52 protein-coding genes and 1 other RNA gene (2 of these 53 cut by a window edge) are annotated in these 56996 nt (G+C 66.0%); 39 read left to right on the top strand and 14 right to left on the bottom strand.

Annotation, left to right across the window (positions count from 1 at the left end; genetic code table 11):
* Window positions 1–535, top strand: the end of a protein-coding gene (locus tag ACFWP0_RS10545) for an ATP-dependent DNA helicase (protein ID WP_377841780.1). It extends 1559 nt beyond the left edge of the window; the window shows 535 of its 2094 coding nt (coding positions 1560–2094); the start codon falls outside the window, past its left edge; the stop codon is at window positions 533–535.
* 72 nt (window positions 536–607) lie between these two features.
* Here the strand turns inward: ACFWP0_RS10545 and ACFWP0_RS10540 are convergent, their stop codons facing one another.
* The gene (locus ACFWP0_RS10540) at window positions 608–1363 is read right to left on the bottom strand and encodes an outer membrane protein assembly factor BamD (protein WP_377841878.1); all 756 of its coding nucleotides are present in this window, start codon (window positions 1361–1363) and stop codon (window positions 608–610) included.
* A 140-nt stretch (window positions 1364–1503) separates the two neighbouring features.
* On the opposite strand from ACFWP0_RS10540, the gene ACFWP0_RS10535 reads away from it, so the two are divergent.
* From ACFWP0_RS10535 to ACFWP0_RS10490, 10 genes are all read left to right on the top strand, one after another.
* Window positions 1504–2514, top strand: a complete 1011-nt coding sequence (locus tag ACFWP0_RS10535; protein WP_377841778.1) for an RluA family pseudouridine synthase — start codon at window positions 1504–1506, stop codon at window positions 2512–2514.
* Window positions 2502–3266, top strand: coding sequence for a peptidoglycan editing factor PgeF (gene pgeF, locus ACFWP0_RS10530; RefSeq protein ID WP_377841776.1), 765 nt, complete (start codon window positions 2502–2504; stop codon window positions 3264–3266). The genes ACFWP0_RS10535 and pgeF overlap by 13 nt, the downstream gene beginning before the upstream one ends.
* A 125-nt stretch (window positions 3267–3391) precedes the next feature.
* Window positions 3392–5029: a class I poly(R)-hydroxyalkanoic acid synthase gene (gene phaC, locus ACFWP0_RS10525; protein WP_377841774.1), complete on the top strand. Its 1638-nt coding sequence runs from the start codon at window positions 3392–3394 to the stop codon at window positions 5027–5029.
* Window positions 5030–5106: 77 nt separating this feature from the next.
* Window positions 5107–5844, top strand: coding sequence for an acetoacetyl-CoA reductase (gene phbB, locus ACFWP0_RS10520; RefSeq protein WP_377841772.1), 738 nt, complete (start codon window positions 5107–5109; stop codon window positions 5842–5844).
* Window positions 5845–5963: 119 nt separating this feature from the next.
* Entirely contained in the window at window positions 5964–6542 is a 579-nt protein-coding gene (gene phaR, locus ACFWP0_RS10515; RefSeq protein WP_377841770.1) for a polyhydroxyalkanoate synthesis repressor PhaR, read from the top strand.
* A 222-nt stretch (window positions 6543–6764) separates the two neighbouring features.
* Window positions 6765–7301, top strand: coding sequence for an iron transporter (locus tag ACFWP0_RS10510; protein ID WP_377841769.1), 537 nt, complete (start codon window positions 6765–6767; stop codon window positions 7299–7301).
* 2 nt (window positions 7302–7303) lie between these two features.
* Entirely contained in the window at window positions 7304–7657 is a 354-nt protein-coding gene (locus tag ACFWP0_RS10505) for a cupredoxin domain-containing protein (protein ID WP_349773884.1), read from the top strand.
* Between the two features lie 14 nt (window positions 7658–7671).
* Window positions 7672–8520: an FTR1 family protein gene (locus ACFWP0_RS10500; RefSeq protein WP_377841767.1), complete on the top strand. Its 849-nt coding sequence runs from the start codon at window positions 7672–7674 to the stop codon at window positions 8518–8520.
* A gap of 40 nt (window positions 8521–8560) precedes the next feature.
* On the top strand, window positions 8561–9958 hold the full coding sequence (locus ACFWP0_RS10495; RefSeq protein WP_377841765.1) for a 4Fe-4S binding protein: 1398 nt from the start codon (window positions 8561–8563) through the stop codon (window positions 9956–9958).
* A 76-nt stretch (window positions 9959–10034) separates the two neighbouring features.
* Window positions 10035–10907: a PhzF family phenazine biosynthesis protein gene (locus ACFWP0_RS10490; protein WP_377841763.1), complete on the top strand. Its 873-nt coding sequence runs from the start codon at window positions 10035–10037 to the stop codon at window positions 10905–10907.
* Window positions 10908–11006: 99 nt separating this feature from the next.
* Here ACFWP0_RS10490 and ACFWP0_RS10485 read toward each other — a convergent pair whose 3' ends face one another.
* The 5 genes from ACFWP0_RS10485 to cphA (ACFWP0_RS10465) all read right to left on the bottom strand — a co-directional run bounded on the left by ACFWP0_RS10485 (window position 11007) and on the right by cphA (ACFWP0_RS10465) (window position 17595).
* Complete coding sequence (locus ACFWP0_RS10485) at window positions 11007–11345, bottom strand: BON domain-containing protein (RefSeq protein WP_377841762.1); 339 nt, start codon at window positions 11343–11345, stop codon at window positions 11007–11009.
* Window positions 11346–11420: 75 nt separating this feature from the next.
* Window positions 11421–11585 carry a DUF1328 domain-containing protein gene (locus tag ACFWP0_RS10480; RefSeq protein ID WP_082586272.1) on the bottom strand — a complete coding sequence of 55 codons (165 nt, stop codon included), beginning with the start codon at window positions 11583–11585 and terminating at the stop codon, window positions 11421–11423.
* Between the two features lie 27 nt (window positions 11586–11612).
* Complete coding sequence (locus ACFWP0_RS10475; RefSeq protein ID WP_057284887.1) at window positions 11613–11813, bottom strand: CsbD family protein; 201 nt, start codon at window positions 11811–11813, stop codon at window positions 11613–11615.
* A 535-nt stretch (window positions 11814–12348) separates the two neighbouring features.
* Window positions 12349–14919 carry a cyanophycin synthetase gene (gene cphA, locus ACFWP0_RS10470; protein ID WP_377841759.1) on the bottom strand — a complete coding sequence of 857 codons (2571 nt, stop codon included), beginning with the start codon at window positions 14917–14919 and terminating at the stop codon, window positions 12349–12351.
* A gap of 60 nt (window positions 14920–14979) precedes the next feature.
* Entirely contained in the window at window positions 14980–17595 is a 2616-nt protein-coding gene (gene cphA, locus ACFWP0_RS10465; RefSeq protein ID WP_377841758.1) for a cyanophycin synthetase, read from the bottom strand.
* Window positions 17596–17854: 259 nt separating this feature from the next.
* On the opposite strand from cphA (ACFWP0_RS10465), the gene ACFWP0_RS10460 reads away from it, so the two are divergent.
* Window positions 17855–20140 (top strand): ABC transporter ATP-binding protein, encoded by a 2286-nt coding sequence (locus ACFWP0_RS10460; protein ID WP_377841756.1) that lies wholly within the window; start codon window positions 17855–17857, stop codon window positions 20138–20140.
* Between the two features lie 21 nt (window positions 20141–20161).
* Window positions 20162–20632, top strand: a complete 471-nt coding sequence (locus tag ACFWP0_RS10455) for a DUF1854 domain-containing protein (protein WP_377841755.1) — start codon at window positions 20162–20164, stop codon at window positions 20630–20632.
* Window positions 20633–20642: 10 nt separating this feature from the next.
* Here the strand turns inward: ACFWP0_RS10455 and ACFWP0_RS10450 are convergent, their stop codons facing one another.
* On the bottom strand, window positions 20643–21770 hold the full coding sequence (locus tag ACFWP0_RS10450) for a GNAT family N-acetyltransferase (protein WP_377841753.1): 1128 nt from the start codon (window positions 21768–21770) through the stop codon (window positions 20643–20645).
* A 98-nt stretch (window positions 21771–21868) separates the two neighbouring features.
* Here ACFWP0_RS10450 and ACFWP0_RS10445 point away from each other — a divergent pair, with 98 nt between their 5' ends.
* From ACFWP0_RS10445 to ACFWP0_RS10430, 4 genes are all read left to right on the top strand, one after another.
* Complete coding sequence (locus ACFWP0_RS10445) at window positions 21869–22690, top strand: ferritin-like domain-containing protein (RefSeq protein WP_377841752.1); 822 nt, start codon at window positions 21869–21871, stop codon at window positions 22688–22690.
* Between the two features lie 15 nt (window positions 22691–22705).
* Window positions 22706–23422 carry an MOSC domain-containing protein gene (locus ACFWP0_RS10440; protein WP_377841750.1) on the top strand — a complete coding sequence of 239 codons (717 nt, stop codon included), beginning with the start codon at window positions 22706–22708 and terminating at the stop codon, window positions 23420–23422.
* On the top strand, window positions 23419–24630 hold the full coding sequence (locus ACFWP0_RS10435) for a lytic murein transglycosylase (protein ID WP_377841749.1): 1212 nt from the start codon (window positions 23419–23421) through the stop codon (window positions 24628–24630). Before ACFWP0_RS10440 ends, ACFWP0_RS10435 begins: the two co-directional genes overlap by 4 nt.
* Window positions 24631–24755: 125 nt before the next feature.
* Entirely contained in the window at window positions 24756–25169 is a 414-nt protein-coding gene (locus tag ACFWP0_RS10430) for a YidB family protein (RefSeq protein WP_377841747.1), read from the top strand.
* Between the two features lie 202 nt (window positions 25170–25371).
* Here the strand turns inward: ACFWP0_RS10430 and ACFWP0_RS10425 are convergent, their stop codons facing one another.
* From ACFWP0_RS10425 to ompA, 6 genes are all read right to left on the bottom strand, one after another.
* Window positions 25372–25644: a hypothetical protein gene (locus ACFWP0_RS10425; protein WP_377841746.1), complete on the bottom strand. Its 273-nt coding sequence runs from the start codon at window positions 25642–25644 to the stop codon at window positions 25372–25374.
* A 178-nt stretch (window positions 25645–25822) separates the two neighbouring features.
* Window positions 25823–26212, bottom strand: a transfer-messenger RNA (tmRNA) gene (gene ssrA, locus ACFWP0_RS10420).
* 90 nt (window positions 26213–26302) lie between these two features.
* Complete coding sequence (locus ACFWP0_RS10415) at window positions 26303–27481, bottom strand: MFS transporter (RefSeq protein ID WP_377841744.1); 1179 nt, start codon at window positions 27479–27481, stop codon at window positions 26303–26305.
* A 343-nt stretch (window positions 27482–27824) separates the two neighbouring features.
* Window positions 27825–28499 (bottom strand): HAD-IA family hydrolase, encoded by a 675-nt coding sequence (locus ACFWP0_RS10410; protein ID WP_377841743.1) that lies wholly within the window; start codon window positions 28497–28499, stop codon window positions 27825–27827.
* A complete protein-coding gene (ubiG, locus tag ACFWP0_RS10405; RefSeq protein ID WP_377841742.1) occupies window positions 28496–29224 on the bottom strand; it encodes a bifunctional 2-polyprenyl-6-hydroxyphenol methylase/3-demethylubiquinol 3-O-methyltransferase UbiG in 729 nt (242 codons plus the stop codon). The genes ACFWP0_RS10410 and ubiG overlap by 4 nt, the downstream gene beginning before the upstream one ends.
* A gap of 150 nt (window positions 29225–29374) precedes the next feature.
* The gene (gene ompA / locus ACFWP0_RS10400; protein ID WP_377841741.1) at window positions 29375–29956 is read right to left on the bottom strand and encodes an outer membrane protein OmpA; all 582 of its coding nucleotides are present in this window, start codon (window positions 29954–29956) and stop codon (window positions 29375–29377) included.
* 413 nt (window positions 29957–30369) lie between these two features.
* On the opposite strand from ompA, the gene gyrA reads away from it, so the two are divergent.
* From gyrA to cysM, 15 genes are all read left to right on the top strand, one after another.
* Window positions 30370–33039, top strand: a complete 2670-nt coding sequence (gyrA, locus tag ACFWP0_RS10395) for a DNA gyrase subunit A (RefSeq protein WP_377841739.1) — start codon at window positions 30370–30372, stop codon at window positions 33037–33039.
* On the top strand, window positions 33039–34169 hold the full coding sequence (gene serC, locus ACFWP0_RS10390) for a 3-phosphoserine/phosphohydroxythreonine transaminase (protein WP_377841737.1): 1131 nt from the start codon (window positions 33039–33041) through the stop codon (window positions 34167–34169). Before gyrA ends, serC begins: the two co-directional genes overlap by 1 nt.
* Window positions 34162–35247: a prephenate dehydratase gene (gene pheA, locus ACFWP0_RS10385; protein ID WP_377841736.1), complete on the top strand. Its 1086-nt coding sequence runs from the start codon at window positions 34162–34164 to the stop codon at window positions 35245–35247. Before serC ends, pheA begins: the two co-directional genes overlap by 8 nt.
* 11 nt (window positions 35248–35258) lie before the next feature.
* Complete coding sequence (hisC, locus tag ACFWP0_RS10380; protein WP_377841734.1) at window positions 35259–36380, top strand: histidinol-phosphate transaminase; 1122 nt, start codon at window positions 35259–35261, stop codon at window positions 36378–36380.
* Complete coding sequence (locus ACFWP0_RS10375) at window positions 36377–37279, top strand: prephenate dehydrogenase (protein WP_377841733.1); 903 nt, start codon at window positions 36377–36379, stop codon at window positions 37277–37279. Before hisC ends, ACFWP0_RS10375 begins: the two co-directional genes overlap by 4 nt.
* A gap of 5 nt (window positions 37280–37284) precedes the next feature.
* Window positions 37285–38607, top strand: a complete 1323-nt coding sequence (gene aroA / locus ACFWP0_RS10370; protein ID WP_377841731.1) for a 3-phosphoshikimate 1-carboxyvinyltransferase — start codon at window positions 37285–37287, stop codon at window positions 38605–38607.
* An 11-nt stretch (window positions 38608–38618) separates the two neighbouring features.
* Window positions 38619–39299, top strand: a complete 681-nt coding sequence (gene cmk / locus ACFWP0_RS10365) for a (d)CMP kinase (RefSeq protein ID WP_377841730.1) — start codon at window positions 38619–38621, stop codon at window positions 39297–39299.
* A gap of 222 nt (window positions 39300–39521) precedes the next feature.
* The gene (gene rpsA / locus ACFWP0_RS10360; RefSeq protein WP_171663397.1) at window positions 39522–41234 is read left to right on the top strand and encodes a 30S ribosomal protein S1; all 1713 of its coding nucleotides are present in this window, start codon (window positions 39522–39524) and stop codon (window positions 41232–41234) included.
* Window positions 41235–41237: 3 nt separating this feature from the next.
* Complete coding sequence (locus tag ACFWP0_RS10355; RefSeq protein WP_171663396.1) at window positions 41238–41597, top strand: integration host factor subunit beta; 360 nt, start codon at window positions 41238–41240, stop codon at window positions 41595–41597.
* 211 nt (window positions 41598–41808) lie between these two features.
* Window positions 41809–42123 (top strand): lipopolysaccharide assembly LapA domain-containing protein, encoded by a 315-nt coding sequence (locus ACFWP0_RS10350; RefSeq protein WP_171663395.1) that lies wholly within the window; start codon window positions 41809–41811, stop codon window positions 42121–42123.
* A 60-nt stretch (window positions 42124–42183) separates the two neighbouring features.
* Complete coding sequence (lapB, locus tag ACFWP0_RS10345; RefSeq protein ID WP_377841728.1) at window positions 42184–43398, top strand: lipopolysaccharide assembly protein LapB; 1215 nt, start codon at window positions 42184–42186, stop codon at window positions 43396–43398.
* Window positions 43395–44336: a D-glycero-beta-D-manno-heptose-7-phosphate kinase gene (rfaE1, locus tag ACFWP0_RS10340; RefSeq protein ID WP_377841726.1), complete on the top strand. Its 942-nt coding sequence runs from the start codon at window positions 43395–43397 to the stop codon at window positions 44334–44336. The genes lapB and rfaE1 overlap by 4 nt, the downstream gene beginning before the upstream one ends.
* Complete coding sequence (gene rfaD, locus ACFWP0_RS10335) at window positions 44333–45322, top strand: ADP-glyceromanno-heptose 6-epimerase (protein WP_377841725.1); 990 nt, start codon at window positions 44333–44335, stop codon at window positions 45320–45322. The genes rfaE1 and rfaD overlap by 4 nt, the downstream gene beginning before the upstream one ends.
* A 173-nt stretch (window positions 45323–45495) precedes the next feature.
* The gene (locus ACFWP0_RS10330; protein ID WP_377841723.1) at window positions 45496–45999 is read left to right on the top strand and encodes a ComEA family DNA-binding protein; all 504 of its coding nucleotides are present in this window, start codon (window positions 45496–45498) and stop codon (window positions 45997–45999) included.
* Window positions 46000–46074: 75 nt separating this feature from the next.
* Window positions 46075–46983, top strand: a complete 909-nt coding sequence (gene cysM, locus ACFWP0_RS10325; RefSeq protein ID WP_377841722.1) for a cysteine synthase CysM — start codon at window positions 46075–46077, stop codon at window positions 46981–46983.
* Between the two features lie 70 nt (window positions 46984–47053).
* On the opposite strand, the gene mltB is transcribed toward cysM, so the two are convergent.
* Entirely contained in the window at window positions 47054–48211 is a 1158-nt protein-coding gene (gene mltB / locus ACFWP0_RS10320; RefSeq protein ID WP_377841720.1) for a lytic murein transglycosylase B, read from the bottom strand.
* A 10-nt stretch (window positions 48212–48221) separates the two neighbouring features.
* Between mltB and ACFWP0_RS10315 the strand changes: the two genes are divergently transcribed.
* The 7 genes from ACFWP0_RS10315 to ACFWP0_RS10285 all read left to right on the top strand — a co-directional run.
* Window positions 48222–49145 carry a histone deacetylase family protein gene (locus ACFWP0_RS10315; protein WP_377841877.1) on the top strand — a complete coding sequence of 308 codons (924 nt, stop codon included), beginning with the start codon at window positions 48222–48224 and terminating at the stop codon, window positions 49143–49145.
* 70 nt (window positions 49146–49215) lie between these two features.
* On the top strand, window positions 49216–49965 hold the full coding sequence (locus ACFWP0_RS10310; RefSeq protein WP_013392406.1) for an electron transfer flavoprotein subunit beta/FixA family protein: 750 nt from the start codon (window positions 49216–49218) through the stop codon (window positions 49963–49965).
* 2 nt (window positions 49966–49967) lie between these two features.
* On the top strand, window positions 49968–50897 hold the full coding sequence (locus ACFWP0_RS10305) for an electron transfer flavoprotein subunit alpha/FixB family protein (RefSeq protein WP_377841718.1): 930 nt from the start codon (window positions 49968–49970) through the stop codon (window positions 50895–50897).
* Window positions 50898–51087: 190 nt separating this feature from the next.
* Entirely contained in the window at window positions 51088–52779 is a 1692-nt protein-coding gene (gene aspT / locus ACFWP0_RS10300; RefSeq protein ID WP_377841716.1) for an aspartate-alanine antiporter, read from the top strand.
* A 110-nt stretch (window positions 52780–52889) separates the two neighbouring features.
* Complete coding sequence (locus tag ACFWP0_RS10295) at window positions 52890–54710, top strand: bifunctional aspartate transaminase/aspartate 4-decarboxylase (protein ID WP_377841714.1); 1821 nt, start codon at window positions 52890–52892, stop codon at window positions 54708–54710.
* 24 nt (window positions 54711–54734) lie between these two features.
* On the top strand, window positions 54735–56435 hold the full coding sequence (gene aspT, locus ACFWP0_RS10290; protein WP_377841713.1) for an aspartate-alanine antiporter: 1701 nt from the start codon (window positions 54735–54737) through the stop codon (window positions 56433–56435).
* Window positions 56436–56538: 103 nt separating this feature from the next.
* Window positions 56539–56996, top strand: the beginning of a protein-coding gene (locus ACFWP0_RS10285) for an acyl-CoA dehydrogenase (protein WP_377841711.1). 1369 nt of this gene lie beyond the right edge of the window; 458 of the gene's 1827 nt are visible here — the first part of the coding sequence; it begins with the start codon at window positions 56539–56541; its stop codon lies off the right edge, out of view.

Raw genomic sequence — 56996 nt, 5'->3', positions numbered from 1 at the left:
CGGGACGCTGGTGCTGTGCACGACCCTGCGGGCGGTGGACAAGGTCGCCAACCTGCTGGCCGACGCCTTCGACGACGCGGGGCACGATTGGCCGCTGCTCAAGCAGGGCGAGGGCACGCGCCGCGACCTGCTCGACCGCTTTTGCAAGCTCAAGCACCCCGTGCTGGTGGGCAGCGCCAGCTTCTGGGAAGGCATCGACCTGCCCGGCGACGTGCTGACGCTGGTGGCGATCGACAAGCTGCCGTTCGCGCCGCCCGACGATCCCGTCATCGAAGCGCGCCTGCGGGCCTGCCGGGCGCAGGGCGGCAATCCGTTCTCGGAATACCAGCTGCCCGAAGCCGCCATCTCGCTCAAGCAGGGCGCGGGCCGCCTGATCCGCACGGAGTCGGACTGGGGCGTCCTGATGGTGGGCGACGCGCGCCTGGTCGAAAAGCCCTATGGCAAGCGCCTGTGGCGTGGCCTGCCGCCGTTTGCCCGGACGCGCGAGCTGGAAGAGGTGCTGGCGTTCTACCGCCGCAAAACCGGCGATCAGTAGCGCCGTCCGGTTTGCCAAGGCAAAAAAAACCCCTCGTCGTGAAACGAGGGGCTTTTTCCCATGCGGGCGGAATCAGTTGAAGGGATTCCACCAGCTCTTGTCGGCCTGCAGGCCCTTGGTCTTGAACTCGCTGTTGGGGAAGTTCTTGTCGTAGACGCGCTGGGCGTCGTTCTTCAGTTCGGTCATGTGCAGCCTGTCATAGGACTCGACCATCAGGTAGAGCGCCTCTTCGGTGGCGGGGGCGCCCTCGAAGTCGGTGATGACGGTCTGCGCGCGATTGGCGGCCGCCACGTAGGCGCCGCGCTCGAAGTAGTAGCGGGCGACGTGGACTTCGTTCATGGCGATGGTGTTGACCAGCCATGCCACGCGCTTTTCGGCGTCCACCGAGTACTTGCTTTCCGGGTAGCGCTTGATCAGTTCGTTGAAGGCGTCGTAGGACGCGCGCAGGCCCTTGGGATCGCGTTCGGCGGGGTCCTGGCCCGTGATGTTGGCCATGAAGGCGCTGGCCGGCGTGAAGTTGATCAGGCCCTTCAGGTACAGGGCGTAGTCGGTGCCGGGGTGGTTGGGATAGAGCTGCTGGAAGCGGTCGATGGCGGCCAGGGCCTGTTCGTTTTCTCCGTCCTTCCAGTTGACGTAGGCCAGCTCAAGCAGGGCTTGCTGGGCGTACACGCCGAAGGGATAGCGGCTTTCGATGGCGGTCAGGCGTTCGCGCGCTTCCTTCCAGCCGCCGGAGGACATTTCCGCCTTGGCATCGGCGTAGAGCTGTTCTGCGCTCCAGTTGGTGGTCTTGTCGTACTTGCTGTCGGTCGCGCCGCAACCGGCGATCATGATGACGGCAAATAGCGCGATAACCACGCGCAAAACCGGCCCGCTACGGGATGCGGGGTTCGAGGGAGCTGCGGGGTGGTGAATCACGAGAATCGTATCCTTGGTGTTAGCATGGCAAGCTGATTATATGATTTGTCTCCATGTCCGATACAGCCGCCAGCGCAGATCTTGTTTCTGACGACGAACTCCTGGGTCTAGCCGACGAAAATCCCGACGAAAACCCGCGGGGTGAACCGCAACTTGTAACCGTGCCGTCCGCCATGCGCGCCGACCGCCTGGACAAGGTGCTGGCGGGCTTGTTGCCCGACCATTCCCGCAATCGCCTGCAAGGCTGGATCGAGTCCGGCAACGTGCTCGTCAACGGGGCGCCCGCCAAGATCCGGCAGACGGTCGGTCCGGGCGACCAGCTCACCATCTGGGCCCAGCCCGCGCCCGACGCGCGCGCCTTCACGCCCGAGCCCGTCGAATTCGCCGTCGTGGCCGAAAGCCCCGACTGGATCGTGGTGAACAAGCCCGCCGGGCTGGTCACTCATCCCGGCGCCGGCAACTGGAGCGGCACGCTGCTCAATGGCCTGCTCTACCGCTACCCCGAATTGGCGCAGGTCGCCCGCGCCGGCATCGTGCACCGGCTGGACAAGGACACCTCCGGACTGATGGTGGTGGCCCGCAACGACAAGGCCCAGACCCACCTGGTGCGCCAATTGCAGGCGCGCAGCATGGGCCGGGAATACATGGCGCTGGCGCATGGCTGGATCGCCGGTCCCGGCAAGGTGGACCGCGACATCGGCCGCGACCCGCGCGTGCCCGTGCGCATGAGCGTCGAGCGCCCCGTGGCGCCCAAGCCCGCCGTGACCAATTACGCACCCGCCCGCCGCGGCATGGCGGATCCCGGCGGCCGCGTCACTGAAGTGGTCTGCCGCCTGGAAACCGGCCGCACCCATCAGATCCGCGTGCACATGGCCAGCCTGGGGCATCCGCTGCTGGCCGACACCATCTACGGCGGCAAGAACATCGCGGGGGCGCAGCGCCAGATGCTGCATGCCCGCGCCCTGCATTTCGACGACCCGGGCGGCAGCGGAGAGGTGCAATTCGCCGCCGCCGCGCCTGCCGACATGATTCAGGTCCAGGAAAACATTGCATGGAACGCGTGATCGCAAACCTGCCGGTGGTGACCGGCCCCGAGTGGGCCGGCGTGAACTACTTCTGCACGACCCGCGCCGGCGGCGTGGGCGTGGCGCCGCATGACACCCTGAACCTGGGGCGGCGGGCCGGAGACGACCCCGATGCCGTGGCCGAGAACCGGCTGCGCGTGCGCGCCGCCGTACCGGGCGAGCCCCTGTGGCTGCGCCAGGTCCATGGCAGCGACGTCGTGGACGCCGACCGGCCGGATGTGCCGGACGAGCCGGCGGCCGACGCCAGCGTCACGGCGCAGCCCGGACGCGTGCTGGCCATCATGGTGGCCGACTGCCTGCCCGTGGTCATTGCCGATGCCGGCGGCCAGGTGCTGGGCGCGGCGCACGCCGGCTGGCGCGGCCTGTCGGGCGGCGTGCTGGAACATACGCTGGCCGCCATGCGCGCCAAGGCGCCGCGCGCCGCGGGCTGGCGCGCCTGGGTCGGCCCGGGGATCGGCCCCGGGGAATTCGAGGTGGGGCAGGACGTGCTCGACGCCTTCGTGGCGGACGACCCGGCCGCCCGGCGCTACTTCGCGCCGCGGCCCGGCATCGCCGGCAAATGGCTGGCCGACCTCGCCGGACTGGCCGATTTCCGCCTGCGCCGCGCCGGGGTACAAGAGGTATCGCTCTGCGGCATGTGCACCGTGACGCAGTCGGACCGCTTCTTTTCCTATCGGCGCGACGGCGAAACCGGACGCATGGCCTTGCTGGCCTGGCTCAACCCCGTCTGATATTGCGCCAGGCCGGGTTCCGGGCTTGCGTCCGGCCCCCGGCATGCCTCCTTGTATACCCGCATTGACAGTCCTGAACCCGGAATGCAACATCAATCGAGAAGTCTCGATAACAAGGTGTCGAAGTGAATGCCAATCTCTCCGCCGCAGGGCCCATTCCGGTGAGCGTGGCACCGGAAATCATGGCCGACATCCAGGCCGAATTTTCTCGCGAATGGCAGCGCCTTTGCGACGATGCGCGGCGTGGCGCGCTGGCGCCGCCGTCCGACCGGCGCTTCTCGGGCGACGCCTGGGCCGCCAATGGCTCGCACCTGCTGCTGGCCCATACCTACCTGCTGTCCGCGCGCGCCATGTCGCGCATGGTGGACGCCGCCCAGGTCAGCGAACCCATGCGGGACCGCCTGCGTTTCTCGATCATGCAATGGGTCGATGCGCTGTCTCCGTCGAACTTCCTGGCGCTCAACCCGGACGCCCAGCAATCCATCGTGGAAAGCGCCGGCCGCGCGTTGAACGAAGGCCTGGCGAATCTGCTGGGCGACGTCAAGAAGGGCCGCATTACGCAAACGGACGAATCGCAGTTCGAGATCGGCCGCAACGTGGCGACCACGCCCGGCGAAGTGGTGTTCGAGAACAAGCTGTTCCAGCTCATCCAGTACGCGCCGTCGACGGACGCCGTGCACGAGCTGCCGCTGGTCATCGTCCCGCCGAACATCAACAAGTTCTACATCCTGGACCTGCAGCCCGAGAATTCCTTCGTGCGGCACGCGGTCGGGCAGGGCTACACGGTGTTCCTGATTTCGTGGCGCAATCCGGTGGCCGGCGATACCGACGGCGTGGACCGCGCCACCTGGTCCGACTATCTGGACGATGCCGTGCTGCAGGCCTTGCGCGTGGCCAGCGACATCACCAAGCAGCCGCAGGTCAATGCCCTGGGCTTCTGCGTGGGCGGCACCATGCTGGCTTCGGCGCTGGCGCTGGCCGAAGCGCGCGGCGAACACCCCGTGGCATCGCTGACCTTGCTGACCTCGCTGCTCGATTTCCACGACACCGGCATCCTGAAGGTCTTCGTCGACGAGGCCCATGCGCTGTTGCGCGACCATCAGCTGGGCAAGGGCGGCTTGATGCCCGGGCGCGACCTGGCCACCACGTTCTCGTTCCTGCGGCCCAATGAGCTGGTCTGGAACTACGTCGTCGGGAACTACCTGAAGGGCCAGAAGCCGCCTCCCTTCGACCTGCTGTTCTGGAACGGCGACAGCACCAATCTTCCCGGGCCTTTCTTCTCCTGGTACTTCCGCAATACCTACCTCGAGAACAACCTGAAAGTGCCGGGCCGGGCTCAGGCCGCGGGCATGTCGCTGGACCTCACCCGGCTGCGGATGCCGGCCTACATCTTCGGCTCGCGCGAAGACCATATCGTGCCGTGGGTCTCGGCCTACGCGTCCACGCAGGTGCTGCGCGGACCGCAGCGTTTCGTCCTGGGCGCGTCGGGCCATATCGCCGGCGTGGTGAACCCGCCTGCCAAGAAGCGCCGCAGCTACTGGGTGGCCGACTCCCTGGAGCAGGCCGGCCATTCCTTGCCGGGGGACCCCAACACCTGGTTCGCGCAGGCGGCCGAGCACCCGGGAAGCTGGTGGCCCGACTGGACGGAGTGGCTGTCCGGCCATTCCGGCAAGCAGGTCAAGGCGCGCACAAAATTAGGCAATGCCAAGCACCGGCCGATCGAGCCGGCTCCTGGCAGGTACGTGAAGGTCCGGGCCGCCTGACACCGCGATACGCGGTTGACCCAGGCCAATAAGAAAGTTAATCAACGAGGCGTCCGTCGCACACAGGAGGAAGTCCAATGAGCGGAAAACTGGCTTACGTAACAGGCGGGATGGGCGGGATCGGCACCTCTATTTGCCAGCGCTTGGCCAAGGATGGCTTTCGCGTGGTGGCAGGTTGCGGCCCCAGCCGCAACTACCAGCAATGGCTGGATGAGCAGGCAGCGCAGGGCTACACGTTCCATGCGTCCGTTGGCAACGTGTCCGATTGGGACTCGACCGTAGAGGCTTTCGAGCGAGTCACGAAGGACCTGGGCCCGGTCGACGTGCTGGTGAACAACGCGGGCATCACCCGCGACGGGCTGTTCCGGAAAATGACCGCCGACGATTGGCGCGCGGTCATCGACACCAACCTGAACAGCCTGTTCAATGTGACCAAGCAGGTCATCGAAGGCATGGTCGAGCGCCAGTGGGGGCGGATCATCAACATCAGCTCGGTCAATGGCCAGAAGGGGCAATTCGGCCAGACGAACTACTCCACGGCGAAGGCCGGCATCCACGGCTTCACCATGGCGCTGGCGCAGGAAGTGGCCAGCAAGGGCGTCACGGTCAATACCATTTCGCCCGGCTATATCGGCACGGACATGGTTCGCGCCATCCGCCCGGATGTGCTCGAGAAGATCGTTGCGACGATTCCGGTGCGCCGCCTGGGCACGCCCGAGGAAATCGCGTCCATGACGTCGTGGCTGGCCTCGGACGAGTCCGGTTTTTCGACGGGCGCGGATTTCTCGCTCAACGGCGGCCTGCACATGGGCTGACGCATCGCGGGCCGCCATGGGGCGGCCCATCGGCGCCGGATGGCCTCGGGGAGAGGGCCGTCCGGCATTACACTCCACCTTATTCGAAGTCTAAGAGATCGCCCGATCCGGGGACACACATGACGCAAGCACAAACCGGCGCCAGCCTGCGCCTGATTAAAAAGTACCCCAACCGTCGTCTTTACGACACCCGGACCAGCACCTACATCACTCTGGCAGATGTCAAGCAACTGGTCCTGGCCAATGAAGAATTTCAGGTCGTCGACGCCAAGAGCGCCGAGGACCTGACGCGCAGCATCCTCCTGCAGATCATTCTTGAAGAGGAAAGCGGCGGCATGCCCATGTTCTCCTCGAACATGCTGTCGCAGATCATCCGTTTCTACGGCCATGCCATGCAGGGCATCATGGGTTCCTACCTGGAAAAGAACATCCAGGCGTTCATGGAGATCCAGCAGCGCATGGCCGAGCAGTCCAAGGGCCTTTACGGCAGCCAATTCGGCCCCGAGGCCTGGACGCAGTTCATGAACGTGCAGACGCCCATGCTGCAGAACATGATGAACAACTACATCGACCAGAGCAAAAACCTGTTCGTGCAGATGCAGGACCAGATGCAGGATCAGACGCGCGCAATGTTCTCGACCTTCCCGTTCACGCCCGGCGGCACGCCCGGCAGCACCCCCGGCACGGGACGCAAGTAGGGACGGAACAAAAGCGGGCCTTGAACCAAGGCCCCATCCTGGAAAAGAACCGGTGCGGCAAGAGCCGCGCCGGTTTTTTATTGTTTGACCCAGCGCAATGATCCGGCGATTTCGGGGCTTCCAGGTTCAGGGCTATGTCAGCAAATTCCGATACATTAATGCAAACGGTTCTTGTTTGTATTTTAGAGCCGCCGTTTCATTCGTGTCTCAAGGATTTAGCACATGATCAAGAAAGCCTTGGCGCTGGCCATTGTCGCTTTGAGCGTGTCCGCCGCCCACGCGGCCGAATACCCCATCGGCAAGCCGGTAGAGAAGGGCGGCATGGAAATCGGCGCGGTGTACCTGCAGCCGATCGAAATGGATCCTCCCGGAATGATGCGTCCCGCCAAGGATTCCGACGTGCACCTCGAGGCCGACATCCACGCCACCGCCGGCAACCAGACAGGTTTTCCGGAAGGCGAGTGGGTGCCTTACCTGGTCGTGAAGTACGAAATCCAGAAGGTCGGCAGCCAGAACGTGCAGAAGGGCACCTTCATGCCCATGGTCGCCAATGACGGCCCGCACTATGGCGAGAACGTCAAGCTTGAAGGCCCGGGCAAGTACAAGCTGAAGTACTCGATCCTGCCGCCGACCGCGGACAAGATGAGCCACTTCGGCCGCCACGTCGACAAGGAAACCGGCGTGGGCCCGTGGTTCGAGCCCTTCGACCTGGAATATGAATTCGTCTATGCCGGCACCGGCAAGAAGGGCGGTTACTGATCGTGCGCCGCCTGCTTCGCGTTATTGCCGCATTGCTGATCGGCCTGGCCGGCGTGGCGGGCATGGCGCCCGCGCAGGCGGACGAGTTGCCCACGTTCACCCTGAGATTCAAGCCGGACGGCACGTTCGAGCCGGCCACCCTGGAAGTGCCGGCAGGCCGTTTCAAGATTGAACTCATCAACGAGAGCAACGAGCCGGTGGAGTTCGAGAGCATTCCGCTGCGCAAGGAAAAAGTACTGGGACCGGGGGTGAAGTCCTTCGTGGTGATCACCATCTCGCGTCCCGGCGAGTATCCCTTTTTTGATGACTTTCACCAGAGCGTGAAAGGCACCTTGGTCGTCAAGCCCAAGGAATAACGCGGTAGCACGTCATGGAACAGGTACTTTTCATCGTCTGGCGCGAAAGCGTCGAAGCCCTGCTCGTGGTGGGCATCCTGTACACGTGGCTGCGCGCCTCGCCGGAAGGCAAGCGCGGGCTGCCCTACCTGTGGGGCGGCGTGGCGGCGGGCCTGGGGCTGGCCGTGGCGCTGGCGCTGGTGCTGCTGGGCGTCTCGTCCTGGCTCAGCGACGAAGGCCAGGAATGGTTCCAGGCCATCATGTCGCTGGCGGCGTGCGCGCTGGTGGTGCAGATGGTCGTATGGATGAAGACGCACGGCCGCACGCTCAAGGGCGAACTCGAAAGCGGCGCCCGGGCTTCCGTCGCAAATGACAACTGGTGGGGCCTGCTCGTGCTGGTGGCCATTGCCGTGGCCCGCGAAGGCAGCGAAACCGTGGTGTTCCTGTATGGCACGGTGTCGGCGGGCGAGGGCGGCAGCGACATGCTGATGCTGGCGCTGGCCGGCGTGGCGGGCTTCGCGGTGGCGCTGCTGACGTTCTGGCTGCTGCAGCTGGGCGGCAAGCTCATCACGTGGCGCCGCTTCTTCCGCGTGACCGAAATCCTGCTGCTGCTCCTGGCCGGCTCGCTGCTGGTGGGCGGCCTGGATCACCTGATTTCGCTGGACGTCCTCCCGACCATCGTGGACCCCGTCTGGGACAGCTCGTGGCTGTTGAGCGACAGCAGCGGTTTCGGCAAGGTGCTTGCCGACTTCGCCGGCTATCGCGCAATGCCCGCGCTGATCTCTGTCTTGTTGTGGGTGGCTTACTGGATTGTTGTCTGGGCGCTGCTGCGCTGGGCGGACGGCAAGCCCGCCCCGGTTGCCGCGGCCCGGGGAGCCTCCTGATTCCGGTTGTACGCCGGATTGGATTTTTGAAGGTTTGACCATGGCAGCTGCACTCGGGAGGGCAACCTCCCGTATCGCCGACTTTCTCCGTGACCATGCCCCGCTGTTGCGCAAGCTGCAGTGGGGCATTGTCGCGATGTATGCGTTCCTGCTGATCGTGCCCGCGCTGCTGCCGCTGCCGGACAACACGGCGTCGGTGTTCAACAACCTGACGATCGTGGCGCAGTTCGCGTTCTGGGGCGTGTGGTGGCCGTTCGTGCTGATTTCCATGCCGATCCTGGGCCGCGCCTGGTGCGGCTGGCTCTGTCCGGAGGGCATGCTGACCGAATGGGCGAGCGAGCGCGGGCAGGGCCGCGCCATCCCGAAGTGGATGCGCTGGGGCGGCTGGCCCTTTGTCGCTTTTGCGCTGACGACGGTCTACGGGCAGCTGGTCAGCGTGTACCAGTATCCGCTGGCGGTGCTGGCCGTGCTGGGCGGATCCACGGTGGCGGCGATGATCGTCGGCTGGCGCTACGGGCGCAGCAAGCGGGTGTGGTGCAAATACCTGTGCCCGGTCAACGGCGTGTTCAACCTGCTGGCCAAGCTGGCGCCCTGGCACTTCAAGGTCGACGAAGAAAAGTGGCGCCACCCGGTCATCCGCATCGAACCCATCAACTGCGCGCCGCTGGTGCCGTTGCGCCACATGAAGGGCGCCGGAGACTGCCATGTCTGTGGCCGGTGCAGCGGCTATCGCGGCGCGATCGCGCTGACGCCGCGTTCGCCCGAAGAAGAGATCGTCCATGTGACCGACGGCGATCCCTGGCAGACGGCGCTGCTGTGCTTCGGCCTCATGGGCATCGCCATGGGCGCATTCCTCTGGAGCGCCAGCCCCTGGTACGTGACCGCCAAGCAATGGGCGGCGACGTGGCTGGTCGAACGCGACATCATGTGGCCGCTGATGGACAACGCGCCCTGGTTCATCCTCACGCATTATCCGGACGTGAACGACAGCTTCTCGTGGCTGGATGGCGCGGGCATCCTGATGTTCGTCGTCGGCGCCACGGTCTGCATCGGCGGCGCGAGCTTCCTGTCGCTGTGGATCGCCGACCGCCTGGCGCCCGCGGCGCCCGCGCCCGGCGCGCACGCTACCCGCTGGGGCCGCCCCGGCCTGCACAAGCTGGCGCAGGCCCTGATTCCCTCGGCCGGCATCGGCGTGTTCCTGGGCCTGTCGGCCACCACGGTCAACCTGCTCAAGCACGAAGGCGTGCAAGCCGCCTGGGCCGCGCCCGTGCGCTTCACGCTGCTGGCGCTGGCGGTGCTCTGGACGCTGCGCCTGTTCGCGCGCCTGCTCAAGCAACGCCAGGCGAGCGTGTTCAGGAAGAGCCTGGCCGGGCTGGCGCTGGCGGCCGGCCTGGCGCCGTTCTGTCTGGCCTGGGTGCTGTTCTTCGCGATCTGGTAGTCCGTCATCGCGGGCGCTGCGATAAAGTTGGGGCTGCGCCGGAACCGCCGGCATTTCCCCAACTTTTCGTTCCGCCATGGCCACCTACGCGTTCCGCCTTCTCAACGTTTTCGCTTCCTCCACTTTCAGCGGCAACCAGCTTTGCGTGTTCGAAGACGCGCGCGGCATGGACGATGCGACCATGCTGAATCTGGCGGCGCAGTTCAATCTGTCTGAAACCACCTTCATCCTGCCGTCGGACCGCGCGCACGCGCGAGTGCGCATCTTCACGCCGGGCTACGAAATGAAGTTCGCCGGCCATCCCACCATCGGCACCTCGCAGGTCGTGCGCGACCTGCTGCAGGCGGGCGACGCGCTGACGCTGGAATTCAAGGCCGGCGTCGTGCCCGTGGTGGCCCGCGGCGACGCCTGGACCTTTACCGCCCCATGCCCCGATGGGGTGCGCACCGCCAGGCCCGAGCTGGACCGCGCCGAGATTGCGGGCCTGGTCGGACTGCATGACGATGACCTGCTGAACGACCCGATCTGGGTGGACACCGGCGCCGACCAGCTGCTGGTGCCCCTTGCCAGCGTGGACGCGGTGCGCCGGGCCGCGCCGGACGCATCCAGGCTGGGCCGCTGGCAGGCCAGCAGCCTGGGCCGCAAGACGCTCTATGTGTTTGCCTTCGACGAAGGCAATGTGCAGGACGGTCGCCAGGTGGTGGTGGCCAGGTACTTCTTTGCCAAGGCGGGAGGCGGGGTCCACGAGGATGCGGGAACGGGTTCGGCCTGCGCCAACCTGGGCGGCTGGCTGCAGCATCGGCAGCATCCCTTGCCGGCCAGCATCCTGGTGCAGCAAGGCGACCAGATGGGCCGGCCCTGCCGCCTGCTGCTGGACGTTTCCGCCGACGGCCGCATCCAGGTGGGCGGACGCGCGCTGGAGATCGGCCGCGGCGCGGTGACGCTGTAAGGCTAAGGCGCCACGCGCGCTCGCCCATGAGAAAGCGGCGCCCGTGTCTCCACGGGCGCCGCTTTGTTCTTCAGGCTTCAGCCTGGAACGATGCCGTCCTTACTTCTTGTTCTTGGCGGGATCGACCTTGATGTTGTTCATGACCTGCTTGACGCCTTCGACGCCGCGCGCCACGGTGGCGGCATGATCGGCTTCGGCGGCAGTGCCCACGCTACCCGTCAGGGTCGCGACGCCGTTATTGGTTTCCACGGCGATTTCCAGGGCACTCAGTTGCTTGTCGGCCACGAAGGCGGCCTTGACCTTGGTGGTCACGGTGGCGTCGGACGCGTATTCACCCACGGACTGTTTAGGCTTGCCGTCGCTGGCGGCAAAAGCCATGGAAGTGAAGACAGCGCCCGTGCCCAGTGCGGCGGCGGCGATCAGCTTGCGAATTTCCATAGTAATGCTCCTTGTTAGTGGTGGTTCAGCGCGTTTAGGACGCAGTGGCTACTCAGTGAATCTTGGATGCGTGTTCTATTTCTTGCGGAAGGCGCCGCCCAGAATGGACAGCAGCGCCAGTACCAGGAAGACGAAGAACAGCACCTTGGCGATCCCCGCGGCGCCGGCGGCGATGCCGCCGAAACCCAGGACAGCCGCGATGATGGCAATGACGAAGAAAACTACGGCGTAATGCAGCATGTCAGCTTCTCCTGGCGGTTGAGCGGATCAGGGATTGCGGTCAAAGAAATCCCGGACTTCCTTTTGCGCTTCTTCCTTGGTCTTGCCGTAGCGCTCCTGGATCAGGCCGGCGAGGCGTTCGGCGTTGCCTTCCGTGCGGGTCAACTCGTCGTCGGTGAGTTCACCCCAGGCCGCCTTGGCCTTGCCTGCCAGTTGCTTCCACTTGCCGGCGATGATGTCGTTATTCATGGTGACCTCTCTGTCTGCTTGCGAGCCCAGGCTTATGGCCTATAAGTCCTGCAATCGCGGGTGAGTTGGACACTGATCAGCTAGTCCCTACCGTACGAGTCCCCCGGGAGGCTGTCAAACCCGGCTGTGGGTAAATGTAACGGCGCGGGCAGGGTGAAAGCGCGCAATCTGCGACGACGAAGGCTTGCAGCTGTACTAGGGGCGGGCGTTACATTCCAGCAATGTTTTGTCCCCTTTTGAGCGGGGCTGGTAACGGGATCTGCTGGGCGGCCGCTGGCTCGCCGGGGCGCGCGCCGGTATAGTCGGGGCGGAACCCGGTTGGCGGTTCGACACGGAAACGGAGAGGGGCAGGCATGACGAAACGACTTTGCAGCGCGATCTTGCTGGTGCTGGGCGCCATGGCGGCCGTGGGATGCACGCACGTGACGGACCGGTATCAGGCCTCGGCGCCGGTCGTGTCGCCTAGCAGCTGAGCGCTGCCGGCATGAATGGAACGGGGCGCCCGAGGGCGCCCCGTATGCTTTGCGCGCGCGTCTCAGGCCTGCGAGATGCGGTGGGCGATGTGGTCCAGCGCGTCTTCCACCTGGTCCACCAGGATCAGGCACAGGTCGCCGGCGTTCAGGCGCGCGAGCGCCGTGTCGATCGCCAGGAATTCGCCATGGATCTCTTCGATGTGCGTGGTGCGGCCCGCGCCGACCAGGCCTTGCTGCAGCAGCGCCAGCACCTCGCCGTCGGCGCGGCCGCGCTGGCACTGGTCCTGGTAGAGCAGGACGTCGTCGAAGGCGGATCCCAGGATCTCGGTCTGCATGCGGATGTCTTCATCGCGGCGGTCGCCCGCGCCGCTGATGACGACCGACCGCCGCTTGGAGGCCATGGCGTCCACCGCGCGCACCAGCGCAAGAATCGCGTCGGGGTTGTGGCCGTAGTCCGCGATCACCGTCGCGCCGCGATAGTCGAACACGTTGAAGCGGCCGGGCGCGGTCTGGGCATCGTTGACGAAGGTGGCCAGGCCGCGGCGGACGATGTCCCAGTCCAGGTTCAGCGCCCAGGCGGCGGCGATCGACGCCATGGCGTTTTCCACCTGGAACGTGATGGTTCCGTTGCGCGTGAGCGGAATCGCGGCCAGCGGGAAGCGGATTTCTTCGGCGCCGTGCGCCGCCACGATCGCATCGCCGTCGCGGTACACGCAGCGCAGGCCTTGCGCGCGGTGCGTCGCCAGCACGGGATGGTTGCGGTCCTCGGCGAAGTAGGTGATCGAGCCGGGGCAGCTTGCGGCCATCTCGGCCACGATGGGATCCGCCGCGTTCAGCACGGCCGTGCCCGAGGGGTGCACGTGCTGGACGATGACGCGCTTGACCACCGCCAGGTCCTCGACCGTGCTGATGTAGCCCAGGCCCAGGTGGTCGCCCATGCCGATGTTGGTGACGATGGCGACGTTGCAGCGGTCAAAGGCCAGGCCTTCGCGCAGGATGCCGCCGCGCGCCGTTTCGAACACGGCGGCGTCCACGTCGGGGTGCATCAGCACGCTGCGGGCGCTGCGCGGGCCGCTGCAATCGCCGGTGTCGATACGCAGGTTGTCCACGTAGACGCCGTCCGAGTTCGTCATGCCGACTCGGTTGCCCGCCGCGCCCAGCAGATGGGCGGTCAGGCGCACGGTGGTGGTCTTGCCGTTGGTGCCCGCCACGGCCACCACCGGAATGCGGCCGTCGTCGCCGTCCGCGTACATGTTCGAGATGATGGCTTCGCCCACCGCGCGGCCCTTGCCGAACGAAGGGTTCAAGTGCATGCGCAGGCCGGGGGCGGCATTCACTTCCACCACGCCGCCATGCTGGTCTTCGAGCGGGTACTGGACGCTTTCGGCCACGACGTCCACGCCGCAGATGTCCAGGCCGATCATGCGGGCCGCGGACACCGCGCGCGCCGCCATTTCGGGATGGACCTCGTCCGTCACGTCCGTGGCCGAGCCGCCGGTGCTGAGGTTGGCGTTGTTGCGCAGGAAGATCAGCGTGCCGGGAGGCGGCACGGAGTCCGCGTCAAAGCCCTGCTTCTTCAGCGTGGCCAAGGCGATGTCGTCGAAGCGGATCTTGGTGAGCGAGGTGGCATGGCCGTCGCCGCGCAGCGGGTCCGCGTTGACCTGGTCCACCAGCTGGCGGATGGTCTGCTGCCCGTCGCCCGTGACCTGCGGCGGATCGCGGCGCGATGCCGCCACCAGCGCGCCGCCCACGACCAGGAGGCGGAAGTCGTGGCCAGGGATGTAGCGTTCCACGATCACTTCGGAGCTGATCTCCTCGGCGGCTTCGAAGGCCTGGATGACGCGCTCGCGCGTTTCAATGTTGACCGCGACGCCACGGCCCTGGCTGCCGTCGCGCGGCTTGACCACCACGGGGCCGTTCAGCTCCTGGGCAGCGGCCCACGCCTCTTCGGCGGTGGTGACAGAGCGGCCCATCGGCACCGGCACGCCGGCGGCGTCCAGCAGCATCTTCGTCAGGTCCTTGTCCTGCGCGATCGATTCGGAGATGGCGCTGGTCAGGTCGGTCTCGGCGGCCTGGATGCGCCGCTGTTTGCTGCCCCAGCCGAACTGCACCATGCTGCCCTGGGTCAGGCGGCGGTACGGAATGTGGCGGGCCACGGCCGCGTTCACGATGGAACCGGTGCTGGGGCCCAGGCGCACGTCTTCGTCCAGTTCGCGCAGGCGCTTCAAGGCGTCGCCGATGTCGAACGGGGTGTCGTCCAGCGCGGCGCGCACCAGCGCCTGCGCCAGCTCCATCGCCAGCTTGCCGACTTCTTCCTCGCTGTATTCCACTACCACCTGGAACACGCCGGGCTCGATGGTGGAAGCGGTGCGGCCGAAGGTGACGGGGCAGCCGGCATGCGCCTGCATCGTCAGCGCGGCGATCTGCAGCACATGCGCGATCGACACTGCCTCCTGATGGCCTTCCGGACGCAGCAGCCCGATTTGCGGCAGCCGCGCGCGCAGGCGGGCTTCGAACTCGGGCAGGTTGTCGAGGGAACATTCGGCGTCGGCGCAGGACACGATAGCCTCGATCGCGGTGTTCTTGCTCCACAGGTTGGGGCCGCGCAGTGCTCGGATACGGGAAACTTCCATGGCAGGTATTCCTGTCTAGCTCACGCGCGCCGCGGTTGCCGCGGGCGCGCGCAGATATTGTCAGTGTTGCTGAATCCAGCGGCGGACCAGGTCGATGGTGGGGCCCGAAAAAGCCTCGTCGGACTGCAGCAGGACGAAGTCGCCCGCCCCGATGCCGCCGAGCAGGCTTTCGATGGCCTTGCCGTGATCGGGCTCGTCCTGGATGTCCTTGACGCGGCTGCCTTGCGCCAGGCCCTGGCGCAACAGCGCGCGCGCCTGGCCTTCTGGCCGCTTGCTGCGCACGGTCATGTCGTCATAGAGCACAACGCGGTCGAAGGCGTCGCCCAACAGCTTGCCCTGTTCGATCAGGTCCGCATCGCGCCGGTCCGCGCCGGCCGAATACACCGCGGCGCGCGTCGTCGACGGGAACTGGTCGATCGCGGCGATGAGCGGACGCAGCGCCGATGCGTTGTGCACGTCGTCCACCACTACCGTGCTGCCGTTGCGTTCGAACAAAGTGAACTGCCACGGGGCGTCCGCCTGGTCGATGTCGAAGGTCTCGATGCCGGCGCGGATCAGTTCCACCGGGATGTCCAGCGCCCAGGCCGCGCCCACGGCCGCCAGCACGTTCTCGACCTGGAAGGCCACGCGTCCGCCGTGGGTCAGCGGAATGGCGGCCACGTCGGCCAGCCGCTCTTCCTGCGCGCCTTGCGCCAGCACGATGCTGCCGTCGCGCACGAACACGGCGCGGCCGTCTTGCCGCAGATGCGCGGCAATGGCGGGCAGGGCGGGATCGATGCCGAAGAAGATCACGGCGCCGTCGCAGAGTTCGGCCATTTCCACTACGCGCGGATCGCGCGCGTTCAGCACGGCCGCGCCGCTGGGCAGGACCACGTCCACCTGCGTGCGGAACACATTGAACATGCGTTCCGTTTCGTTGATGTCGAAGTCGCCCAGATGGTCGGCGTCGTCGATGTTGGTGACCACGCCCACCTGGCAGCGGTCGTAGGCCAGGCCCTGGCCCAGGATCACGCCGCTGTCGTTCTCGATGACGGCGGCATCCACGTTGCGGTTCATCAGCAGCCGCGTGCCCGACGCGAAGTCGGCGCGGTCGCCCTTTTGCACCAGGCGGCGGTCCAGGTAGAGCCCTTCGCTGCACGCCAGGCCCGTGCGCTTGCCCGACAGGTGCAGCAGGCGCGCCACCAGGCGGGCCACGACGGTCTTGCCGTTGGTGCCGGTCACGCCCACGATGGGGATGCGGCCGGCATCGCCGTCCGGGAACAGGTGGTCGACGATGGCGCGGCCCACCGGACGCGGCGTGCCGTCCGCGGGCTTCAGGTGCATCAGGAGGCCGGGGCCGGCGTTGACTTCCACGATGGCGCCGCGCTGTTCGTTCAGCGGGCGGGTGATGTCTTCGGCCACGAGGTCCACGCCGGCGATGTCCAGGCCGACGACGCGGGCGGCCAGTGTCACGGTGGCGGCGATGCTGGGGTGGACGCGGTCCGTCACGTCGAAGGCGACATTGCCGCTGCGCTGCACCAGCACGTGCTGGCCATCGGGCGGGACGCTGTCTTCCGACAGGCCCTGGCGCGCAATTTCCAGTCGGGCGGCCGAATCGAGGCGCACCGGGTTCAGCGGATGGTTCTCGGTGCGGCCGCGGCGCGGATCGGTGTTGATCTGGCTGTCGATCAGTTCGGTGATGGTGGACTTGCCGTCGCCCGTCACCCAGGCCGGCTCGCCGGCGGCGGCGGCCACCATGCGATTGCCGACCACCAGCAGGCGGTGTTCGTTGCCCAGCACGAAGCGCTCGACGATCACGCCGCTGCCTTCGTCCACGGCGACGCGGTAGGCGGAAACCACCTCTTCCCGCGTGGTCAGGTTGGTGAACACGCCCCGGCCGTGATTGCCGTCATAGGGCTTCACCACCACGGGCAGGCCGATGTCCTCGGCCGCGTCCCAGGCGTCTTCCTCGCTGTTGACCAGGCGGCCTTCCGGGACGGGCACGCCGCAGGTCGACAAGAGTTCCTTGGTCAGGTCCTTGTCGCGCGAAATGCCCTCGGCGATGGCGCTGGTGCGGTCGGTTTCGGCGGTCCAGATGCGGCGCTGGGCCGAGCCGTAGCCGAACTGCACGAGATTGCCCTCGAACAGGCGGATGTAGGGGATGTCGCGGTCGTCGGCCGCGTCCACGATGCAGGCGGTGCTGGGGCCGAGGCAGTGCCGGTCGACCAGGCTGCGCAGCTTCGAGACGGTGGCGGGCACGTCGAACGGGCGGTCCTCGATGGCGGCCATGACCAGGTCGCGGGCTTCGTTCAGGGCGGTGCGGGTGACCTGTTCCTGCCAGGCGCGCACGACGACCTTGTAGACGGCGCGCGTCGAGGTTTCCCGGGCCTTGCCGAAACCGCCGCGCAGGCCGGCCAGGTTCTGCAGTTCCAGGGTGACATGCTCAAGAATGTGGCCGGGCCAGGTGCCTTCCTTCAGGCGGGCCAGGAAACCGCCCCGGACCCCCGGGCTGCAGCGGTGCTCGATCAGGGTCGGCAGCCATGCGGTCAGGCGCTCATAAAAGCCGGGAATCGTATTGGAGGGGTAGTCTTCCAGTTCACCGATATCCACCCACGCTTCAAGGACCGGGCGATACGTCCAAATGTTCGGGCCGCGCAAAGCCACGACATCGAGAAATTCAATGTCTTTCTTTTTCATGTTTTAATTTACTTGAGAAGCAGGTTGGCACGCGCGGACGCCCCTATGCAAGACCGCGAATTTATTGGGGTTGCGCCTTTAGAATAATGCCAACGAGTGGGGGATCCCAGATATTCCTAATTAGAAAAATCGGCTGATACTATACGACGCCTTCAAGGCGTGAACTCGTTGTGTTGTAAGGAAGGGACACGTTTGCCGCCACAGGCGTCAAACCGGTTGCCGCCTAGTAGGGCAGAGTCCTGGCCCGGTATGCGTTCCAATGAAAAAACCACACCTGCTTTCCGGCCTTGCCGAAGCCTTTCCTGCCCGCTGGCGGGATGAAATCCGCACTGAACTCGCGGATGGCGAAACCTTGCTGGCCTGGGTCGAAATAGACCTTGATCAGCGTTTGAAGTTCCAGCCCGGCCTGATCGCAGTCACGGATCACCGGCTGCTTGCCCGCAATCCCGACGATACGCGCTGGGAATCGTGGGCATATGGCCCCCAATTAAAGCTCAGCTTGACCGACCACGCGGGCGCCGCCGTGCTGGAGCTGCACGACGATGCCGCGCGGCTGGCCACCTGGCGCTTCACCCTGGCCCGCAACCCGGCCGCGCTGCGCCTCCTGGCCCAGTTCGAGACCCAGCAGTCCATCCGCTTGTCCGGGCATCAGGCCGAAGAGCTGGCGGAACGCACCTGCACCATCTGTAATAACGTCATTCCCGCGGGCGAGGAAGAATGCCCCACCTGCAACCAGGAACAGGCGGCTCCGTCCTCCACCTGGGCGCTGCTGCGGCTGTGGCGTTTCGCGCGGCCGTACCGCGGCCCCTTGCTGGCGGGTTTCCTGCTGACCCTGCTGGGCACGGCCGCCACGCTGGTGCCGCCGTATCTCACCATGCCGCTGATGGACGATGTGCTGATTCCGTTCCAGAACGGCGCGCCGATCGACTACGGCAAGGTCCGCCTCTACCTGAGCGGCCTGCTGGGATCGGCTTTCCTGGCATGGGGCCTGGGCTGGGCCCGCACCTACATCCTGGCATGGGTCAGCGAACGCATCGGCGCCGACCTGCGCACCACCACCTACGAGCATCTGCAGCAGCTGTCGCTGGAGTACTTCGGCGGCAAGCGCACCGGCGACCTGATCTCGCGCATCGGCAGCGAGACCGACCGCATCTGCGTGTTCCTGTCGCTGCACCTGCTGGACTTCGCCACCGACATCCTGATGATCGTCATGACGGCGATCATCCTGGTGACCATCAACCCGTGGCTGGCCCTGGTCACGCTGGTGCCGCTGCCGTTCATCATCTGGATGATCCACGCCGTGCGCGACCGCCTGCGGCATGGCTTCGAGAAGGTCGACCGCATCTGGTCCGAGATCACCAACGTGCTGGCCGACACGATTCCCGGCATCCGCGTGGTCAAGGCGTTTGCCCAGGAAAAACGCGAGGTCGCGCGCTTTCGCGAAGCCAACAACCGCAACCTGGAAGTCAACGACCGGGTCAACACCACCTGGTCGCTGTTTTCGCCCACCGTCACGTTGCTGACCGAAGTGGGCCTGCTGGTGGTGTGGATCTTCGGCATCTGGCAGGTTTCGCAAAGACAGATCACCGTGGGCGTGCTGGCTGCGTTCCTCGCGTACATCGGACGCTTCTACATGCGGCTGGATTCGATGAGCCGCATCGTTTCGGTCACGCAGAAGGCGGCGGCCGGCGCCAAGCGCATCTTCGATATCCTGGACCATGTTTCCAGCGTGCCGGAACCGCAGAACCCGGCCAAGCTGCCGCATATCAACGGCCGCATCGAACTGCGCGACGTGGGTTTCCGCTATGGCAACCGCCAGGTGATCCGCGGCCTGAACCTGACGATCGCTCCGGGCGAGATGATCGGCCTGGTGGGGCACAGCGGTTCGGGCAAGAGCACGCTGATCAACCTGATCTGCCGCTTCTACGACGTGTCCGAAGGCGCGGTGCTGGTCGACGGCGCGGACATCCGCTCGGTGCGCGTGGCGGACTACCGCCGCAATATCGGCTTGGTGCTGCAAGAGCCGTTCCTGTTCTTCGGCACCATCGCCGAGAACATCGCCTACGGCAAGCCCGACGCCACGCGCGACGAGATCGTCGCCGCCGCGCGCGCAGCGCATGCGCACGAGTTCATTCTGCGCCTGCCGCACGGCTATGACTCGCTGGTGGGCGAGCGCGGCCAGGCGCTGTCGGGCGGCGAACGCCAGCGCATCTCGATTGCTCGCGCGCTGCTGATCGACCCGCGCATCCTGATCCTGGACGAAGCGACCTCGTCGGTGGACACCACGACCGAAAAGGAAATCCAGAAGGCGCTGGACAACCTGGTGCGCGGCCGCACCACGATCGCCATCGCCCACCGCCTGAGCACGCTGCGCAAGGCGGACCGCCTGGTGGTGCTGGACCGCGGCCAGATCGTGGAGCAGGGGCCGCACGAAGAACTGATGGCCCGAGAGGGCGCCTACTATCGCCTCTACCAGGCTCAAGCGCGCCAGGCCGAAGCCGACGCGCAGGCGTCGGGCAGCGAAGACATGGCCGCCGTGGCCTGACGCCGAACCGGGATTATCGTCATGACCTTGCCGTCCTTTCAGTTGCGCCGCAATGCCTTCGGGCGCCTGGAGTTTCAGTCCGCCGAGGGCGAGACGCACGAAGGCGTCATCCCGGTGCGCGCCTTTCCGATCAGCGAAGCGGGCCGCGGCTTGTCGCTGGTGACCAGCGACGGGCATGAGCTGCTCTGGATCGAACACCTGTCCGACGTGCCGGCCGCGCAGCGCGCGCTGATCGAGGAAGAGCTCGCCGGCCGGGAGTTCATGCCGGAGATCCGCAAGCTGGCAAGCGTGTCGACCTACGCCACGCCCAGCACCTGGCAGGTCGACACCGACCGGGGCCCCACGTCCTTCACGCTGCGCGGCGAGGAGGACATCCGCCGCCTGAGTCCGCAGACGCTGCTGATCGCCGACAGCCACGGCATTTTCTATCTGGTGCGCGACATCCAGTCGCTGGACAAGCACAGCCGCAAGCTGCTGGACCGTTTTCTTTGAACGCAGGGCGTCATGCGCCCTTGAACGGCGTGTGGGTCTCGAGTTCGCCCAGGTAGTCCGTCACCGCCGCCGTTTCCTCGTCCAGGAAGTTCTGGATCGCTTCGGCGAATCCCGGATGGGCGACCCAGTGCGCGGACCAGGTCGGGGTGGGTAGCAGGCCGCGGGCCATCTTGTGTTCGCCTTGCGCGCCGCCTTCGAAACGCGCGATCCCATGCGCGATGCAATAGGCGATCGACTGCATGTAGCAGGTCTCGAAATGGAGCCCTGGCACATACTCCGTCGCGCCCCAATAGCGGCCGTATAGCGCATCGCCGCCGGCGAGGTTCAGCGCCGCCGCCACGGACTGGCCATCGCGTTCGGCCAGGATCAGCACGAAGGCGTCCGCCTGCTCGCGATGCGCGCGCTGGAAGAATTCGCGGCTCAGGTAGGGCGGATTGCCATGGTTGAAGTACGTATGGCAATAGCATTCATAGAAAAAATCCAGCTCGGCGGCGCCGATCTCGTTGCCGCGCAGCCAGCGGTATGACAGGCCGGCGGCGGCGACCTTCTTGCGGTCCTGCCGGATCTTCTTGCGCTTGTCGTGGTTCATGGCGGCCAGGAACGCCTCGAAGTCCGCGTAGCCCGCGTTGATCCAATGGAACTGCACGCTTTCCCGGATCATGAAGCCGGCGTCCCGCAAGACGCGCATGTCGGCGTCGGCGGGAAACAGCAGGTGCAGCGAGGACACCTTGACCTCCTGGGCGAAGGCCACCAGGCCGCGCACGAGCGTGGCGCGGTCTTCGTCGCAGGACGCCAGCAGCCTCGGCCCCGTCACCGGCGTAAACGGGATGGCCGACAGCAGCTTGGGGTAATACCGCATGCCATGCCGCTGGAAGGCGTCGGCCCACGCGTAGTCGAATACGTACTCGCCGCGGGAATGCGATTTCAGGTAGAGCGGGGCGGCGGCGGCCAGCGCATCGCCGCGCCAGAGCGCCAGGTAATGCGGCGCCCATCCCGTTTCGCGCGCCGCGCAGCCGGTCTCGTGCATGGCGTGCAGGAACGCATGCCGCAGAAAGGGCTGATCCCCGGCCAGCGCGTCCCATTGCTGGGCGTCGATGCGGGACAGGTCGGTTTCAATGGTCAGGCGCAGGGAATCCATCAGCGAATGATAAAGTCTCCGTCAACGTACAGTCTTCAAGCCATAGGCTTTTTCAGGGTTTTGGGGCGGCCGCGCGCCGCCTGGGGTTTGGAAACATCATGGACAGCAACACGATCCCTCCCTCGGAAGGGAATGGTCCGAACTGCATGCGCGCGCAAGCGCTGGCGGCCCTGGCCGCCACGGCATGGCCGGAAAAACTGGCGGGCGTGCGCGCCATCGCGGATACCGCGGCGCTGAATTGCCAGCGCGTGTTCGCGCCCGTGGCCGGACTGCCCGGCCGTCCGCCGCTGCCCGAACTGGTCGCGCCCGCGCAGGTCAGGCATCGCTCGATGGCCACGCTGGAAGGGCGCGCGGCGCTGCTGCACGCGTTGGCCCATATCGAATTCAACGCGGTGAACCTGGCGCTGGACATCATCTGGCGTTTCGCCGGCATGCCCGAGGCCTTTTATCGGGACTGGCTGCGCGTCGCCCGCGAAGAGGCCTATCACTTCGACCTGCTGCGCCAGCGGCTGGCCGCGCTGGGCTACGCCTATGGCGACTTCCCGGCGCACAACGGCCTGTGGGACATGGCGGAAAGAACACGGGACGACCTGCTCGCCCGCTTGGCGCTGGTGCCGCGCACGCTCGAGGCGCGCGGCCTGGACGCCTCGCCCATGATCCGCAACAAGCTGGCCGGGGCGGGGGATGCGGACAGCGCGGCCATTGTAGACATCATCCTGCGCGACGAGATCGGCCACGTCGCCATCGGCAACCATTGGTACAGGCAGCAATGCGCGCAGGCGGGCAAGGAGCCCGTGGCCTGCTATGCCGAGCTGGCCCGCCTTTATGGCGCACCCCGGCTGCGCGGCCCATTCAACCTGGAGGCGCGCCGCGCCGCGGGGTTCAGCGACGCCGAGCTTGCCGCGCTGCAAGCCGACTGACCGGAGAGCGCCAGGATGAACATCACGATCGACGCGCTCCTGACCGGCACGGTGCGCCCGCTGGGCGACTCCGGCCGCGACAGCGGCATAGACAAGCATCCCGTGGCCGAGCGCCTGTGGCTGGGCCCGGAAGGCCTGAGCGGCGACGAGCAGGCCGACCGCCGCTTTCATGGCGGTCCCGAGAAGGCGCTGCATCACTATGCGCGCGACCACTATCCCGCGTGGCTCGACGCATTGGGCGAACGCCCCGTGCTGCGCGGCCCGGGCGCCTTCGGCGAGAACATCTCCACGTCTGGCGTGACGGAAAGCGACGTCTGCGTGGGCGACATCTACCGCGTCGGAACGGCGGTGGTGCAGGTGTCGCAGGCGCGGCAGCCGTGCTGGAAGCTGGATCACCGCTTCGGCCATCGCGGCATGGCGGCCCGGGTGCAGGCCAGCGGCATGACCGGCTGGTACTACCGCGTGCTGCAAACGGGCTGGCTGGCCACGGGCGACGCCTTGTCCCTGCAGGACCGTCCGCATCCGCAATGGACGCTGGCGCGCGTGCAGGACATCTTGAACCGGCGCGTACTGGACCCCGGCGTGCTGCATGCGCTGGCGAACCTGTCCGAGCTGTCGCCGAACTGGCGGACGCTCTTTGAAAAGCGCGCCCGCGCAGGCGAGGTCGAAGACTGGACGAGGCGTCTCGAAGGCGATGCCGCGGCCACACCCCCCAAGGAATCCCAAGCATGAAATCCCTGATCGCCATCGCGCTGACCGGCGCCGCATTGACCTTGCCGGCGCCCGCGGCCCAGGCGGCCGACGCGTTCGCCGCCTGCCTGTCGCAACTGCGCGCTCCGGCGCTGAAGGCCGGCGTCTCGGGGGCGACCTTCGACATGCACACCGCCAATCTGGCGCCGGACATGGCGGTGATCGACCTGCTGGATGCCCAGCCGGAGTTCAAGACGCCCATCTGGGACTACATGGCGGGCCTGGTCGACGACGAGCGCGTGGCGGACGGGCAGGCCGGCATGGCGCAATGGCGCGCCGAACTGGACCGCGCGGCGAAGCGCTACGGCGTGGACCCGGCCACCATCGCGGCGGTGTGGGGAGTGGAAAGCAACTTCGGACGCACGCTGGGCGGCCGGCCGCTCCTGACCTCCCTGTCCACGCTGTCGTGCTTTGGCCGCCGCCAAGCCTATTTCCGGGGCGAATTCTTTGCCACGCTGAAGATCATCCAGGACGAGCACATCGCGCCGGACCGCCTGGCCGGCTCCTGGGCGGGCGCATTCGGCCAGACCCAGTTCATGCCCTCCACCTACCTGCGGCTGGCGGTGGATTTCGATGGCGACGGCCGGCGCGACCTGGTCGACAGCGTGCCGGACGCGCTGGCGTCCACCGCCAACTTCCTGAAGCGCGCGGGCTGGAACCCCGCGCTTGCCTGGGGCTATGAGGTCAGGCTTCCCGCCGGCCTGGACACCGCGGGGGCAGGGCGCAAGAACAAGCGGCCGATGTCGTCCTGGACCAGGCAGGGCGTGACGCGCGCGGACGGACAGGCTCTGCCCGACGGCGACACGCCGGCGGGGCTGCTGTTGCCGGCCGGCCGCGGCGGCCCGGCGTTCCTGGTCACGCGCAACTTCGATGCCCTGTACTCCTACAACGCGGCGGAGAGCTATGCGCTGGCGATCGCCCACCTGTCGGACCGGCTGCGCGGCGGCGGGCCGCTGGCGCAAGCCTGGCCAACGGACGACCCCGGGCTGTCGCGGGCCGAGCGGCGCGAGCTGCAACGCCTGCTGATCGCGCGCGGTTACGACGTGGGCGAGCCGGATGGCATGATCGGCGCCCGGACCCGCCAGGCCCTGCAGGCGGCGCAGCGCGAGCTGGGCCTGCCGGCGGACGGTCGCGCGGGCCAGAAAGCACTGAAGGCGCTGAAGGCATCGGCCGCCAAGGGAGGGGGTTGAAGCCCCCGGACGGCTGTCTCCTCGCTTACAAGTTTTGCAAACTTGCGGTGGCAGGTCATGGGGATGACACGCGCGGCGCCGGTCATGGCCCTATACTGGTTTTCCCACTTTTCAGGAGCGTTGCGATGAGCCTATTGGATTCCTTGGCCTCGATGGCCGGCGGTGGTCAGCAAGGCGGTTCGGCATCGCTGCTGCCGGCGCTGATCGAGCAACTGAACAAATACCCGGGCGGCCTCACCGGCCTGATCGCCAGCTTCCAGAAGGGCGGCTTGAGCGAAATCGTCGCCTCTTGGGTGGGCACTGGCCAGAACCTGCCCGTCAGCCCGGACCAGCTCGGTTCCGTGCTGGATCCCGGCGTCGTGAACGAACTGGCCGCCAAGACGGGGCAGGACACCGACTCCGTGCTGGGCTCCCTGTCCTCGCTGCTGCCGCAGTTGGTCGACAAGGCCACGCCGGAAGGCGCGGTGCAGCCGGGCCAGCAATTCAACCCGACCGATCTGCTGGCTTCGCTGTCTGGCCTGTTCGGCAATCGCGGTTAATGGCGGCGGGGGCTCCCGCCTCGCCCGCCGCTTGCGTTCTTGTACGCCAGCGCCTGCCTCAGGCGCTGGCGCGCACCGTTGGCTTCATGCAGGCCGCCAAGCAACTCAGCAGATGGGCAGGGACATGTGGGCTGAGCAATAGGGGACGGCCCAGCAGCTTATCAGGCGGCCGCCGTGCGGCTGCAATGCCGTGCCCGGGCGGCTATTTCCCGAAGATGCGGCGCAGCCGCTCAACTTCCGCCAGATTCAGGCGTTTGGCTTCCTGCTCGGCGTAGTCCTTTTCGCCGGGCTCATACGCGCCTTTGTAGAGGCACTTGCTGCGGTTTCCCTTGCACTGGTCGCTCTTGTGGGCAGCGGATGCGGACGCCGAGGCGCCCTTGGGGCCCGCAGGCCCGGGCTTGACCGAGGAGCAGCCGGAAACCAGTGCGACAAGCAGCAGCAGGACGCCGCAGCGGCTGAACGTTAGCTTGGACATTTCCCCCGGCCCCACAGAGATGCTATAGGCGTTTTATAGCAAACCCTTGAAATCAAAGGCGTTCCAAGTGGTAGCAGGAGCTGGCCAGGCGCTGCCGGCCATTCAGGCGCTGCAGCGCAAAAAAAAGGCCAACTTTAAGGGTTGGCCTTTTCTAAGTGCTTGATAGCACTAGGGTATTTGGTGGAGCCGGGGGGAATTGAACCCCCGTCCGCAAGCCCTCTGCAATCAGTTCTACATGCGTAGTCGATTTATTTGGTTTTAACTTTGGACTTAGCCAACCGACAGGCCGGACCAAAGCGATTCACGTAATTTAAATTTGAACCGTGTGACCCCAGTTCAAACCGATTCCTTGTGAATGTCGCTGCTGCGGTTCGAGGGTTACCCCCCTAGGAAGTTGCCTTCCTCCGCCTGACCCAAGGACAGATCAGTGCAGCGGCTCACCGCTTAAGCGGCGAGAGCGAAACGCTCGTCGTTGGCGTTTGTAGTGTTTCCAGTGGTTTAACGAGCGAACTGGTGCTCGGCATGCCCTGAGTTGTTTCGCGACCCACGTCGAATCCGGATCGGCCCCAAGAACTTCTATTGTACTGGTAAACGTAATAGCCTGCTGCGTTGTCCGCGCCCGCCTGTACGGGCGTGGCGCGGGCGACACAAGCGGCGGTCAGGCAGCGTTGGCGCAGGCGGGCTTGCCCTGCCGGCTCGGCCGCGAGGCTGCCATCATCAAGAGGGCCAGGCCCACGGAAATCGCCACGATGACGGCTGCGGCCCAACCCAGCGAGGCCAGCCCGAAGTTGTCGATCACCTGCCCGCCCACCACGGCGCCCAGGCCGATTCCGATGTTGGCTCCCGAGATGTTCAGGGAGGCCGCAAACGCCGGCGCTTCGGGGGCCGATTTCATCAGGCGCACGTGGCACACGATGAACAGCGCGGCCTGCGCGATGCCCCAGACGCCCAGGGCGACGGCCAGCAGTCCATGCGACTGCATGACGGGCGCGACGAACGCCAGCCCCACGGCCATCAGCGACGAGAACAGGGCGGTGGCGCCCAGCGGGCTGCGGTCCACCAGCCGGCCCCCCAGGGTATTGCCAAGCAGCCCCACGGTGCCGAAGGCCATCATCGTCCAGCCGACGATCTTGCCGTCGAAGCCGGCCAGCCGCTCCAGCATGTCCGCCAGGTAGGTGTAGGCGGTGAACATGCCGGTGAACACCAGCAGCGACAGCAGCACGTGGCCGACCACCATCGGGTTGCGCAGGATGCGCAGTTGCGTGACGAGCTTCACGCTGTCGGCGCGGATGCGCGTGCTGGGGAACGTGAGCAGCAGCAGCAGCGCCTTGGCGAACGCCACCCCGGAAAGCACCCAGAAGGCCGCGCGCCAGCCGAAGGCGTCCGAAATCAGCACGCCGATGGGAATGCCGAACACGGTGGCCGCCACGATGCCGAAGGCCACCATCGAGATGGCGCGGCCGGCGCGCGCCGGCCCGACCAGTTCCACGGCGGTGGCGCTGGCCAGGGACCAGAACACCGGCAGGGCGAGCGCCGGCACGAAGCGGGCAATCGCCATGATCCAGATGTTCGGCGCAAGGGCAGCCACGGCATTGGACAGCCCGAACAGCACCAGCACGCCGACGAACAGGCGCTTGCGCTCGATGTTGGCCATCAGCGCGGTCAGGAGCGGACCGGTCGCGGCGACGGTGAAGGCGAACAGCGTCACCAGCAGGCCGGCCTGGGAAACGGTGACGTTCAGGTCGCGGGCCAGGCCCGGCAGCAGCCCCACGATCAGGAACTCGGTTGTCAGGATGGTGAAGCCGGCGGCGGATAGAAGCAGAATAGGCAAAAGCATAGGCATTCCTCTGGCGCGCTGCCGGAAGGCGGCGCGCGGGCAGGGCAGTGAGGGTAGAGAAAAAGGTCAGGTGTGCGCGGGGCAGGGACCGGGCACGGTGCGAGAGGGCGTAAGGCCGTCAGCGCGGAGGTCTGTCGCTGCGGATGGCTGGGTCCGCAACGCCGGCTTCAGCCGGAAAGGCAATCGGGAAACACCCGAGCGCCAAGCATGGTTCACACTTTAAGGGACTTGGCTTTCTGGATAAAGCGTCTGAATCCGGATAGATTGTTCGGTCAATTGAACCAATTGACGCGAACAATCGTAATGCCTGCGAGGTCATCGGGCGCGGAGCCCGTTTTGCGCCTTAGCGCAGGTCGCTGGGCAGCAGCGGCTGGATGGCGGGCCAGAGGTCCGCAGGGGTGTTGGCGCAGGTTTCCGCTTCCCAGGCGGTGATATTGTCTTCTTCGCCCACGTAGCCGTAGGCCGCCGCGACGGCGGGCATGCCCGCTGCGTGCGCGGCCTGGATGTCGCGCAGATCATCGCCAACATACACGCAGCGGTCCGTGCCAAACCCGGCTTCGCGCGCGGCATGCTGCAGCGGCAGCGGGTGGGGCTTGGCATGGGCCGTGGTGTCGCCGCAGACAAGCACGGCGCTGTCGCGCGTCAGGTCCAGGAACTCGACGATGGGCAGGGTCAGGTAGGTGACCTTGTTGGTGACGATCCCCCAGGACAGCCCCCGGCGGCGGATATCGGCCAGCAATTCCTCGATGCCGGGAAACAGCTTGCTGTGGACCGTGGAGCTGGCCGCATAGTCTTCCAGGAACTGCAGGCGGGTCGGTTCGTAGTCCGGGTCGCCGGGCTTCAGGTCGAGCGCGACGCGCAGCAGCCCGCGGGCGCCCTGCGACGCAACGGGGCGCAACGCCTCGTAGGGCATCGGTTCCAGGCCGCGCCGGGTGCGCTGGCGGTTGGCCGCGGCGGCCAGGTCGGGGGCGGTATCGGCCAGCGTGCCGTCGAAATCGAACAGAATCAGGGCGCTCATTTGCGGGTAGCCATCAGGTAGTTGACCGAGGTGTCGGACGACAGCGTGTAGATCTGGGTAATGGGGTTGTATTCCATGCCGCGCATGCTGACGGGCTCCAGGGCCGCGCCGCGGGCCGCCGCCGACAGTTCGCTGGGCTTGATGAACTGGTCATAGGTGTGGGTGCCGCGCGGCAGCAGGCGCAGCACGTATTCGGCGCCCACAATCGCGAACAGGAAGGACTTGGCGTTGCGGTTCAGCGTCGAAAAGAACACCCAGCCGCCCGGCTTGACCAAGGTGGAGCAGGCGCGCACGATCGATGCCGGGTCCGGCACATGCTCCAGCATTTCCATGCAGGTCACCACGTCGTACTGTCCGGGCTGTTCGGCTGCCAGTTCTTCCACGGGCACCTTGCGGTACTCCACCTTCACGCCGGATTCCAGGCCGTGCAGGCGGGCGACCTTCAGGGATTTGTCGGCCAGGTCGATGCCCGTCACGTCCGCGCCGCCGCGGGCCATGGCCTCCGACAGGATGCCGCCGCCGCAGCCCACGTCCAGCACCTTCTTGCCGCCAAGGCTGCCCGCGCATTCCTGGATCCATTCCAGCCGGAGCGGATTGATGGCGTGCAAGGGCTTGAACTCGCTTTCGGGATCCCACCAGCGGCTGGCCAGGGCGCTGAACTTGTCGAGTTCGGCCTGGTCGGCGTTGACGGAGGCTTGGGCACTGTCGTGAATTTGCGTGGTCATGGGCGGTCCAGCGAAAGGCGACTCTATATATAGAGGGGGGTCCAGCGAGCTAGGCGAGGACGGGCGCGCGCCAATGCACCGGATTGGTGCCTGGCGGGCGAAAAAAAGGGCCTCGCTATGCGAGGCCCCTTATTGTAGCTAGTCCGGCAATTACTTGCGGCTACCCACGATTTCGATTTCAACGCGACGGTTTTGGGCACGGCCCTCTTTCGTCTTGTTGGAAGCGATGGGCTGCAGTTCACCCTTGCCTTCCGTGTAGATACGGTTGGGGTCGATACCCAGGCTGACCAGGTAGGCCTTGACCGAAGCGGCGCGGCGCTCGGACAGCTTCTGGTTGTAGGCTTCGGTACCGATCGAGTCGGTGTGGCCAACAGCGATGATGGTTTCCAGCTCGATACCGCGAGCTTGCTGGGCGACTTGGTCCAGCAGCTGACGGCCTTCGGGCTTCAGAACCGACTTGTCGAAGTCGAAGAACGTGTCAGCATTGAACACGACCTTTGCCGCCATCGGGGCCGGCTTCGCCTTCTGTTGTGCAACCGGGACACCGTCGCAACCGGGGATACCGGTGGCAGGGGTCCAGAAAGCATCGCGCCAGCACAGTTCGTTCGTGCCGTTTTTCCAAACGTTACCGAACGGGTTGCGCCAGTTGTCCACGGTTTGCGCGGAAGCTACACCAGAGGCCGTGACGGCGGCGAAGGCGAGCGCCAGAGCGAATTTGGAGGGTTTGTTCATGTTTCTCCTCGTTGAGCTTGAAGCTGGATAAGTGACTCGCAGCGAACCCCCGCCGCATATCAGGAAAACGGGGCCAGTATAGCAACGCCAAGAGCTGGTTCAAAGGAATAGCTACTGGGTTTCCTGCGTGCTGGAAACAATCTTAAGGCATTTGGGGGGCTTTGGCTTCCCTGGACAGGCGCATTAATGCTGGATATGACGTTTTCGGCGCTCCATCGGTTTTCCATGTTGGTTTTTGACAACAGCCCCACGGGGCGCGGGTGTGCGCGGGGGCGACCCGTCCCCAGCTTGCCCGGTCCAGGCCGCCGCCGCGCTTCATGCCGCCGCCCGCCAGACTGCTCTCCCAATCGAATGATAGAATTTCCTGTTTACCCGGCCCGGGTTCCTCCTTACACGATTCTGTCGTTATATATATGGATTCCTTTGCCAAGGAGACGCTTCCGGTATCGCTGGAAGAAGAGATGCGCCGCAGTTACCTCGATTACGCGATGAGCGTGATCGTTGGGCGGGCGCTACCGGATGTGCGGGACGGGCTCAAGCCCGTCCACCGGCGCGTGCTCTACGCGATGCACGAACTGAACAACGACTGGAACCGCGCGTATAAAAAGTCGGCGCGTATCGTCGGGGACGTCATCGGTAAGTACCACCCCCACGGCGACCAGTCCGTCTATGACACCATCGTCCGCATGGCGCAGGATTTCTCCATGCGCTACATGCTGGTCGACGGCCAGGGCAACTTCGGCTCGATCGACGGCGATAACGCCGCGGCGATGCGCTACACCGAAATCCGCCTGGCCAAGATCGCCCACGAGCTCCTGGCCGACATCGACCAGGAAACGGTGGACTTCGGTCCCAACTACGACGGCAGCGAACAAGAACCGCTGCTGTTGCCGTCGCGCCTGCCCAACCTGCTGGTCAACGGCAGCTCCGGCATCGCGGTGGGCATGGCCACCAACATTCCGCCGCACAACCTTCAGGAAGTGGTCGACGGCTGCCTGTACTGCCTGCGCAATCCGGCTTGCACGGTCGATGAGCTCATCGAGCTCATCCCAGCGCCCGATTTCCCCACCGGCGGCATCATCTACGGCATGTCCGGCGTGCGCGAAGGCTATCGCACCGGTCGCGGCCGCGTCATCATGCGCGCCAAGACCCACTTCGAAGACATGGAGAAGGGCAATCGCCAAGCGATCGTGATCGACGCGATTCCCTACCAGGTCAACAAGAAAACGCTGCAGGAACGCATTGCCGAGCTCGTCAACGACAAGAAGATCGAAGGCATCTCCGATATTCGCGACGAGTCCGACAAGGACGGCATGCGCCTGGTCATCGAGCTCAAGCGCGGCGAGGTTCCCGAGGTTGTCCTGAACAATCTCTACAAGAATACGCAGCTGCAAGACACCTTCGGGATGAACCTGGTGGCGCTGGTCGACGGCCAGCCCCGCCTGCTCAACCTGAAGCAGATGATCGACTACTTCCTGCAGCATCGCCGCGAAGTGGTCACGCGCCGCACGGTGTTCCAACTGCGCAAGGCCCGCGAACGCGGCCACGTGCTGGAAGGCCTGGCCGTCGCGCTGGCCAACATCGACGATTTCATCGCGATCATCAAGGCGGCGCCGACGCCTCCCGTGGCGCGCCAGGAACTGATGGCGAAGTCGTGGGATTCGTCGCTGGTGCGCGACATGTTGTCGCGCGCCGACGGCGATACGCCGGGAGGCCGCGCGGCCTTCCGTCCCGACGACCTGGGCGCCGAATTCGGCCTCCAGGGCGACGGCATGTACCGCTTGAGCGACACGCAGGCTCAGGAAATCCTGAACATGCGCCTGCAACGCCTGACCGGGCTGGAGCAGGACAAGATCGTCGGCGAATACAAGGACATCATGTCCACGATCGCCGATCTGCTCGACATCCTGGCTCGCCCCGAGCGCATCACGTCCATCATCAGCGAAGAGCTGCAAGCCATCAAGGCCGAATTCTCGACCAGCGCGAAGGACTCGCGCCGCTCGGAAATCGAGATGAACGCGACCGAGCTCGACACCGAAGACCTGATCACGCCCACCGACATGGTCGTGACCCTGTCGCACGGCGGCTACATCAAGAGCCAGCCCTTGTCCGAGTACCGCTCGCAAAAGCGCGGCGGACGCGGCAAGCAGGCCACGGCCATGAAGGAAAACGACTGGATCGACCAGTTGTTCATCGCCAACACGCACGACTTCCTGCTGTGCTTCTCCAACCGCGGCCGCGTGTACTGGCTGAAGGTCTGGGAAGTGCCGCAAGGCACGCGCAATTCCCGCGGCAAGCCGATAGTGAACATGTTCCCGCTGGCCGACGGCGAGAAGATCACGGTGGTGCTGCCGGTCAAGGAATTCAGCGAAGATCACTACGTCTTCATGGCGACCTCGCGCGGCACGGTCAAGAAGACCCCGCTGTCGGACTTCTCCAACCCGCGCAAGGCCGGCATCATCGCCGTCGACCTTGACGACGGCGACTACCTGATCGGCGCCGACCTGACCGACGGCAAGCACGACGTCATGCTGTTCTCGGACGCCGGCAAGGCCGTGCGCTTCGACGAGAACGACGTGCGTCCGATGGGCCGCAATGCCCGCGGCGTGCGCGGCATGATGCTCGAAGAGACGCAGACCGTCATCGCTCTGCTCGTGGCCGGCGACGAAACGCAGACCGTGCTGACCGCCACCGAGAACGGCTACGGCAAACGCACGCCGATCGCGGAATACACGCGCCATGGCCGTGGCACCAAGGGCATGATCGCCATCCAGACCAGCTCGCGCAACGGCAAGGTGGTCGGAGCGGTGCTGGTCATGCCTTCGGATGAGATCATGCTGATCACCACCGGCGGCGTCCTGGTGCGCACCCGCGTCGCGGAAATCCGCGAAATGGGCCGCGCGACCCAAGGCGTCACGCTCATCAACGTCGACGACGGCAGCACGCTGTCGGGCGTGCGCCGCGTCGTGGAAAGCGATGCGGACGATGATGGCGACCTGGACGAAGATGGCCAGGAAGCGAGCGGCGACGACAGCAACGGCGCAGCGGATTCGACGGACTCGACGGAACCTACGGAGCAATAATGGCCCGCCCCTGGAACTTCTCGGCAGGCCCCTCGGCCTTGCCCGAGGTGGTGCTGCAGCAAGCCGCTGCGGAAATGCTGGACTGGCACGGCAGCGGCATGTCCGTGATGGAAATGAGCCATCGCGGCAAGCACTTCGTGCAGATCTGCGATGAAGCCGAATCGGATCTGCGCGATCTGCTGAGCCTGCCGGCGGACTACGCCGTCATGTTCATGCAAGGCGGAGGTTCCGGGGAAAACGCCATCGTTCCCATGAATCTCATGGGACGCCGCGGCACGCCGGCCGCCGACTTCGTCGTGACGGGCCACTGGTCCAAGCGTTCGTACAAGGAAGCCGGCCGCTACGGCAGCACCCATCTGGCAGCAAGCAGCGAACAGGCTGCCCAGCTGGACGGGCGCGAGCAGGGGCCGCTGACCTGGGTGCCGACGGTCGACACCTGGCAGGTGCGCAAGGAATCGGCCTACCTGCACCTTTGCAGCAATGAAACCATCGGCGGCGTCGAGTTCACGGATTGGCCCGACACTGCCGCGCTGGGCGCACCCGACGTGCCGCTGGTCGTCGACGCGTCCTCGCATTTCCTGTCGCGTCCGATGGACGTGACGCGCTGCGGCATGATGTACGCCGGCGCGCAGAAGAACGCCGGCCCGGCGGGCGTGACCATGGTCATCGCGCGCCGCGACCTGATCGGCCATGCCTTGCCGATCTGCCCGTCCGCGTTCGACTACGCCAACGTCGCCGCCGAGCACTCGCGCTACAACACGCCGCCCACCTTCGCGATCTACGTCGCGGGCCTGGTGTTCAAGTGGGTGAAGGCCAATGGCGGCGTGGCCGGCATGGAAGCCGCCAACAAGGCCAAGGCCGATCTACTGTACGGCTACCTGGACGGCAGCGGCTTTTACCGCAACCCCATCCACGCGCCGGTGCGCTCGCGCATGAACGTGCCGTTCGTGCTTCGCGACGAGTCGCTCAACGACGCCTTCCTGCAAGGCGCCGAGGCGGCCGGCCTGACGCAACTGAAGGGCCACAAGAGCGTGGGCGGCATGCGCGCCTCCATCTACAACGCCGTGCCCCTCGCCGGGGTGTCGGCGCTGGTCGAGTACCTGAAGGAATTCGAGCGCCGCCATGGATGAAGACCTGCAGCGCAAGCTGCTCCCCTTGCGTGAACGCATCGACGCGTTGGACGCGCAGATTCTTGACCTCCTGTCGCAGCGCGCCCGCGCCGCGCTGGAAGTGGGCGAGGCCAAGCACGCTGCCCAGGCCGACGGCCCGGTGCTGCGCCCCGAGCGCGAAGCCGAGGTCATCCGCCGCCTGCAGCAGATCAACCCCGGCCCGTTTCCGAATGCGGGCGTGGCGTCCGTCTGGACCGAGATCATCTCGGCCTGTCGCGGCCTGGAGCGCGGCATGACGGTCGCCTTCCTGGGGCCGCAGGGCTCGTTCTCGGAGCAGGCCGCGCTGGAGCATTTCGGCCACGCCGTGCAGAAGCTGCCTTGCGCATCGTTTGACGAAGTCTTCCGCGCCGTCGAGGCCGGCCAGGCCGACGTGGGGATGGTGCCCGTGGAGAACTCCACCGAAGGCGCCGTCAACCGCAGCCTGGACCTGCTGCTCAACACGCCGCTGAAGATCCTGGGCGAGCGTTCGCTGGTCATCCGCCATTGCCTGATGTCGCAGTCCGGCAGCATGGATGGCATCAAGACGATTTCCGCGCACCCGCAAGCGCTGGCCCAGTGCCAGAGCTGGCTGACGCGCAACTATCCCGATGTGGAGCGCGTCGCCGCGTCCAGCAACTCTGAAGCGGCGCGCGCCGCGGCGGGCGACCCGAGCATCGCCGCGATCGCGGGCGAGGTGGCTGCTCCCGCCTGGAATCTTGAGGTCATTGCCGCCGGCATCCAGGACGATCCGCACAACCGCACCCGTTTTCTGGCGATCGGCAGCATCGAGCCGCTGATGAGCGGCAAGGACAAGACCAGCCTGATCCTGGCCGTGCCGAACCGCGCCGGCGCCGTCTACGAAATGCTGGCGCCGCTGGCCGCCAACGGCGTGTCGATGACGCGCTTCGAATCGCGCCCCGCGCGCACCGGCCAGTGGGAATACTATTTCTACGTTGACGTCCTGGGTCACCGCAATGATCCCAACGTCCAGAGCGCTCTTGCCACCTTGCAGGCGCAGGTTGCCTATCTGAAAGTGCTGGGTTCCTACCCGGCGCAGTGACACTTCACACCATGACCACCGCATCCAAGCCCCTTGTTGCTCCCGCGCACGTCAGCGCCATCGCGCCCTACCAGGCGGGCAAGCCGATCGAAGAACTGGCCCGCGAGTTCGGGCTGGACCCGGCAACCATCGTCAAGCTGGCCTCCAATGAAAACCCGCTGGGCATGCCCAAGTCGGCGCGCGAGGCCATGCTGGCCGCGGCCGAGTCGCTGGCGCGCTATCCCGATCCCAACGGCTTTGACCTGAAGGCGGCGCTGGCCGGGCGCTATGGCGTTCCGATGGGCTGGATCACGCTGGGCAACGGTTCCAACGACATCCTGGAAATCGCCGCGCTGGCGCTGCTGGAGCCCGGCTCGTCGGCGGTGTATGCGCAGCATTCGTTCGCGGTCTACCGCCTGGCTACGCAGGCGCGCGGCGCGCGCCACATCGTGGTGCCGGCGCAGGACTATGGCCATGACCTGGATGCGATGTTCGACGCGATTGCCGACGACACGCGCCTCGTGTTCATCGCCAACCCGAACAATCCGACCGGCACCTTCGTGCCGGGCGACAAGGTTGCCGCATTCCTGGAGCGCGTGCATGAGGCCCATGGCGATCGCGTCACGGTCGTGCTGGACGAGGCCTACAACGAATATCTCGATCCGGAGTTCCGCTTCGACAGCACCGCGTTGGTGCGCCGCTATCCCAACCTGATCGTCTCGCGCACGTTCTCCAAGGCCTACGGCCTAGCCGGCCTGCGCGTGGGCTTCTCGGTGGCGCAGCCGGCCCTGACCGACCTGCTGAACCGCGTGCGCCAGCCGTTCAACGTCAATACGCTGGCCCAGGCCGCCGCCATCGCCGCCCTGGGCGACACCGCCTACCTTGAAGAGGCCTACGCCTCGAACAAGGCCGGCAAGGCGCAGCTTTGCGCCGCGTTCGACCGCCTGAAGCTGCGCTACGTGCCCAGCTACGGCAACTTCGTGCTCGTGCATGTGGGCGATGCGCCGCGCATCAACCTGGCGCTGCTCAAGCGCGGCGTGATCGTGCGCCCGGTGGCCGGCGACGGCTTGCCCGAGTGGCTGCGCGTGTCCATCGGCCTGCCGCAAGAGAACGACCGATTCATCGATGCCCTGACCGCCATACTGTCCGAATGAACGACGAGTTGCCTTCTTCCGATCAGGGGGCCGCTGGCCCCCTGATTCCTGTATTGGCGGTTGTCGGCGTCGGTTTGATCGGCGGGTCGTTTGCCGCCGCGCTGCGCGAGGCGGGGCAGGTGGGACGGGTGCTGGGGGTGGGGCGCAATGCGCAATCCCTGGCGCGCGCTGTCGAGCTGGGCCTGATTGATGAAGCCGCCTCGGCCGAAGAAGCCGCGGCGCGGGCCGATCTGGTCTTGCTGGCCACCCCGGTGGGCGGCCTCAAGGACGTGCTGTCGCGGATGCGTCCCCGGCTGGCCGCGGGCGCCGTGCTGACCGACGCCGGCAGCACGAAGGCCGAAGTGGTCGAGGCCGCGCGGGATGCGCTGGGCGACCGCATCGGACAATTCGTGCCTGGCCATCCCATTGCGGGCGCGGAGCGCACGGGGCCAGAGGCCGCCGATGCCAGCCTCTACCGCAAGCGTTCGATCATCCTGACGCCTTTGCCTGAAAACAGCGACCGGTCCCTGGATCTGGTGCGCCGCGCCTGGCAGGCCTGCGGGGCGGACGTGATCGACATGGACGCCGACGCGCACGACCGCGTGCTGGCATCGGTAAGCCATCTGCCGCACCTGCTGTCGGCGGTCTACATGGAGCAGGTGGCGACGGCCGCCGACGCCGATACCCGCCTGGACCTGGCGGGCAGCGGTTTTCGAGACTTCACCCGCATCGCCGCCGGTTCGCCGGAGATGTGGCGCGATATTTTTCTGTCCAACCGCGACGCGATGCTGGCCGAACTGGCCGAGGTGCGCGGCGTGCTGGATCGTGCCGAACGCGCCATCGCCGACGGCGACGGCGAGACTTTGCTGAGGCTGCTGGATACGGCGGCCCGTGCGCGCCGCAACTGGCGCAAGGAGTAGCTGACATGGGCGCTTTGCCTTATCTCGATCTGCCGCGCGTGCGGCAAGCGCGGGGCGTCATGGCCCTGCCTGGCTCCAAGAGCATTTCCAATCGCGTGCTGTTGCTGTCGGCGATCGCCGAGGGCAGCACGGCGATCACCGGCCTGCTGGATTCCGACGATACGCACGTCATGCTGGGCGCCTTGCGCCAGCTGGGCGTGCAGGTTTCCGAACTGGACGCCGGCCGCGTCACGGTGCAGGGCGTGAGTCGCTTTCCCGTGGAAAGCGCGGATCTCTTCATGGGCAATGCGGGCACCGCCATGCGCCCGCTGACCGCCGCGCTGGCCCTGATGGGCGGCGATTACCGCCTGTCGGGCGTGCAGCGCATGCACGAGCGCCCCATCGGCGATCTGGTCGATGCCCTGAACGCGCTGGGCGCGCGCATCGACTACCTGGGCCAGCCGGGCTATCCGCCGCTGCATATTGGCCGCGGCGAGATCGCCGACGACGCCGTGACGCGTGTGCAGGGTTCGGTGTCCAGCCAGTTCCTGACCGCCTTGCTGTTGGCGGCGCCGCTGCAGGCGGGCCGCAGCGGCAAGCCCGTGACCATCGAGGTGGCGGGCGAGCTCATTTCCAAGCCGTACATCGAGATCACGCTGAACCTGATGGCGCGCTTTGGCGTGCAGGTGCGGCGCGAGGGCTGGAGCCGTTTCGTGATCGATGCCGGGGCGGCCTACCGCAGCCCGGGCCAGATCGCGGTGGAAGGCGACGCCTCCACCGCGTCCTATTTCCTGGCGCTGGGCGCAATCGGCGGCGGCCCCTTGCGGGTCACGGGCGTGGGTGCGGACAGCATCCAGGGCGACGTGGCGTTTGCCGGCACGCTGGCGGACATGGGCGCCAGCGTGACGTACGGCCCCGGCTGGATCGAGGTTTCCGGCGCGCGCGTGGCCGACGGCGAGCGCCTGAAGGCTTTCGATACCGATTTCAACCTGATTCCCGACGCCGCGATGACCGCGGCGACCCTGGCCCTTTACGCCGACGGTCCCTGCCGCCTGCGCAATATCGGCAGTTGGCGCGTGAAGGAAACGGACCGCATCCACGCCATGCAAACCGAGCTGGGAAAGCTGGGCGCGCAGGTGGAATCGGGGCCGGATTGGCTGCGTGTGACGCCGCCCGCGCAGGGGGCCTGGCGCGATGCGCACATCGGCACCTGGGACGACCACCGGATGGCGATGTGCTTTTCGCTGGCGGCCTTCGGGCCGTCGGCGGTGCGCATTCTGGATCCCGGTTGCGTCAGCAAGACGTTCCCGGGTTACTTTGATGTCTACGCGGGCCTGGTTGCGGCCTAGTTCGGGTACCCATGACTTTGACTGTTTCGACTCTCTCTTCCCAGGTTCCGGTCATCACGATCGACGGCCCCACCGCGTCCGGCAAGGGCACGGTGGCCCATCGCGTCGCCAAGGCGCTGGGCTGGGCGGTGCTCGACAGCGGCGCGCTGTATCGCCTGACCGCCTTGGCCGCCATCAACCGCGGCGTGGCCGCGGAGGACGAGGCGGGGGTGGCCCGCGTGGCCGAAACGCTGGATGTGCGCTTCGAAGGCCCCCATGTCTACCTGGATGGCGCCGATGTCGACCACGAAATCCGCCGCGAGGAAGTAGGCAATTTCGCTTCCCGCGTCGCTGCTTTTCCCGGCGTGCGCGCGGCCCTGCTGGAGCGCCAGCGGGCTTTCAGGCTGCCGCCGGGGCTGGTGGCGGACGGGCGCGACATGGGCACCGTGGTGTTTCCCGATGCGTCCCTGAAGGTGTTCTTGGTTGCCGACGTCGTCGCTCGGGCGGAGAGGCGCCGTAAGCAGTTGATCGAAAAGGGAATTTCTGCTAATCTAGATGACCTTCTGCGAGATATGCGCGAGCGTGATGCCCGCGACACCGGGCGCGCAACCGCGCCACTGGCTCCCGCAGCGGACGCACATGTGCTGGATTCGTCTGATTTGACGATTGCAGAGACGGTGCAGGCAATACTGGATTTCTGGCAAACGGCCTAGGTAGGCAAAGCCAAAGGGCAAACCCCGCCGAACCTTCACCGGAATCCACGGAGCGCTGCTCCAACACGGTTTTTTTGATTAGGCCCTGCTCAAGCCAGGCGACACCCCCACGGGCCACCCCGCAAGGGCAAACCGGCAGGCAGGTATTTTGACTCCACTGTGGCGGGCAATCCGCCGCGGTGTGTTCTTAACGGCCATTTCGGCCCAATGGATTTCAACCCCATGTCTTCCGTTTCCACTACCGCCACCGGCGGCGAAAGCTTCGCCGACCTTTTCGCACAAAGCCTCAAGAGCCAGGACATGAAGTCCGGCGAGGTCATCAGCGCCGAAGTCGTGCGCGTCGACCATAATTTCGTCGTCGTCAACGCCGGCCTGAAGTCCGAAGCGCTGATCCCCCTGGAAGAGTTCCTGAATGACCAGGGCGAGCTCGAAGTGCAACCCGGCGATTTCGTCTCGGTGGCCATCGATTCCCTGGAAAACGGCTACGGCGACACCATCCTGTCGCGTGACCGCGCCAAGCGCCTGTCGGCCTGGCTGCAGCTGGAAAAGGCCCTGGAAAACGGCGAACTGGTTACCGGCACCATCACCGGCAAGGTGAAGGGCGGCCTGACCGTCATGACCAACGGCATCCGCGCGTTCCTGCCGGGTTCGCTGGTGGACCTGCGTCCGGTCAAGGACACTACCCCGTACGAAGGCAAGACCCTCGAATTCAAGGTCATCAAGCTCGACCGCAAGCGCAACAACGTTGTGCTGTCGCGTCGCCAGGTGCTGGAAGCCAGCATGGGCGAAGAGCGTCAAAAGCTGCTCGAAACCCTGCACGAAGGTGCCGTGGTCAAGGGCGTGGTCAAGAACATCACCGACTACGGCGCGTTCGTTGACCTGGGCGGTATCGACGGCCTGCTGCACATCACCGACATGGCCTGGCGCCGTGTGCGTCACCCCTCCGAAGTCCTGCAAGTGGGTCAGGAAGTCGAAGCCAAGGTCCTCAAGTTCGACCAGGAAAAGAGCCGCGTCTCGCTGGGCGTCAAGCAACTGGGCGAAGATCCGTGGGTGGGCCTGGCTCGCCGCTACCCGCAAGGCACCCGCCTGTTCGGCAAGGTCACGAACCTGACCGACTACGGCGCGTTCGTTGAAGTCGAAGCCGGCATCGAAGGCCTGGTTCACGTCTCCGAAATGGACTGGACCAACAAGAACGTCGACCCGCGCAAGGTTGTTACCCTGGGCGAAGAAGTCGAAGTCATGGTCCTGGAAATCGACGAAGACCGTCGTCGCATCTCGCTGGGCATGAAGCAGTGCCGCCAGAATCCGTGGGAAGAGTTCGCCACGAACTTCAAGCGCGGCGACAAGGTCCGCGGCGCCATCAAGTCGATCACCGACTTCGGCGTGTTCGTCGGCCTGCCCGGCGGCATCGATGGCCTGGTTCACCTGTCCGACCTGTCGTGGACGGAAACCGGCGAAGAAGCCGTGCGCAACTTCAAGAAGGGCGACGAGATCGAAGCCGTGGTTCTGGGCATCGATACCGACAAGGAACGCATCTCGCTGGGCATCAAGCAGCTGGAAGGCGACCCCTTCAACAACTTCGTCGCCACGTTTGACAAGGGCGCGGTTGTTCCGGGCACCATCAAGTCCGTCGAAGCCAAGGGCGCTGTCGTTACGCTGTCCGTGGACGTTGAAGGCTACCTGCGCGCTTCCGAGATCTCCTCGGGCCGCGTTGAAGATGCCACCACCGTGCTGACCGCCGGCGAAAACATCGAAGCCATGATCGTCAACATCGACCGCAAGACGCGTTCGATCCAGCTGTCGATCAAGGCCCGCGACAACGCCGAGACCGCCGATACGATCCAGCGCATGTCCGACGCCAGCGCTTCGTCCGGCACCACCAACCTCGGCGCGCTGCTGAAGGCCAAGCTGGACCAACAGCGCAACGACGGTTAATTCGTGACCAAGTCGGAGCTGATCGCCGCCTTGGCGGCCCGCTATCCTCAGCTGGCCGCCCGCGACACCGATTACGCGGTCAAGACCGTACTGGATGCAATGACCCAGGCCCTGGCCTCGGGTCAGCGCATCGAGATCCGCGGTTTTGGCAGCTTCTCGTTGTCGCAGCGGTCTCCCCGTGTCGGGCGCAACCCGAAATCCGGCGAACAGGTGCTGGTGCCTGGCAAACAGGTGCCGCACTTCAAGGCGGGCAAGGAATTGCGCGAACGGGTGGACCTGGTCGGCGGCAATGACGAGGACGCTCAATCCTCCGGATCGAGCGAGTCGATGCCGTCCATGGCAGGTCTGCACGCCATGCATTGACGCGTCGGCCAAGCAAAGGCTGCCTTCGGGCAGATCGGACCGCGGACAAAGCCCCTTGAGAAATCAAGGGGCTTTGTTTTTGTTGCCGCCCCAAGCCGCACCCTCGGGGGCGCCAGGCACGCGTGGCGCGTGTCTCGGAGGGGCATTTATTTCACTAGGGCGGGAGAGGTCGCTTACAATTGATGGTCTCGAATTCTCTGGAGCATGCGTCATGCGCTATCTAGTCTGGGCCCTGCGATTGCTCGTGTTTGTTGCGGTATTGATGTTCGCCTTGAAGAACACCGATCCGGTTGCGGTGAAGTTCTATGCCGATTACGTCGTTCAGGACGTTCCGCTGATCGTCGTCATGCTGGTCGTGTTCGTGCTGGGCGCCCTGTTCGGCCTGCTGCTTACCGTGCCCGCCGCCGTGCGCCGCCGCCGTGAAGCCATCCGCCTGCGCCGTGAGCTGGATCGCATCCAGGCCGCGGTAAGCGGCAATACGCCCGTCGTCCCGCCGGAGGCCGTTGCTCCGATGTCGCCGCTGTGACGGCTTTGAGCCGGCCGCACGTCCCTTTTTTTGCACCGAATTACCGCATGAGCCCGAATAGTGGATTTTGAACCTTGGTGGTTGATTTTCGTGCCGGTGCTGTTCGCGCTTGGCTGGCTGGCCGCGCGCTTCGATATCCGGCAAATGCTGCGGGAAACCCGCAGCCTCCCCGACTCCTATTTCCGGGGACTGAACTTCCTGCTCAACGAGGAGCCGGACCGCGCCATCGACGCCTTTGTCGAAGTCGCCAAACTTGACCCCGAAACCACCGAGCTGCACTTCGCGCTGGGCAGCCTGTTCCGCCGCCGCGGCGAGATGGAACGCGCCATCCGCGTGCATCAGAGCCTGCTGAGCCGTTCGGATCTGCCTGCCGCCGAGCGCGAGCACGCGCAGCATGAGCTGGCGCAGGACTTCCTGAAGGCCGGCATGCTCGACCGCGCCGAAAGCGGCTTCGAACAGCTCAAGGACACGCGCTACGCCTTGCCTGCGCTGCGCTCCCTGATCCGCATTTTCGAATCGGAGCATGACTGGCCGCGCGCCATCGAGGCCGTGAAGACGCTGCAGGGCCTGGTCGACGAGCCGGTTCCGCAGATCGTGCACTACTACTGCGAGCAGGCGCAGACCGCCTTGGCGGCCAAGCCCGCCGACATCGAGGCGGCGCACAAGGCGCTGGACGCCGCCGACCACGCGCTGTCGACCACCGATGCCGCATCCAGCAAGGGCGCGATGGTGCGCACCGCCATGCTGCGCGCGCGCATGGCCCTGATCGAACAGGACCCCAAGCGCGAAAGGCTGTACCTGGAATCCGTCATGACCGATGCCCCCGAATATGCGGGGCTGGTGGCGGAGCAGCTGCTGGCCAATTACCGCGGCGCCGGCCAGGCGCAGGCCGGGCTGGAGTTTCTGCAAAAGCAGTATGCGCGCCATGCCTCGCTGGACCTGTTCAATGTGGTGTTCCGGGAACTCCGGGTGCAGCAGGGCGCGGCGACGGCCTGGGCCTTTGCCCGCGGCGCGCTGCGCAGCCACCCCTCGCTGCTGGGCCTGGATCGCCTGCTGGAGGCCGAACTGGCCAATGGCGAGGGCGATGCCGACCACGGTCCGGTGCCGGGCGCCGATCTCAGCCTGCTTCGCAGCCTGATCCACAAGCACACGCAACGGCTGGACCGCTATGCCTGCCGCAGTTGCGGTTTTCAAGCGCGTCGCTTTTACTGGCAATGTCCCGGCTGCAATGCCTGGGAAACCTATGCGCCGCGCCGTCTGGAAGAACTTGAATGAACTCTTTTCCCGCCGAAGCCATTTCGCATAGCCGCGTTCTCGTGGTTGGCGATGTGATGCTGGACCGCTATTGGTTCGGCGAAGTAGAACGCATCTCGCCCGAGGCGCCCGTGCCGGTCGTGCGCGTGGCGCGCCGCGAGGACCGCCTGGGCGGCGCCGCCAACGTGGCGCGCAACGTGGCTGCCCTGGGCGGCCACGTAACCCTGGTCGGCGTATTGGGCGAGGACGAGGCCGGCGACAGCGTCAGGCGCCTGGCCGCCGAGGCCGGCATCCAGGCCGACCTGATCGCCGACGACTCCCTGCACACCACGCTGAAGATGCGCGTGCTGGGACGCCAGCAGCAGCTGCTGCGGGTGGACTTCGAGCAGCATCCGGGGCAGGCCGCCCTGGACAGCGTGGACGCCGCGCTGGCGCGCCATCTGGCCAATCACGACATCGTCGTGCTGTCGGACTACGCCAAGGGCGTGCTGACCCGCGTGGAGTCCCTCATTTTCCTGGCGCGCAATGCCGGCATTCCCGTGCTGGTGGACCCCAAGGGCGATGACTATTCCCGCTATCGCGGGGCGACGCTGGTCACGCCCAACCGCTCGGAAATGCAGCAGGCCGTGGGCCGCTGGAATTCCGAAGCCGAATTGACCGACCGGGCGCAGCGCCTGCGCGCCGAACTGGACCTGGAGGCCTTGCTTGTGACGCGTTCCGAGCAGGGCATGACTTTGTTTACCGATGCGGGACGAGACCACACCGACGCGCAGGCGCACGAGGTGTTCGACGTATCCGGCGCGGGCGACACCGTACTGGCCACGCTGGCGGTCTCGCGCGCCATCGACTTGCCGTGGGCCGAGGCAATGGGCTGGGCCAACATGGCCGGCGGCATTGCCGTGGGCAAGCTGGGCACGTCCATCGTCACCGCCGCGGAATTGGCAGGAGAGCACTCATGATCGTCGTTACCGGAGCCGCGGGCTTCATAGGCAGCAACCTGGTGCGCGGGCTTAACCGCCGCGGCATCGAGGACATCATCGCGGTCGATGACCTGACCGAGGGCGACAAGTTCGTCAACCTCGTCGATTGCAGGATCGCCGACTACATGGACAAGGACGACTTCCGCCGGCGCGTGGCCGACGGCAGCCTGCCCGAGGTGCGCGCCGTGCTGCACCAGGGCGCCTGCTCGGACACGACCGAGCGCAACGGCCGCTACATGCTGGACAACAACTACCGCGTCACGCTGGAGCTGTTCGAGTTCTGCCAGGCGCGCCGCATCCCGTTCCTGTACGCCTCGTCCGCCGCGGTCTATGGAGGTTCGTCGATCTACGTCGAACATCCGGACAACGAAGGCCCGCTGAATGTCTACGGCTATTCCAAGCTCCTGTTCGACCAGGTGCTGCGCAAGCGCATGGACAGCCTGACGGCGCAGGTCGTGGGCCTGCGCTACTTCAATGTCTACGGCCAGCATGAACAGCACAAGGGCCGCATGGCCTCGGTGGCGTTCCACAACATGAACCAGTTCCTGGAGCATGGGCACGTGCGCCTGTTCGCGGGCTGGGACGGCTATGTGGACGGCGGCCAGAGCCGCGACTTCATTTCCGTCGAGGATGTGGTTGCCGTCAACCTGCACTTCCTCGATCATCCCGAGCAGTCCGGCATTTTCAACTGCGGCACGGGCCGGGCGCAGCCCTTCAACGACGTGGCGGCCGCCGTGGTGAACACCCTGCGCGCCGAGCGCGGCGAGGCCGAACTGACCCTGGCGCAACTGGTCGAGCTGGACCTGATCCGCTACATCCCGTTTCCGGACGATCTCAAAGGCCGGTACCAGAGCTATACGCAGGCCGACGTCACGCAGTTGCGCGGGGCAGGGTTCACCGCGCCGATGCGCGATGTGCAGACCGGCGTGGCGGAGTATGTGCGCTATTGGCGCGCCCGCAGGTAAGCGCCGCGCAAGCCGGCAGCCCGAAAAACCACCGCGACCCGGTGGTTTTTTTTCGCCCGCCGGGTTGCCGGGGTGGATGCTTTTGTTCACTGCGCGGCCAGGCGCGCGGGCCCGCGGCCATGATGTCGACGTGGCGCGACAGCCGTTGCGCCCGGTCCTTTCAGGAGAGCCACATGAACCCGTTTGTGCAATCCACCGTTGCCCGCGCATCGCCGCTTTCGCGCTGGCGCAGGCCGCGCCGCACGCCGGCGCCCGACTGCCCCCACACCAGGCAGCGCGCCTTGCGCCAGGCGGTGAGCGTCCTGCTGCTGACGGCTGGCCTGGGCCTCGCGCCGCCGCCGGCGCGGGCGGTGGACGTCAACCAGGCCAGCGCCACCCAGCTTGAAGGCATCCGCGGAATTGGCCCCCGCACGGCCGAGATCATCGTGCGGGAGCGAGAGCGGGGCGGCGACTTCGAATCGCTGGAGGACCTGAGCGAGCGCGTGCGCGGCATAGGCCAGAAAAAGGCCCAGGCTCTGCAGGCGGCCGGCCTGACGATAGGCGGCAAGTCCGGCGCTGAAGCCGCGCCGGGCAGTCCGGCGGCTGCGCCGGCCGCGGCGGCCAGGCCGGCGCAGGCCAGACCCGCGGCCGCCAAGCCGGCGGCTTCAACCGCGGCGCCGGCGCGCGCCAAGCCCTGAGGGGGGCAGGGGAACCCCTGGCGGGAGCGCGGCTTTTGGCCGCGTCCGCCGCCAGGCGGAGTTATGATCGTCGGCATGACTACTACCTACCCCACTATCGAGCAAACCGTCGGCAACACGCCGCTGGTGCGCCTGCAGCGCATCCCCGGGGCCGCGGGCGCGGCGCGTGGCAACGTCATCCTGGCCAAGCTGGAGGGCAACAACCCCGCGGGCTCCGTGAAGGACCGTCCGGCCTTGTCGATGATCAAGCATGCGGAAGAGCGCGGCGACATCAAGCCGGGCGATACCCTCATCGAAGCCACCAGCGGCAATACCGGCATTGCGCTGGCCATGGCCGCCGCGATGAAAGGCTACCGCATGATCCTGATCATGCCGGACAACCTTTCCGTGGAACGCCGCGCGGCGATGACGGCCTACGGCGCCGAACTCATCCTGACGCCGGCGGACAAGGGCGGCATGGAATACGCGCGCGACCTGGCCACCGAAATGCAGGCGGACGGCCGAGGCCTGGTGCTGGACCAGTTCGCCAACCCCGACAATCCGCGCGCCCACGTCGAGACCACCGGCCCGGAACTCTGGGACCAGACCGACGGACGGATCACGCATTTCGTGAGCGCCATGGGCACCACGGGCACCATCATGGGCGTGTCGACCTACCTGAAGTCGCGCAATCCCGCGGTGCAGGTGGTAGGAGCCCAGCCGGCGGAAGGCTCGCAGATCCCGGGCATCCGCAAGTGGCCGGAAGCCTACATGCCCAAGATTTTCGACCGCAGCCGGGTGGACGCCTACGAATCCATCGAGCAGTCCGAAGCCGAGGTCATGGCGCGCAGGCTTGCCTCGGAAGAGGGCATCTTCGGCGGCATCTCGTCGGCGGGCGCGCTGGTCGCGGCGCTGCGCGTGGCGGAGCGCGTGAACGACGCCACTATCGTATTCATCGTGTGCGACCGCGGCGACCGCTACCTGTCCACGGGGGTCTTCAACTGAACATCCAGGATCTCAGATGAAAAAAGGCGCCCCGGCCATTGCCGGGGCGCCTTTTTTTGCGGGCGCCGGATCAGCGCGCCACGCGGGCCTCGATCTCGGTGGCCAGGTCGGCCACGGAGGTGGCGTAGAAATAGCTGCGGTTGTACTTGGTCAGCGCGAAGAAGTTGGGTGTGCCGACGCGGTACTGCGCGGTGCCCCGGGCCTCTTCCACCAGGTCGACCACGCCCACCGGCTGGCTGCCCCAGCCCTCGCTGGAGGCGCCCGGCTGCAGGCGCGCGCCGGCCGCGGAGAGCGTGCCCCAGCTTTGCTTGGGCTCCAGGCCGCCGTCGACCAGCGCGGTCGGATCCGCGGGCAGCGCCACGGGCGCGAACACCGGCAGGCCTCGCTGCCAGCCATGCTGCGCCAGGAAGCTGCCCACGGACATGATGGCGTCCCGGGTGTTGTTGGTCAGGTCGATATGGCCGTTGTCGTCGCCGTCCACCGCGTAGTGCATGACGCTGGTGGGCATGAATTGCGGCATGCCGATGGCGCCGGCATAGGAGCCCAGCGTTTCCAGTTCCAGCTTGTCCTTCATGACCAGCGTCAGGAAGTCGGCGAGCTGGCCGCGGAACATCGTGGCGCGTTCGGGCTTGGCGGGATCCGGGTAGTCGAAGGCCAGCGTGGCCAGCGCGTCCAGCACGCGGAAGTTGCCCATGTTGCGGCCATACAGGGTTTCGACGCCGATGATGGACGCGATGATGGGCGCCGGCACGCCGAAGCGCTGCGCGGCCTGGTTGAGCAGGTCGCGGTTCTCGTTGTAGAAATCCACGCCCCAGCCGATGCGCTTGGGTTCCACAAAGCGGGACCGGTAGGTCAGCCAGCTGCGCCAGATCTTCTTGCCAGGCGGGGACGGCGCGATAAGGCGCGCCACCGTGGCGTTGTAGCGCGAGCCTTCCAGCGCCGAGACCATCGGCGCGAGCGGGAGCTGGCGTTCGGCGGCCAGTTCTTCCACGAACGAACGGACTTCCGGGCGCAGCGCGCCCGAGGCCGTCAGCGTGGCGGGAGCGTCATCCGGGAGTTCGGAGCCGAGTGTCGGCGTACTGGGCCCGATGCGGATGGGGGCGGTGCCTGAAGCCGGCGCCGTCTGGGCCGCGGGCGTGATGGAGGGGGCAGTGGGGGCGGTGGTGGAGCACCCCGCCAGCAGGGCGGAAAGCGTTCCGAGTTGCAGTATTCGCCGACAGATGAACATAATCTTCCTTATGGAGACCATGTATCTTACCCACCCGGCATGCCGCTTGCATGAAATGGGCAGTTGGCATCCCGAAAGCCCCCAGAGGCTGGACGCCATTTCCGACCAGTTGCTCGCCAGCGGATTGATGCCTTACCTGGATGACCGGCAGGCGCCTCAGGCGTCCCGCGATGACCTGCTGCGCGTCCACACTGTCCAGTATCTGGACAGTTTGCAGGAACATGCGCCGGACCAAGGGTATTACCCGATAGATCCCGACACCCTGATGAATCCGCACACCTACGAAGCCGCTCTGCACGCGGCCGGCGCGGGCGTGGCGGCGGTGGACGCGGTGATGGCCGGCGAGGCCCGGACGGCGTTCTGCGCGGTGCGTCCCCCCGGGCACCACGCGTGCCGGTCGCAGGCAATGGGGTTCTGCTTTCTGAACAATATCGCCATCGCGGCGCGGCATGCGATGGATGTCCATGGCCTCGCGCGCGTGGCCATCGTGGACTTCGATGTCCACCACGGCAACGGCACCGAAGACGTGTTCGCCGGCGACGAGCGCGTGCTGATGTGCAGCTTTTTCCAGCACCCTTTCTTTCCCAACAGCGGCACGGAGCATCCGGCCGCCAACATGCTGAACGTGCCCGTGGCCGCCTATACGGCAGGCGCCGCCGTCAAGGCCATCGTCACGGATGCCTGGCTGCCCAGGCTGGAGGCGCACCGCCCCGAACTGATCCTGGTGTCGGCCGGATTCGATGCGCACCGCGAGGACGACATGGGCCAGATGGGCCTGGTGGAAGCCGACTACGCGTGGATCACCGAACGGCTCGTCGAGGTGGCCGAACGCCACGGTCAGGGCCGGATCGTCAGCACGCTTGAAGGCGGTTACAACTTGTCCGCCCTGGGCCGCAGCGTGGTTGCGCATATACGGGCGCTGGCGAAGCTGTAGAATCAGGAAAAAATTGTGCAATGCGATCCCGGCGCATGCCGGGTCATTATTTCCATTTGGAGGCAGCGGGATGAAGGTGTTGGTACCTGTCAAGCGCGTCGTTGACTACAACGTCAAGGTGCGCGTCAAGTCTGATCAGACTGGCGTGGATATCGCCAATGTGAAGATGTCCATGAACCCCTTTGACGAAATCGCCGTCGAAGAAGCGACGCGCCTGAAGGAAAAGGGCGCCGTCGCTGAAGTCGTGGCGGTTTCTTGCGGCGTTGCGCAATGCCAGGAGACGCTGCGCACCGCCATGGCCATCGGCGCCGACCGCGGCGTGCTGGTCCAGACCGATGCCGAATTGCAGCCGCTGGCCGTGGCCAAGCTGCTCAAGGCGCTGGTCGACAAGGAACAGCCGCAGCTCGTGATCCTGGGCAAGCAAGCCATCGATGACGACGCCAACCAGACCGGCCAGATGCTGGCCGCGCTGCTGGACTGGCCGCAAGCCACGTTCGCCAGCAAGGTCGAGCTGGCCGACGGCAAGGTCACCGTGACGCGCGAAGTGGATGGCGGCCTGGAAACGCTGACGCTCAAGCTGCCGGCCATCGTCACCACGGACTTGCGCCTGAACGAGCCGCGCTACGTCACGCTGCCGAACATCATGAAGGCCAAGAAGAAGCAGTTGGACACCGTCACGCCCGAAGAACTGGGTGTTGACGCCGCGCCGCGCCTGAAGACGCTGAAGGTCAGCGAGCCGCCCGCCCGCAAGGCCGGCATCAAGGTGGCCGACGTTGCGGCCCTGGTGGACAAACTCAAGAACGAAGCGAAGGTGGTCTGATCATGACGACGCTGGTTATTGCCGAACACGATAACGCCCAGCTCAAGGGCGCAACCCTGAACGCCGTCGCCGCCGCCGCCAAGATCGGAGGCGACGTGCACGTGCTGGTCGCCGGCGCCAATGCGCGCGCCGTGGCCGACCAGGCCGCTGCCGCCGCCGGTGTCGCCAAGGTCCTGCTGGCCGATGCGCCGCAGCTGGCCGATGGCCTGGCCGAGAACGTCGCGGCCCAGGTGCTGGCCGTGGCTTCGAACTACAGCCATATCCTGTTCCCGGCCACCGCCTCGGGCAAGAACGTGGCGCCGCGCGTGGCCGCCAAGCTGGACGTGGCGCAAGTCTCCGACATCATCGGCGTGGAATCGGCCGATACGTTCCAACGTCCGATCTACGCGGGCAACGCCATTGCCACCGTGCAATCGGCCGACGCCGTGAAGGTCATCACCGTGCGCACGACGGGCTTTGACGCCGTCGCCGCGCAAGGTGGCTCGGCCGCCGTGGAAGAGATCGCCGCCGTTGCCGATTCGGGCCTGTCCGCGTTCGTGGGCCGTGAAGTCGCCAAGAGCGACCGTCCTGAACTGGCCGGCGCGCGCGTGGTGGTGTCGGGCGGCCGCGGTCTGGGCAGCGCCGAGAACTTCAAGATCCTGGATCCGCTGGCCGACAAGCTGGGCGCAGCCCTCGGCGCTTCGCGCGCGGCCGTCGACGCCGGCTACGCGCCGAACGACTGGCAGGTCGGCCAGACGGGCAAGATCGTCGCGCCGCAGCTGTACGTGGCGGTTGGTATCTCGGGTGCAATCCAGCATCTGGCCGGCATGAAGGATTCGAAGGTCATCGTCGCCATCAACAAGGACCCCGAAGCCCCGATTTTCGGCGTGGCCGATTATGGCCTGGTGGGTGATCTGTTCCAGGTCGTGCCTGAACTGACAAGCGCGCTGTAAACCAGTCCGCCAGGCAGTATGCAAAAACCCGCGAGCTTGCTCGCGGGTTTTTTTATTTGCGGCGAACCTTATTAGATGGTTGCTTGAATCTCAAACCTTTTGATTTCCTATAGATTCTGATAATGTGTTTCGCGCGCGGCAGGATTCTTCGCGCAAGTGCTCGGCCTGTACAGAACGAAGGAGATTCGGGATGGAATGGTTTTTCGACACGCTACGAAAGTATCCAGAGCTGGCGGTTTTTCTTACGTTGGGCCTGGGATACTGGATCGGGGCCAAAAAAATCTTTGGGTTCAATCTGGGCGCGGTAACGGGTACTTTGCTGGTGGGTGTGCTGGTCGGTCAACTGGACCTCACCATCGCTCCAATCCTGAAGCAGGTGTTCTTCCTGCTTTTCCTCTTCGGTCTGGGCTATGGCGTCGGACCGCAATTCTTCCGAGGCATGAAAAGCGATGGCCTTCCTCAGGTCATCTTCGCGGTCATCATCTGCGTGCTATGCCTATTGGTAACCTGGGGCACGGCGGTCGCGTTCGGCTTTGACGCCGGCACCGGCGCGGGGCTGCTCTCGGGGGCGCAAACGATTTCAGCGGTGATGGGCGTAGCCACCGACACGATCAACGGCCTGAGCATCGATGCCGCCACCAAGAAGCAATGGATCGACAGCATTCCGGTGGCCTATGCGGTCTGCTACATCTTCGGCACGGTGGGCAGCGCATGGATCCTGGCTTCGTTGGGCCCGAAGCTGATGCGCGTGGACATCGTCAAGGAATGCCAGGAGTACGAGGCCAAGATGTCGGGCGGCTCGGATTCCATGGAACTGTCGGGCTACCGCAAGTTCATTGCACGGGCGTACAAGCTGGACCACGCCGAATACTCGGGCAAGACGGTGGGCGAACTGGAGGCAAAGTTTGTCGACGCCCGCGTCTTTGTCGAACGCATCCGCCGCGGCGACCAGATCCTCGATACCGATTCCACCACGGTGCTGCAGGCCGGCGATATTCTCGGCGTGACCGGGCGCCATGACGCCCTGGTCTTGCAGGCTGCGGGCATCATCGGCGCCGAGGTCGAGGACCGGGACCTGATCAACCTGCCCGCCGAGATTGTCGAGGTCGTGCTGACCAACAAGAAACTGGCGGGCAAAACGGTCAAGGAAATCTCGGAGGACGAGACCGCGCGCCAACTGGGGCGCGGCGTATTCCTGCGCAAGGTCGTGCGCGGCGGCCATGAGATGCCGATCAACTGGGGGCTGAAGCTGGACCGGGGCGACCGCCTGTTCCTGCTGGGCGCCAAGCGCGACGTCGAGCGCGTGGTTGGAAGGCTGGGCTATGTGGATCGGGCCACCGACCAGACCGACATGGTGTTCGTGGGCTTCGGCATCCTGCTCGGCGGCCTGTTCGGCACCTTGGTGCTGACCGTGGGCGGCATTCCCATCACCTTGTCGACCTCGGGCGGCGCGCTGATCTCCGGGCTGGTCTTCGGCTACCTGCGGTCCGTGCATCCGACCTTCGGCCGCGTGCCGGAACCGGTGCACTGGTTCCTGACATCCGTGGGGCTGACCGCCTTCGTCGCGGTGGTGGGCATCTCGTCCGGGCCGGGCTTTGTCCAGGGCTTCCAGCAGCTCGGGGCGAAGCTGTTTGTCGCGGGCATCATCGCCACCAGCGTGCCGATGATCCTGGGCGTGTTCATCGCCCGCTATGTCTTCAAGTTCCATCCCGCCATCGTGCTGGGCGTCTGCGCGGGCGCCCGGACCACGACAGCCGCCATCGGACAGATCACCGAGACGGCGAAAAGCCAGGTGCCCGCCCTGGGCTACACGGTGCCTTACGCGATCGGCAATACCCTGCTCATCATCTGGGGGATTGTCATCGTCATGCTCATGACCTAGTGAGACTGCCCGCAAGCTTCGCGCTTGCGGGCTGCACGAGAGAGGGGCGGCGAGCGACCTCGGCCGCCCCTGCAAGCGCCTGTCATAACGCAAACCAGGAGTACTGAACAATGGCTTCCACCACGCCTCTCACCGTCAGCCTGGCCTCGGCCTTGAAAACGACCCGTTCGCGCCAGCGCGACCTCGAGCAGCTTTCGCCCTTCGAGCTGAAGGACTACCTGATTACGCTGGCCAAGGAAAACCAGCAAACGGCCGCGCTGACCATGCTGAACGCCGGGCGCGGCAATCCGAACTGGATCGCTACCGAACCGCGCGATGCCTTCTTCCTGCTGGGCCGCTTCGCGATGAAGGAAGCGCGCCGCGTGCGCGACGACGCCATCCTGGCCGGCATGCCGGCCAAGAAGGGCTGCGCCGACCGGCTGCGCAAGTTCCTGTCCAAGCACAAGGGCGAAGAGGGCTACGACTTCCTGGCCGGCGTGCTGGAGTACGGCGTGAAGGTCAAGGGCTTTGATCCCGACGAATGGATCCACGAGCTGACCGACAGCATCATCGGCGACAACTACCCCGTGCCGCCGCGCGCGCTGGTCCATCTGGAACAGATCGTGCACGACTACCTGATCAAGGAAATGTGCGACGGCCGCCCGCCCAAGGGCAAGTTCGACCTGTTCCCTGTCGAGGGCGGCACGGCGGCCATGTGCTACATCTTCGATTCCCTGATGCAGAACGGCCTGCTCAAGCAGGGCGACACCATCGCGCTGTTCCTGCCGACCTTCACGCCCTACATCGAGATCGCGCATCTGGAGCGCTTCCAGTTCAAGATCGTCGCCATCAACGCCAACAGCATGCGCGCCGACGGCACGCATGACTGGCACTATCCGGCCTCCGAGATCGCCAAGCTGGAAGATCCGAAGATCAAGCTGGCGGTCACGGTCAACCCGAGCAACCCGCCGTCCGTGGCGTTCAGTCCGGTCGAGATGAAGCAGATCGTGCGCCTGATCCGCAAGAACCCGGATCTGGTGCTGGTGACGGACGACGTGTACGGCACCTTTGTGCCGAACTTCCGCTCGCTGATGGCCGAAGTGCCGCACAACACGATCTGCGTGTATTCCTTCTCGAAGAACTTCGGCTGCACGGGCTGGCGCCTGGGCGTGATCGCCACCCACGAGACGAATACGATGGACCGCCGCATCGCCGAACTGCCGGCGTCGTGGAAAAAGCGTCTGAACAAGCGCTACGGCGCGATGACGATGGAGCCCGAGAAGCTCAAGTTCATCGACCGGATGGTTGCCGATAGCCGCAACGTGGCGCTGAATCACACGGCGGGGCTGTCCCTGCCGCAGCAGGTGCAGATGGGCTTCTTCGCGCTGTCCCATCTGCTGGACCTGAAGGACGCCTACAAGCATCTGACGATGGAGATCGTGCGGGGCCGCCGCGATGCGTTGTGGCGCGGCCTGGGCATCCCGATGCCGCCGGAGGATCCGATGCGCGGCTGGTATTACGTGGAACTGGACTTCATGGTCTGGGCCAAGAACACGTATGGCGACGCCTTCTGCAAGTACATGACCGGCAACTACGAGCCGGTGGACTTCCTGTTCCGCCTGGCGGAGAAGTCGGGCGTCGTGCTGATGGACGGGGGCGGCTTCGGCGGCCCGCCGTGGTCGATCCGCATTTCGCTGGCCAACCTGGACGACGGCGACTACGCCAAGATCGGCAAGTACATGGTGGAAGCGGCGACCGAGTACGTCGAGGCATGGAAGGCCGGCGAGGTGGTGCGTTCGGGCCCCACCGCGGGCAAGGGCCAGACGGTCAAGGCGTCGGCGGCCAAGCGCGTCGCGGCCGGCAAGACCGCAGCCAAGAAGGCGGTGAAGAAGGCCGTCAAGAAGGCCGACACCGCAGCCAAGTCCGCCAAGAAGGCCACGGCCGGCAAATAGGCAATCACAGGGCGACATGACCTCATGACATGCTCCGTCGGGTTTTTCAATAGCGTCCCCATCGCGGTTCTGTTCGTCACGGTGGGTTTGGGATACCTGATCGGCAAGCTGAAGGTCGGCCCGATCCAGCTGGGCGGCGTGTGCGGAACGCTCATCGTCGCCCTGCTGATCGGCCAGACGGGTTGCCAGATGCGCGGCGACCTGAAAGAGGTCGCGTTCGCCCTGTTCATCTTTGCCATGGGCTACTCGGGCGGCCCGCAGTTCTTCGCCAACCTCAACCGGTCCAGCCTGCGCTACATCGTGCTGCCGGTCATCGAGGCCCTGCTGGTGCTGACGATCGTGCTGGCGGCGGTGCCGATGTTCGGCCTGGATGCCGGCACGGCCGCCGGCCTGGCCGCGGGAGCGGCGACGGAGTCCGCGGTGGTGGGCACGGCGGCGGAGGCGCTCAAGCACCTGGGATTGCCGGATGCCGAGGTGCAGCGCATGGAGGCCAATATCGCCACGGCCTACACGCTGACCTATCTGGTGGGCCTGATCAGCATCGTGTTCTTCACCAGCCAGGTGGCGCCCGCGCTCCTGCGCATCAATCTGCGCGAGGCATCCAAGGCCCTGGAGGAAAAGCTGGGCGTGACCTCGGGCGAGGGCGATGAGGCCAATCTTCCCACGCTGCCCCGCCTGGTCGGGCGCGCCCACGTCGTCAAGGACGCGGACGGCAAGACGGTGGCCGAGGTGGAGGCGCAGCTGGGCGGCCGCACGGCGATCAGCCGCATCCTGCGCAACGGCGAGGCGATCGACGCCACGCCGGATGACGCGCTGGCGACCGGCGACGTCGTGGTGGTGCTGGGCATGCGCCGCTTCGCGCTGCGCGCCGGCTCGGTGATCGGCCCGGAAATCCAGCTGCCCGAGGCGCATGCCGACGACCTCCAGCTGAGCGAGCTGGCCGTCGTGGTCAACAAGAAATCCGTCAACGGGCGCACGGTGGGCGAACTGGCCAAGCGGCCGGGCGCCCGGCGCGCGCGCGGGGTTTTCCTGCAATCCATCGTCAGGTCCGGCCATGTGCTGCCGCTGACGCCGGCGACGGTGGTGCAGTACGGCGACCTGGTGACGCTGGTGGGCGCCGAACCCGAGCTGTCCGAAGCCGGGGCGGCGCTGGGCAATGAATTGCGCCGCAGCGGCGTGACCGACCTGGTGTTCCTGGCGTTCGGCATTCTTGCCGGCCTGATGGTGGGCGGCCTGAGCGCGCGGATGTGGGGCATCCCGGTCTCGCTGGGCAGCGGGGGCGGGGCGCTGGTGAGCGGCCTGGTTTGCGGCTGGATCAACGCCAAGCGGCCCGCGATCGGCCATATTCCCGGCCATGCGGTGCAACTGCTGAAGGACCTGGGGCTGGCGATTTTCGTGGCTTGCGTGGGCCTGTCGGCCGGACCCGACGCCATTTCCCTGATCCGCGAGCATGGCGCGGTATTGCCGCTGATCGGCCTCCTGGTGTCCCTGGGGCCGGCGTGCCTGTCGCTGTGGGTGGGGCACAAGATCCTGAAGATCGAAGGCCCGCTGCTGGTGGGCGCCATTGCCGGCCAGCACGTCAGCACCCCGGCCATCAGCGCCATCCTGACCGCCAGCGGCAGCTCCGTGCCGCTCCTGGGCTATACCGTCACTTACGCCATTGCCAACGTGCTGTTGCCAGTGCTGGGGCCGATCATCGTGTCGTTGGCGTACCATCTGAGTTAGCGCTCCGCCGGCGGCAAGCCGGACGGGGCCCGTCAAGCGCATACAGAAACGCATTGGACGCGAGGCGCGCGCCGCCTCGCCGTTCGTCGCACCCGGAGACATCATGCCCTACGTAACCCCGCTGCAGGACTTCCGCTTTGCCCTGAGAGAACTGGCCGGGCTGGACGATATCCTGAAACTGCCCGGCTTCGAAGAAGTGACGCCCGACCTGGTGGACGCCATCCTGGAAGAGAACGGCCGATTCGTCGAACAGGCGGTGGCGCCGTTGAATGTGCCCGGCGATACGCAGCCGCCGGTCTGGAAGGACGGCCAGGTCGCGACGACGCCGGGTTACGCGGAAGGGTTCAAGGATTACGTGGCGGGCGGCTGGCAGGGCCTGCAGCACCCGCAGGCCTGGGGCGGGCAGGGCCTGCCCAAGCTGGTGGCGGCCGCGCCGGGCGAGAACATCCAGGCGGCCAGCCTGGCGTTCTCCTTGTGTCCCATGCTGACCGACGGCGTGATCGAGGCGATCCTGACGGTCGGCTCGGACGCCCAGCGCAAGCAGTATGTGCCCAACCTGAT

The organism is Achromobacter sp. NPDC058515, from assembly GCF_042721735.1.
Classification (GTDB): Bacteria; Pseudomonadota; Gammaproteobacteria; order Burkholderiales; family Burkholderiaceae_B; genus Achromobacter.
The sequence above is the reverse complement of the archived record's forward strand: the minus strand, read 5'-3'. Positions and strand labels throughout refer to the sequence as shown.

Bases quoted from the DNA above. Each gene is read 5' to 3' on its own strand.
- ACFWP0_RS10540 (WP_377841878.1), bottom strand. From the start codon at position 1,363: ATGATCGCCGGTTGCGGCGCGACCGACAGCAAGTACGACAAGACCACC.
- ACFWP0_RS10535 (WP_377841778.1), top strand. From the start codon at position 1,504: ATGTCCGATACAGCCGCCAGCGCAGATCTTGTTTCTGACGACGAACTC.
- pgeF (WP_377841776.1), top strand. From the start codon at position 2,502: ATGGAACGCGTGATCGCAAACCTGCCGGTGGTGACCGGCCCCGAGTGG.
- phbB (WP_377841772.1), top strand. From the start codon at position 5,107: ATGAGCGGAAAACTGGCTTACGTAACAGGCGGGATGGGCGGGATCGGC.
- phaR (WP_377841770.1), top strand. From the start codon at position 5,964: ATGACGCAAGCACAAACCGGCGCCAGCCTGCGCCTGATTAAAAAGTAC.
- ACFWP0_RS10510 (WP_377841769.1), top strand. From the start codon at position 6,765: ATGATCAAGAAAGCCTTGGCGCTGGCCATTGTCGCTTTGAGCGTGTCC.
- ACFWP0_RS10500 (WP_377841767.1), top strand. From the start codon at position 7,672: ATGGAACAGGTACTTTTCATCGTCTGGCGCGAAAGCGTCGAAGCCCTG.
- ACFWP0_RS10495 (WP_377841765.1), top strand. From the start codon at position 8,561: ATGGCAGCTGCACTCGGGAGGGCAACCTCCCGTATCGCCGACTTTCTC.
- ACFWP0_RS10490 (WP_377841763.1), top strand. From the start codon at position 10,035: ATGGCCACCTACGCGTTCCGCCTTCTCAACGTTTTCGCTTCCTCCACT.
- ACFWP0_RS10485 (WP_377841762.1), bottom strand. From the start codon at position 11,345: ATGGAAATTCGCAAGCTGATCGCCGCCGCCGCACTGGGCACGGGCGCT.
- ACFWP0_RS10480 (WP_082586272.1), bottom strand. From the start codon at position 11,585: ATGCTGCATTACGCCGTAGTTTTCTTCGTCATTGCCATCATCGCGGCT.
- ACFWP0_RS10475 (WP_057284887.1), bottom strand. From the start codon at position 11,813: ATGAATAACGACATCATCGCCGGCAAGTGGAAGCAACTGGCAGGCAAG.
- cphA (WP_377841759.1), bottom strand. From the start codon at position 14,919: ATGGAAGTTTCCCGTATCCGAGCACTGCGCGGCCCCAACCTGTGGAGC.
- cphA (WP_377841758.1), bottom strand. From the start codon at position 17,595: ATGAAAAAGAAAGACATTGAATTTCTCGATGTCGTGGCTTTGCGCGGC.
- ACFWP0_RS10460 (WP_377841756.1), top strand. From the start codon at position 17,855: ATGAAAAAACCACACCTGCTTTCCGGCCTTGCCGAAGCCTTTCCTGCC.
- ACFWP0_RS10455 (WP_377841755.1), top strand. From the start codon at position 20,162: ATGACCTTGCCGTCCTTTCAGTTGCGCCGCAATGCCTTCGGGCGCCTG.
- ACFWP0_RS10450 (WP_377841753.1), bottom strand. From the start codon at position 21,770: ATGGATTCCCTGCGCCTGACCATTGAAACCGACCTGTCCCGCATCGAC.
- ACFWP0_RS10445 (WP_377841752.1), top strand. From the start codon at position 21,869: ATGGACAGCAACACGATCCCTCCCTCGGAAGGGAATGGTCCGAACTGC.
- ACFWP0_RS10440 (WP_377841750.1), top strand. From the start codon at position 22,706: ATGAACATCACGATCGACGCGCTCCTGACCGGCACGGTGCGCCCGCTG.
- ACFWP0_RS10435 (WP_377841749.1), top strand. From the start codon at position 23,419: ATGAAATCCCTGATCGCCATCGCGCTGACCGGCGCCGCATTGACCTTG.
- ACFWP0_RS10430 (WP_377841747.1), top strand. From the start codon at position 24,756: ATGAGCCTATTGGATTCCTTGGCCTCGATGGCCGGCGGTGGTCAGCAA.
- ACFWP0_RS10425 (WP_377841746.1), bottom strand. From the start codon at position 25,644: ATGTCCAAGCTAACGTTCAGCCGCTGCGGCGTCCTGCTGCTGCTTGTC.
- ACFWP0_RS10415 (WP_377841744.1), bottom strand. From the start codon at position 27,481: ATGCTTTTGCCTATTCTGCTTCTATCCGCCGCCGGCTTCACCATCCTG.
- ACFWP0_RS10410 (WP_377841743.1), bottom strand. From the start codon at position 28,499: ATGAGCGCCCTGATTCTGTTCGATTTCGACGGCACGCTGGCCGATACC.
- ubiG (WP_377841742.1), bottom strand. From the start codon at position 29,224: ATGACCACGCAAATTCACGACAGTGCCCAAGCCTCCGTCAACGCCGAC.
- ompA (WP_377841741.1), bottom strand. From the start codon at position 29,956: ATGAACAAACCCTCCAAATTCGCTCTGGCGCTCGCCTTCGCCGCCGTC.
- gyrA (WP_377841739.1), top strand. From the start codon at position 30,370: ATGGATTCCTTTGCCAAGGAGACGCTTCCGGTATCGCTGGAAGAAGAG.
- serC (WP_377841737.1), top strand. From the start codon at position 33,039: ATGGCCCGCCCCTGGAACTTCTCGGCAGGCCCCTCGGCCTTGCCCGAG.
- pheA (WP_377841736.1), top strand. From the start codon at position 34,162: ATGGATGAAGACCTGCAGCGCAAGCTGCTCCCCTTGCGTGAACGCATC.
- hisC (WP_377841734.1), top strand. From the start codon at position 35,259: ATGACCACCGCATCCAAGCCCCTTGTTGCTCCCGCGCACGTCAGCGCC.
- ACFWP0_RS10375 (WP_377841733.1), top strand. From the start codon at position 36,377: ATGAACGACGAGTTGCCTTCTTCCGATCAGGGGGCCGCTGGCCCCCTG.
- aroA (WP_377841731.1), top strand. From the start codon at position 37,285: ATGGGCGCTTTGCCTTATCTCGATCTGCCGCGCGTGCGGCAAGCGCGG.
- cmk (WP_377841730.1), top strand. From the start codon at position 38,619: ATGACTTTGACTGTTTCGACTCTCTCTTCCCAGGTTCCGGTCATCACG.
- rpsA (WP_171663397.1), top strand. From the start codon at position 39,522: ATGTCTTCCGTTTCCACTACCGCCACCGGCGGCGAAAGCTTCGCCGAC.
- ACFWP0_RS10350 (WP_171663395.1), top strand. From the start codon at position 41,809: ATGCGCTATCTAGTCTGGGCCCTGCGATTGCTCGTGTTTGTTGCGGTA.
- rfaE1 (WP_377841726.1), top strand. From the start codon at position 43,395: ATGAACTCTTTTCCCGCCGAAGCCATTTCGCATAGCCGCGTTCTCGTG.
- rfaD (WP_377841725.1), top strand. From the start codon at position 44,333: ATGATCGTCGTTACCGGAGCCGCGGGCTTCATAGGCAGCAACCTGGTG.
- ACFWP0_RS10330 (WP_377841723.1), top strand. From the start codon at position 45,496: ATGAACCCGTTTGTGCAATCCACCGTTGCCCGCGCATCGCCGCTTTCG.
- cysM (WP_377841722.1), top strand. From the start codon at position 46,075: ATGACTACTACCTACCCCACTATCGAGCAAACCGTCGGCAACACGCCG.
- mltB (WP_377841720.1), bottom strand. From the start codon at position 48,211: ATGTTCATCTGTCGGCGAATACTGCAACTCGGAACGCTTTCCGCCCTG.
- ACFWP0_RS10315 (WP_377841877.1), top strand. From the start codon at position 48,222: ATGGAGACCATGTATCTTACCCACCCGGCATGCCGCTTGCATGAAATG.
- ACFWP0_RS10310 (WP_013392406.1), top strand. From the start codon at position 49,216: ATGAAGGTGTTGGTACCTGTCAAGCGCGTCGTTGACTACAACGTCAAG.
- ACFWP0_RS10305 (WP_377841718.1), top strand. From the start codon at position 49,968: ATGACGACGCTGGTTATTGCCGAACACGATAACGCCCAGCTCAAGGGC.
- aspT (WP_377841716.1), top strand. From the start codon at position 51,088: ATGGAATGGTTTTTCGACACGCTACGAAAGTATCCAGAGCTGGCGGTT.
- ACFWP0_RS10295 (WP_377841714.1), top strand. From the start codon at position 52,890: ATGGCTTCCACCACGCCTCTCACCGTCAGCCTGGCCTCGGCCTTGAAA.
- aspT (WP_377841713.1), top strand. From the start codon at position 54,735: ATGACATGCTCCGTCGGGTTTTTCAATAGCGTCCCCATCGCGGTTCTG.